Consider the following 55249-nt stretch of genomic DNA (forward strand, 5'->3'; position numbering starts at 1 on the left):
GTGGGTGCTGTGGTTATAGCGGGTAATGGTGTAGAAATTCGGCAGACCGTACCAGTACTGATAGCCCGTCCCGACATCCAGACGCAGCAGACTCACCTGATCGACATTGCCCAGCGGCTGGGTTGGCGTTAAGCCTGCCGCCGTCAGCTGTGCAACGCTGTATTTGGTTTTAAAGCCGTTTTCCAGCCCAAACGCCTCGCCGTTCGCCTGCACCGCCACCTGGCCGCCCGGCACCCAGCCGTGCGCCTTGAAGTAGTTCGCCACGCTGCCGATGGCATCCACCGGATCCCACAGGTTGATATGGCCATCTCCGTTAAAGTCGACGGCATACTGTTTATAGGACGACGGCATAAACTGGCCGTAGCCCATCGCGCCGGCAAACGACCCTTTCAGATCGAGCGGATCGTCCTGCTCGTTGCGCGCCATCAGCAGGAAGGTTTCCAGCTCGGAAGAGAAATACTCCGCTCGGCGCGGATAGTTAAAGGAGAGCGTCGCCAGCGCATCCAGGATGCGGGTTTTCCCCATCACGCGGCCCCAGCGGGTTTCCACGCCGATAATCCCGACGATGATTTCAGGCGGTACGCCGTACACCTGCCACGCGCGGTTGAGCGCCTCTTCATACTGATTCCAGAACGCCACGCCGTTTTGCACGTTGTCCGGAGTAATAAACTGCTTGCGATAGCGCAGCCACGCGCCGTTCGGCCCGCTCGGCACCTGGGCCGTCGGCGCCTGTCTGTCCATCAGACGCAGCACGTAGTCCAGACGCTTCGCCTGAGACAAAATTTCGTGCAGCTGCTGTCTGTCAAAGCCGTGTTTGCTCACCATTTTATCGATGAACTGCTCGGCCGCCGGGTTATTCGCGAAGTCGCCCCCCATCTGCATCATATTGTGCTGCGGCTCCAACAGGAATCCTCCGGAAGGCGCGCCCGCCGTTTGCTGAACGGCTTCGGTCTTAGGTTTGCTACTACAGGCAGACAGCAGAATAAGCGCAGGCAACAGCGCTGCATAACGACGCTTGAACATGAGACATCCATTTAACGGGTTCGATAAGAACCCAGTATGGTAAAGCATCCGCAACACCTCAAGGAAGCGGTACGCACCTTCCCTACGCAAATCCGCGCTTTTTTCCATCGAAAATCATTAGCCCCACCAATAAACTTTCAAAATAATCCTTTTTTCTTTCATTGTGAGATCCAATTAACACTTTAAAAGCTTTCAAAGTGATTATTATTAGCCCAGCCAGACAAAAACAAAAAAGCCTCACAGGAGAGAAGAATGATAGAAACCATCACCCACGGCGCCGAGTGGTTCATCGGGCTATTTCAAAAAGGCGGAGAAGTGTTCACCGGCATGGTGACCGGGATCCTGCCCCTGCTGATCAGCCTGCTGGTCATCATGAACGCGCTGATCAACTTTATCGGCCAGCAGCGCATTGAACGCTTCGCCCAGCGCTGCGCCGGAAACCCGCTGTCCCGCTACCTGATACTGCCCTTTATCGGCACCTTCGTGTTCTGCAACCCGATGACCTTAAGCCTCGGCCGCTTTATGCCGGAAAAGTACAAGCCGAGCTACTACGCCGCCGCCTCCTACAGCTGCCATTCGATGAACGGCCTGTTCCCGCACATCAACCCCGGCGAGCTGTTCGTTTATCTCGGGATCGCCAGCGGCATTACTACGCTTGGCCTGCCGCTCGGCCCGCTGGCGGTGAGCTACCTGCTGGTCGGTCTGGTGACTAACTTCTTCCGCGGCTGGGTGACCGACCTCACCACCGCTATTTTCGAGAAAAAAATGGGCATCCAGCTTGAACAGAAGGTCCATCTTTCAGGAGCCACAGCATGAACCGGATCCGCATTGACAAAGGCACGGGCGGCTGGGGTGGCCCGCTGGAGTTCGACGCCACCGAAGGCAAAAAGATTGTTTACATCACCGCGGGTACCCGCCCGGCGATCGTCGACAGGCTGCGCGAGCTGACCGGCTGGGAAGCGGTCGACGGCTTCAAAGAAGGCGAGCCGCCGGAAGCAGAAATTGGCGTGGCGGTGATCGACTGCGGCGGCACGCTGCGCTGCGGTATCTATCCGAAGCGCCGTATTCCGACGGTAAATATTCACTCCACCGGAAAATCCGGCCCGCTGGCGCAGTACATCCTCGAAGACATTTATGTCTCGGGCGTAAAGGAGGACAACATCACTCTGGTGAATGGCACTCCTGCGCCGCAAAAAGCGGCCCCGCGCGAGTATGACACCAGCAAGAAAATCACCGAGCAGAGCGACGGCCTGCTGGCGAAGGTCGGGATGGGCATGGGTTCCGCCGTGGCGGTGCTTTTCCAGTCCGGGCGCGACACCATCGACACGGTGCTGAAAACCATTCTGCCGTTTATGGCGTTCGTCTCGGCGCTGATCGGCATCATCATGGCCTCCGGCCTGGGCGACTGGATTGCCCACGGCCTCGCCCCGCTCGCCAGCCACCCGCTCGGGCTGGTGACGCTGGCGCTGATCTGTTCCTTCCCGCTGCTGTCGCCGTTCCTCGGCCCGGGCGCGGTGATCGCTCAGGTCATCGGCGTGCTGATTGGCGTGCAGATTGGTCTGGGGAACATTCCCCCGCACCTCGCCCTGCCCGCCCTGTTTGCCATTAACGCCCAGGCGGCGTGCGATTTCATCCCCGTTGGGCTGTCGCTGGCCGAAGCGCGCCAGGACACCGTGCGCGTGGGCGTGCCGTCCGTGCTGGTCAGCCGCTTCCTGACGGGCGCGCCCACGGTGCTGATTGCCTGGTTTGTCTCCGGCTTTATTTATCAATAAGAGGTTCCTGCAATGACCGTGATTTACCAGACCACCATTACCCGCATTGGCCAGAGCGCCGCCGACGCGCTGATCGACCAGATGCTGATCACCTTCCGCGAAGGGGCGCCTGCGGATATCGAAGAGTTTTGTTTTATCCACTGCCACGGCGAGCTGAAGGGCGAGCTGAAGGCCGGTAGCCAGCTTGAGCTGGGCGAGGCGCGCTATGCCGTGACCGCCGTCGGCGACGTGGCCGAGCAAAACCTGCGCGAGCTGGGCCACATCACCCTGCGTTTCGACGGCCAGCCGCAGGCCGAATATCCCGGTATGGTTCACGTGGCGGGTCCGGTTCCGCAGGCTGTCACCCCAGGCTGCACGTTAAAATTTGTTGCGTAATTAAGGAGATAGACATGAGTCAGGTTGCCGTTGTCATTGGTGGAGGACAAACCTTAGGCGAGTTCCTCTGCCGTGGGCTTGCCGCAGAGGGCTACCGCGTGGCGGTAGTGGATATTCAGAGTGAAAAAGCCGCCCGCGTGGCGGACACCATTAACACCGAGTTTGGCGAAGGTATGGCGTACGGGTTTGGCGCCGACGCCACCAGCGAGCAGAGCGTGATGGCGCTGGCCCGCGGCGTGGACGAGATTTTTGGGCGTACCGATCTGCTGGTCTACAGCGCGGGAATTGCGAAAGCGGCCTTTATCAGCGATTTCGAACTGGGGGATTTTGACCGCTCGCTGCAGGTCAATCTGGTGGGCTATTTCCTCTGCGCCCGCGAGTTTTCCCGTCTGATGATCCGCGACGGCATTCAGGGACGCATCATTCAGATCAACTCCAAATCAGGAAAAGTGGGCAGCAAGCACAACTCCGGCTACAGCGCGGCGAAGTTTGGCGGCGTGGGGCTGACGCAGTCTCTGGCGCTGGATCTGGCCGAGTACGGCATTACCGTGCACTCGCTGATGTTGGGTAACCTGCTGAAATCGCCGATGTTCCAGTCCCTGCTGCCTCAGTATGCCACCAAGCTCGGCATCAAGGCTGAGGAAGTGGAGCAGTACTACATCGATAAAGTGCCGCTGAAGCGCGGGTGCGATTATCAGGACGTGCTGAACATGCTGCTGTTTTACGCCAGCCCGAAAGCCTCGTACTGCACCGGGCAGTCGATTAACGTCACCGGCGGGCAGGTAATGTTCTGATCGAGCGGCCTGATGCCTTCACCCTACCCCTCTCCACCGGGAGAGGGAACACAATAAGGAGCCGATATGGTCACCGCACTCATCACCGTCGCCGCCCTCGCCTGGCTCTGCCAGATGGCGTTCGGCGGCTGGCAAATTCACCAGTTTAACCGCGCGTTTGATGCCCTGTGCCAGAAAGGCCGCGTGGGCGTCGGGCGTTCCGGGGGACGCTTTAAACCGCGAGTCGTCGTGGCTATTGCGCTGGACGAAAACAATAACGTCTGCGATTCCCTCATCATGCGCGGCATGACCGTCTTTGCCCGTCCGGTGAAAATCCAGGCAATCAACGGCATTTCGCTGCAGGAATTGCAGCCTGATGTGATCTTTCCCCATGATCCACTCTGTCAGAATGCACTATCATTAGCGCTTAATCTGAAACATGGATAATTTCGTTGTGAAAGATATAGACTTGCGAAATTATCATTTCGCAACCTAAGGAACGAAGCGCCTATGAAACCTCGTCAGCGGCAGGCGGCCATTCTCGAGCATCTGCAAAAGCAGGGAAAATGTTCGGTAGAGGATCTGGCCCACTACTTTGACACCACCGGCACGACGATACGCAAGGACCTTGTATTGCTCGAAAACTCTGGCGCCGTCATTCGAACCTACGGCGGCGTGGTGCTCAATAAGGACGAAGCCGACCCGCCTATCGACCACAAAACGCTGATCAATACCCACCAGAAAGCGATGATTGCCGAAGCCGCCGTAAAATTTATCCACGATGGCGACTCCATCATTCTGGATGCAGGCAGTACCGTCCTGCAGATGATCCCGCTGCTCAGCCGCTTTAACAACATCACGGTGATGACCAACAGCCTGCATATCGTCAATGCCCTGTCGGAGTTCGACAGCGAGCAGACCATCCTGATGCCCGGCGGCACCTTCCGTAAAAAATCCGCCTCATTCCACGGGCAGCTGGCGGAGAACGCCTTCGACCACTTCAGCTTTGATAAACTGTTCATGGGCACCGACGGCATCGACCTGAATGCGGGCGTTACGACGTTCAACGAGGTATTCAGCGTCAGTAAAGCCATGTGCAACGCCGCGCGGGAAGTGATTCTGATGGCGGACTCGTCGAAGTTTGGCCGCAAAAGCCCCAACATTGTCTGTAGCCTTGAAAGCGTCGATAAGCTGATTACCGACGCGGGTATCGACCCGGCGTTCAAAAAAGCGCTGGAAGAGAAAGGAATCGACGTGATCGTAACCGGAGAGAGAGATGAGTGATTTTCTGTTAGAAACGGGCCGCCAGACGCTGATGCTGGAGCTGCAGGAAGCCAGCCGCCTGCCGGAACGTCTGGGCGAGGATTTTGTCCGCGCCGCCAACACCATTATCCACTGCGAAGGCAAAGTGATCGTGGCGGGCATCGGTAAATCCGGCCATATCGGCAAAAAGATTGCCGCGACGCTCGCCAGCACCGGCACCCCGGCCTTCTTCGTGCATCCGGCAGAGGCGCTGCACGGCGATCTGGGGATGATAGAAAGCCGCGACGTGATGCTGTTTATCTCCTACTCCGGTTCGGCCAAAGAGCTGGATCTCATTATTCCGCGCCTGCAGGAAAAATCCGTCGCCCTGCTGGCGATGACCGGGAAATCCCGCTCGCCGCTGGCGCTGGCCGCCAAAGCGACGCTGGATATTTCCGTTGAGCGTGAAGCCTGTCCGATGCACCTCGCTCCGACCTCCAGCACCGTGAATACCCTGATGATGGGCGACGCGCTGGCAATGGCGGTGATGCAGGCGCGCGGCTTTAACGAAGAAGATTTCGCTCGCTCGCATCCGGCAGGTGCGCTCGGGGCACGCCTGCTCAACAAGGTTCACCACCTGATGCGCACCGACGATGCTATTCCGCAGGTCAAACTCAATACCAGCGTCATGGACGCGATGCTGGAACTCAGCCGCACCGGTCTGGGGCTGGTTGCGGTGTGCGATGACGACGGGTACGTCAAAGGCGTATTCACCGACGGCGACCTGCGCCGCTGGCTGGTGGGCGGCGGCAGGCTGGAAACCCAAGTGTCGGACGCCATGACCAAAGGGGGGCTGACGCTGAACGCCGAGAGCCGCGCCATTGAAGCCAAAGAGGTGCTGATGAAGCGCAAAATCACCGCCGCACCGGTGGTGGATGATACCGGCAGGCTGTGCGGTGCCATCAACCTTCAGGATTTCTATCAGGCCGGAATTATCTAACCCTTGAGTCCCAGACGTTTCGCCAGCCGGTGCAGGTTGGCGACGTCCATCTCCAGCGCCCGCGCGCACGCCGCCCAGCTGCGGTTATTCTGCTCCAGCGCGCGGGTAATCATCCGACGCTGGAATTCTTCCGTCGCCTCGCGCAGATTCTCGTTTGCGCTCTCAGGTGCGGCAGCCTTCACGGTCGGGGCAGTTTCCTCATGCAGTGCAAAATGCCGCGCATGAATTACCACCTCATCTCCCGAACGCGTCGCCCTCGCCAGCACCACCGCGCGGTGAATCGCGTGCTCCAGCTCGCGCACGTTGCCCGGCCAGCCGTAGCTCAGCAGATGCGTTCTCGCACCCGGGCTCAGCACCACGCGGGAAAGCCCCATCCTGAGACGGCACTGCTCGCAGAAAAAGCCCGCCAGCAGCAATACGTCATCCCCGCGCTCGCGCAGCGGCGGCACGGTAAGCGGGAACACGCTCAGGCGATGAAACAGATCGGCGCGGAACTGTCCTGCCAGCACCGCTTCACGCAGGTCGCGGTTAGTTGCCGCCAGCACGCGAACGTCCACTCTGTGACAGCGGTCATCCCCCACGCGCTGGATGTCGCCGTACTGCAGCACGCGCAGGAGTTTGGCCTGTAGCGACAGGGAGAGCTCGCCGATTTCATCCAGAAACAGCGTGCCGTTATCGGCCATTTCGAACTTGCCGCTGCGGTTGCTGATGGCCCCGGTAAACGCCCCTTTAACGTGACCAAACAGCTCGCTTTCCGCCACGCTTTCCGGCAGCGCGGCGCAGTTGAGGTACACCAGCGGGTTCACCGCGCGCGGCGACGCTTCGTGAATGGACTTCGCCACCAGCTCCTTCCCGGTGCCGGTCTCCCCGAAGATCAGCACGTTCAAATCGGAAGCGGCAACGATCTCAATCTCTTTTTTGAGCTGCGCCATGCCCGGAGAGAGGCCAATCATCTCCGTATGCGTTACCTGCTCAAATGCCGCCGGGCTGCCGGGAAGGATATTCTGGCTCTCCAGCTGTTCAATCAGCAGCGCGTTGTTAAGCGCCCCGGCGGCCAGGGCGGCAATCAGGCGCAGCTCTTCGTCGCTAAAGGCATCGAACTGGTCCGGCGAAAGGCCGTCGAGGGTCAGCGCGCCAATCAGATTTTGTCCGGCAAATAAAGGCAGGCCGATACAGGCGTGCACCTTCAGGCTCTCCTGGCCGGGAATAAGACCGTCGTACGGGTCGGGCAAGTCGCTGTCCGCCGGGAAGCGCACCACGTCACCCGCGCGGGCAATGGTCTCCAGACGTGGATGGCCTTCAAGAGTAAAGCGCCGCCCGAGCACGTCCTTCGCCAGGCCGTCGATCGCCAGGGGAATAAACTGCCGTCCTTCGTAGCGCAGCAGCGCCGAGGCGTCACACGCCAGCAGGTGGCGCAGCGTGGAGATCAGCCGCTGAAAGCGGTCCTGATGGCCGATACCGGTCTGCAGCTCAATGGCGATCTTCGCCAGCACGTCTACGGAAAAGCTCATAGTGACCTCGTTGTCATTTTGACAATGGATAGTGTCATATTGACAATATATTTGATAGTCATAATGACTACCCACTACGAGGCAAGACAAGATTTATTTATTAAAATCAAATAATTAAAAACTGGCACGCAACTTGATATAAGCAAATCATCTTATTTGAAAATGCTGTATTACGTAGAGGTTGCTATGTCTATTCTGGTTAAAAATAACATTCATTGGGTGGGTCAACGTGACTGGGAAGTGCGCGATTTCCACGGGACGGAATACAAAACGCTGCGCGGCAGCAGCTACAATAGCTATCTCATCCGCGAAGAAAAAAACGTGCTGATCGATACCGTCGATCACAAGTTCAGCCGCGAGTTCGTGCAGAACCTGCGCAGTGAAATCGACCTGGACGCCATCGACTACATCATCATCAACCACGCGGAAGAAGATCACGCCGGCGCGCTGACCGAGCTGATGTCTTACATCCCGAACACGCCGATCTACTGCACCACCAACGCCATCGACTCGATCAACGGCCACCACCACCATCCGGAGTGGAACTTCCACACCGTGAAAACAGGCGACGCGCTGGATATCGGCAACGGCAAGAAGCTGATCTTCGTGGAAACGCCGATGCTGCACTGGCCGGACAGCATGATGACCTACATGACCGGCGACGCGGTGCTGTTCAGCAACGATGCCTTCGGCCAGCACTACTGCGACGAACGCCTGTTTAATGACGAAGTGGATCAGACCGAACTGTTCGAACAGTGCCAGCGGTACTACGCCAACATCCTTACCCCGTTCAGCCGCCTGGTGACGCCAAAAATCACCGAGATCCTCGGCTTTAATCTGCCGGTGGAGATGATTGCTACCTCTCACGGCGTGGTGTGGCGTGAAAATCCCACCCAGATTGTGGAGCTGTACCTGAAATGGGCGGCGGACTATCAGGAAGACCGCATTACGATTTTCTACGACACCATGTCCAACAACACCCGCATGATGGCGGACGCCATTGCCCAGGGCATCAACGAAGTGGACCCGAACGTGGCGGTGAAAATCTTCAACGTGGCGCGCAGCGATAAGAACGAGGTATTGACCAACGTGTTCCGCTCTAAGGGCGTGCTGGTGGGCACCTCCACCATGAACAACGTAATGATGCCGAAAATTGCCGGTCTGGTGGAAGAGATGACCGGCCTGCGCTTCCGTAACAAGCGCGCCAGCGCCTTTGGCTCCCATGGCTGGAGCGGCGGCGCGGTAGACCGCCTTTCCACCCGTTTACAGGATGCCGGTTTTGAGATGTCCCTCAGCCTTAAAGCCAAATGGCGACCGGATATCGACGCCCTGGAGATCTGCCGCCAGCACGGCCGCGACATTGCGCGGCAGTGGGCGCTTGCACCTCTGCCGGAAACCGCCCCCGCTGCGGCGGTTGCGCCAGAAGCCGTAGCTGAAGCTGCCGCTGCGAACCTCGGTCCTTGCATGCAGTGCAGCGTCTGCCAGTGGATCTACGACCCTGAGCTGGGCGAGCCGCTGCAGGATGTCGCGCCGGGTACGCCGTGGAGTGACGTGCCGGACAACTTCCTCTGCCCGGAATGTTCCCTCGGGAAAGACGTTTTTGATGAACTGGCAACGGAGGCAAAATGAGCCACGGCATCGTCATCATCGGCTCGGGCTTTGCCGCCCGTCAGCTGGTGAAAAACATCCGCAAACAGGACGCCAGCGTGCCGCTGACGGTGATTGCCGCCGACAGCATGGACGAGTACAACAAGCCTGACTTAAGCCACGTGATTAGTCAGAATCAGCGCGCCGAAGATCTCACCCGCCAGACGGCGGGGGAGTTCGCCGAGCTGTTTAACCTGCGCCTGTTCCCGTACACCTGGGTCACCGACATCGACGCCGCCGCTCACGTGGTGAAAGCAACAGAGAAAACCTGGCAGTACGACAGGCTGGTGCTTGCCACGGGTGCCTCTGCGTTTGTGCCGCCGATTGAGGGCCGCGAGCTGATAATCACCCTCAACAGCCAGCAGGAGTATCAGGCCAGCGAAACGGGGCTTCGCGACGCGCAGCGCGTGATGATTGTCGGCGGCGGGCTGATAGGCACCGAGCTGGCGATGGATTTCTGCCGGGCGGGCAAATCCGTCACCCTGGTCGACCATGCGGCGAGCATTCTGTCGTCGCTGATGCCCGCAGAAGTAAGCAGTCGCTTACAGCATCGCCTGACCGACATGGGGGTACATCTGCTGTTGAAATCGCAGCTGCAAAGCCTGAGTAAAACCGAAGGCGGCATTCGTGCCATGCTCGACCGCAACCGCAGCGTTGAGGTCGATGCGGTTATCGCGGCGACGGGCCTGCGCCCGGAAACCGCGCTGGCGCATCGCGCAGGCGCCGAAATACAGCGTGGCGTGAAGGTAAATAGCTATCTGCAAACCACGCAACCTGATATTTACGCGTTAGGAGACTGCGCTGAAATTAATGGTCAGGTACTTCCCTTTTTACAGCCAATCCAACTAAGCGCGATGTATCTTGCTAAAAACCTGCTCGGCGGCAGCGCGCCGCTGAAATTACCCGCCATGCTAATTAAAGTAAAAACGCCGGAATTACCGCTGCATCTCGCAGGTGAAACGCAGCGTCAGGATCTGAGCTGGAAAATAACCCTCGAACAGCAGGGAATGGTCGCGCATGGCGTAGACAACGAGGATCAACTACGCGCTTTTGTGGTCAGTGAAGATCGGATGAAGGAGGCTTTCGCTCTGCTGAAATTGCTACCTACTTAACCCTCTTTTTGCCGGGTGGCGATTCGCCTACCCGGCCTGCAAAAGGGTCATGCTTACTTAAGCTTTGGATATTATTATTCACCGCCCCGATATCCCGGAGCTTTTTTTTACGAATCCTATTCATAAAATAAATGCAAAGCAGATATATCATCGCTATCAATCCCTTATTTATTATTTTCGTAAATACTTTAATCTGAAACAGATTAAAAACATCATTCTGTTTTATTATTCGCAGCCAACTCAGTCTAAAAAGACATGATCGGCCGGAGGCAAATCATGGCGAATTTTTATAAATAACTCAATTATCTTTCTCGCTATTTCACACAAGCGAAGAATGCGGAATATATTTTATTCCGCAAAAGTCCTATATTTTCAGCATTTTTTATCGGTATGCCGCTATGCGCCAGCCATTGAGGAAGTCGCGGAGGTTACGCTGTGCAGGAGCCGGTTCAGGAACGCACCACCAGCGCGTCGTAGCCGCGCCAACGGTAGTTGACCATGGAGATCAGCCAGCAGGCAACGAACAGCCCGACCACCACAAACCCGGCGTTGCCCAGGTTGTCATTCACCGCGCCAATCAGATCCCACACGCCGCCGCTGAGGGCAAATTTATCCATCAGCAGACCCAGCGCTTCCAGCCCGCCGATAAACAGCGCCACCACCACGGAGGTGCCGGTGATGGTCATGTTGTAGTAGAGCTTGCGCTGCGGCTTGTTAAACGCCCAGCCGTAGGCGCCGACCATCAGCAGGTTATCGAGGGTATCCACCAGCGCCATGCCGCTGGCGAAGAGTGCAGGAAAGATCATGATTGACCACACCGACATCCCGCTGGAGGCGCTGGCGGCAGAGATCCCCAGCACGCCAATCTCGGTGGCCGTGTCAAAACCGAGACCGAACAGGAAACCCACCAGATACATCTGCCAGCTTTTATTGACGAGGCGAAAGGTTTTGCCAAACAGCCAGTTCATGACGCCGCCCTGGGCAGGCAGCGGGATGTCGCCCTGCACCGGCTGGCCTTTTTTCAGCGCCTGAAAACTGCGCCAGACTCCGCGCAGGATCACCATGTTCACCAGCGCCATCGCCAGCAGGAAGGTGGCGGAAACGGCGGTGCCAATCAGGCTGCCGGTTTCGTGGAACCATTCCATGTTTTTCTGAAACGCCGTGGCGGTGGCGGCAATAGCAATGGAGGCCAGCACCACGATGGTGGAGTGTCCCAGCGAGAACCACGCCCCTACGCCGGACGGGCGTTTGCCCTGCTGCATCATCTTACGCGTCACGGTATCAATGGCGGCAATGTGGTCGGCGTCCACCGCGTGACGCAGCCCGTAACACCACGCCAGCAAGCTGGCGGCCATCAGCGCCGTGCTGCCGCTAAAGGTCTGCCATGCCCATCCCCAGGCCAGCAGGTTTGCCATTACCAGAGCCAGCAGCAGAAGCGCGGCGCGAGGTTCATTGCGTAACAGTCGTAACATTTTTAGTCCTTTGTAAACATGACCGGGCAGCGGCGATCGCCGCCTGCCCGAAGGAGATCGCTCCGTCACCTGCGGGCAGGCGCGAAGGAAAAAGAAGCGTAAAGTCAGAAAGATAATGACGCAGGCGCGCGCGCAGCAGACGGTTGTGCAGCACGCCGCCGCTGAGACAGATTGTCGACAGCGACAGGCGCCTGGCATGGAACGCGGCAAGATGCGCCAGCCCTTTTGCCAGCGCGTCGTGAAATGCCCACGCGCGCTCGCAGGGCTCCGCCTGCCAGGCCAGCCACTGCTGCCAGAAAAGCGCGAGGTTGTCGACAGACAACGTCACCGGATGGTCGACGCCCGCGCACTGCGAGGCCAGCGCTTCCAGCCGGCAGGCGGCTTCACCTTCCCAGGATTGGGTTTCAATACCCAGCGCGCAGGCGACGGCATCAAACAGGCGACCACAGGACGAGGCCTGCGGTGCGTTGATGCCACGCCGGATCGCCGTCGCCAGCAGCGGCCAGTTTTGACGCTGAACCGCGCGCGTTTCAGGGTACTGCTGCCAGTCAGGCACAAACGCCAGGCAGTGGGCGAGTAAATTGCGCCACGGCTGCCGCGCCGCCAGATCGCCCCCCGGAAGCGCAACGGCAGGCAGCCCGCCCAGACGCTCGCACGCGAGATAGTTCACCCGCAGGCACTCCCCGCCCCACAGCGCGCCGTTCTCGCCCATGCCGATCCCGTCCAGCGTCAGGGCAATTGCGTCTTCGCCGTCGAGTGGCCAGCCGTTCTCCGCCAGGCACGCCGCCGCGTGGGCGTGATGATGCAGGACAGTTTCAACGGGCAGCCCCTGTACCTGCGCCCACTGACGCGCGCGGTACCCCGGATGGGCATCGCATACAATGCGCTCCGGCTGAAAGCCGTAAATTTCCTGCATCGTCGAGAGCGCGCTGCGCCACTGCGCTTCGACACCCTCGTCACCGAGATCGCCAAAATGCAGGCTCAACACCGCCTGGTTCCCACGCGCCAGGCAGAAGGTGTTTTTCATCTCCGCGCCGGTGCATAGCATGGCGGGAATATTCTCGAAACCCGCAGGCAACGTGATGGCATCGGGCACAAAACCGCGCGCCCGGCGCAGCATCGCCCCGTCTCGATCCATCACCGAGTCGTCCATCCGCTGCAGGATATCGCGGTTATGCAGCAGGAAACCGTCCGCGATGCCGCTGAGCTCCTCCAGCGCCTGCCGGCTGGTGATGGCTGGCGGTCTGCCGCTGAGGTTACCTGAAGTCATCACCAGCGGGCGCTGGCAGTCCATCATCAAAAGATGCTGCAGCGGGTTCGCAGGAAGCATGATGCCAATACAATCGAGCCCCGGTGCAATCCCTTCGGGAAACCCGGGAAGCGAGGCTTTTGGGGTCAGCACAATCGGCGCTGCAGAGGAGCGTAACAGCGTCTGGATCGCCTCCGGCACGCCGTCCGCATTTGGGATCATCACCGCCAGCGGCTTAGACGGTCGCTGTTTGCGTGCCCGAAGCGTCGCGACCGCCTGCGGATTACGCGCATCGCAGACGAGATGAAAACCACCCAGCCCTTTAACCGCGACTATGCCGCCGCTTTTCAGCATCGCCACCGCCGCGCTCAGCGCGGCCTCACGGGCAGCCGTGATGTTGCCCGCGCGCCATTCCAGCGCGGGCCCGCAGTCCGGGCAGGCGACCGGCTGGGCGTGAAAACGGCGGTCGGCAGGATTGCGGTACTCTGCTTCACACGGCACACAGAGCGGGAATGGCGCCATTGCCGTGGCCGGGCGGTCGTAGGGCATGGCGCGAATAATGGTGAACCGCGGCCCGCAGTGGGTGCAGTTGATAAACGGGTAGCGATAGCGGCGCTCGCCGGGGTCGCGCATTTCAGCAAGACATGCCGGACAGGTCGCGGCATCCGGCACTATCTGGGTGTCCATCGCCCCGCCCGCGCTGTGGCGGATGCTGAAGTCCTCCGGCACGTGCGCCCAGGTAAACGGCTGCGTTTCCACGTGGTCAATGCGTGCCAGCGGCGGGCAGTCCTGATGCAGCCTCGCGGTAAAGGCCCCCCCATTACCCGCGAGGCGCACCAGCACGCCCTCTCCGTCATTGCAGACGTCACCGGTCAACTGAAGCGCCTGCGCCAGCTGCCAGACGAAGGGACGAAACCCTACGCCCTGCACTTTGCCGCGCACGCGCAGCTGAACGCCGTTGCTGCTCATACGGTTCAGAACAGCAGTGATGACGAGGTGTCGAACGCCGCGCGACGGCGCTTTTCGGCGCTCATCTGCTCAAGCTTGTCGCGATCCACGCAGACCAGCGCGTGCGTCGGGCAGGCTTCCATGCAGGCCGGACCGGCGTCGCGGTGGTAGCACAGGTCGCACTTGTTGGCTTCGGCTTTCTCCGCCCGCACGCTCAGCCCCATACCGCTGTTGCGCACCACCGGACGGACCACCACCTCCATCGCGCCATACGGGCAGGCGACCACGCAGGTTTTGCAGCCAATGCAGCGCTCCTGCATCACGTGCACAAAGCCTTTCTCGCGTTTAATCGCCCCGTTCGGGCAGACGTTCGCGCACGGTGCGTCTTCGCACTGGCGACAGATGGCGGCGGTGGAAATATTCACGCCTTTGATGACGTGGATGCGCGGCAGGAAGGTGTCAGGGGTAAGCGACGCGCAGTCCTGCTCCGCCTGATGGGAAACCACGCACGCCACTTCACAGGTACGGCAACCAATACACTTACTGGCATCGGCCATAATAAAACGGTTCATCTGCTTCTCCAGCATTACAGTTATGCGCGGAGATATTCATAAACCGTGCCAATAATTAACTTATTGATTTTATTTGATTTTAAAAATTAAAGCGGTGCCGTCATCGTCACTTATGACGATGACAGCTGTCGACATCAGCGGTGTGGGCCGTCAATTACGGAGTCACGCAGGACAAGCTCGCCGGAGAAGGTTTGTTGATACTTAAACTCGCCGCCGTCGAGCATGAAGATCAGGCGGCTGATGGTTTCTTTAATCATCTCCGTCACCGGAATACGCACGCTGGAAAGCGACGGCACGATGTAGGGCGCGATGGCCACGTCGTCGAAACCGATCACCGACACCGCGTCCGGTGCGGATACGCCGCTGTCGTGCAGCTGCTTCATGGCGCCGATCGCCATGTCGTCATTACTCGCCACCAGCGCCGTAAAGCGTTCACCGCGAGCAAGCAGTTCGGCAACCGCCGCCGCGCCGCTGGCGGGGTTCCACTTCCCCTGCGCAATCAGACCCTCGCGCAGCGGAATACCGTGCTGCGCCAGCGCGTCCTTGTAGCCGGAGAGACGCTCAACCCCGGTGGGAGAATCCAGCGAGCCGGTGATAAACGCGATCTCCCGGTGCCCTTTCGCAATCAGCTGCGACACCGCGTCCTGGCTGGAGGCTTTATGATCTGACCAGACGCTGTGGCTGCTGTTTTTCCGCAGGCGACGGTTGAGCACCATTATGGGCTGCTCGCACTTCTCGACGATCTTGTCCATCTCTTCCACGCTCAGGAAACGCGGATAGATGATCACCGCATCGCAGCGCATATCGAGCAGGTACTGGATCGCCTCGCGCTCTTCATCCGCGCTGTGCTTGCCGTCCGCGAGGATCAGCTGCCGCCCCTTTTCTTCCGTCATGCGCGCGGCGTGAAACAGCAGTTCGCTAAAGTAGACGCCGTGATAAAGGGTGTTCGTCACCACCAGGCCCAGCGTCTGGGTACGTTTGGTCGCCAGGTTTCGCGCCAGCAAATTCGGGCGATAGCCGCTCTCTTCAATGGCCTGAAACACCCGATCTTTGGTTTCCTGGCTAACGTAGCCATTTCCCGACAGCACCCGGGATACCGTGGCTTTCGAAACGCCTGCCCGCTTCGCCACTTCCAGCATCGTGGTCATGTTGTTATTCCGTCTGAATCTGATGGAGCGCAGTGTACTGCACTGCAAAAAAATTGTCGCAGCGATGAAATCACGCTTTCGATACCCCATTGCGATCTGCATCACGAAACGAAAAAATGGTCAAAAAGCGATCTTGTTTCATTCATAGAAACTCATGATGATTATGTGGAACCGGTTTCCTACATTTCTCACAACAATAACAGGATCACATCCGATGGCCAAAAATTACGCTGCGCTGGCGAACGACGTCGTCAGCGCGCTGGGCGGCAAAGAGAACATCGTCGCCGTCACCCACTGCATGACGCGACTGCGTTTCGTTCTGAAAGATGAAACCCTCACCGATGCCGCACGCCTGAAAAGCATCAGCGGCGTCCTTGGCGTAGTGCGCAACGACAACCAGTGCCAGGTGATTATTGGCAACACGGTGTCACAGGCGTACCGCGAAGTGGTAAGCCTGCTGCCTACGGAACTGCAGCCCGCGGTGCCGGAAGGACCGCAGAAGCTGACGCTGCGCCGCATTGGCGCCGGGATCCTCGACGCGCTGATCGGCACCATGTCCCCGCTGATCCCGGCGATCATCGGCGGCTCGATGGTCAAGCTGCTGGCGATGATCCTTGAGATGACCGGCCTGCTGCCAAAAGGCGCGCCGACGCTGACTATTCTGACCGTCATCGGCGACGGCGCATTCTTCTTCCTGCCGCTGATGGTGGCAGCCTCGGCGGCGGTGAAATTCAAAACCAACATGTCGCTGGCCATCGCCATTGCGGGCGTGCTGGTGCACCCGAGCTTTATCGAGCTGATGGCAAAAGCCGCGCAGGGCGAGCACGTTGAGTTCGCCTTTATCCCGGTGACGGCGGTGAAATACACCTACACCGTCATCCCGGCGCTGGTGATGACCTGGTGCCTGTCATACATCGAACGCTGGGTGGATCGTATTACCCCGGCGGTGACGAAAAACTTCCTCAAGCCGATGCTGATCGTGCTGATTGCCGCCCCGCTCGCCATCGTGCTGATTGGCCCGCTGGGGATCTGGATCGGTAGCGCCATCTCCGCGCTGGTCTACACCATTCACGGCTACCTGGGCTGGCTCTCCGTCGCCATCATGGGCGCGCTGTGGCCGCTGCTGGTCATGACCGGCATGCACCGCGTGTTTACGCCGACCATCATTCAGACCATTGCCGAGACGGGCAAAGAAGGGATGGTGATGCCGTCGGAAATTGGCGCCAACCTGTCGCTCGGCGGCTCTTCGCTGGCAGTGGCGTGGAAAACCAAAAACCCGGAGCTGCGCCAGACGGCGCTGGCGGCGGCAGCCTCCGCCATTATGGCGGGGATTTCTGAACCGGCGCTGTACGGCGTGGCGGTGCGTCTGAAACGTCCGCTGATTGCGAGCCTGATCAGCGGCTTTATCTGCGGCGCTGTGGCCGGTATCGCGGGTCTTGCCAGCCACTCGATGGCGGCTCCGGGGCTGTTTACCAGCGTGCAGTTCTTCGATCCGGCCAACCCGATGACCATCGTCTGGGTGTTCGGCGTGATGGGGCTGGCAGTGGTGCTGTCGTTTGTTCTGACCCTGCTTTTAGGGTTTGAGGATATCCCTGTCGAAGACGACGCCGAAAAAGCGCGCGCCCTGCAGACCGCACCGGTACAGAACAACGCAGCAAAAGCATAAATTGAAAGCGAGGTAAGAATGTCTGTTTTTCCACAAGGATTTTTATGGGGCGGCGCGCTTGCCGCCAACCAGAGTGAAGGCGCTTACCGTGAGGGCGGCAAAGGGCTGACGACGGTCGATATGATCCCCCACGGCGCGAACCGCCTGGCGGTGAAGCTCGGTAAGGAAAAGCGTTTTTCGCTGCGTGACGACGAATTCTACCCGAGCCACGAGGCGATTGATTTTTACCATCGCTATAAAGAGGACATCGCCCTGATGGCGGAGATGGGCTTTACGGTGTTCCGCACCTCGATCGCCTGGAGCCGCCTCTATCCGAACGGCGACGAACCGCTGCCGAATAAAGAGGGTATTGCCTTTTACCGCGCGGTATTCGAAGAGTGCAAAAAATACAACATCGAGCCGCTGGTGACGCTCTGCCACTTCGACGTGCCGATGCACCTGGTGACGGAGTACGGCTCCTGGCGCAACCGCAAGATGGTGGATTTCTTCGCCCGCTACGCCCGCACCTGCTTTGAGGAATTTAACGGGCTGGTGAAATACTGGCTGACCTTCAACGAAATCAACATCATGCTGCACAGCCCGTTCTCCGGGGCGGGACTGGTGTTTGAGGAAGGCGAAAACGAAGACCAGGTGAAATACCAGGCCGCGCACCACGAGCTGGTGGCGAGCGCGCTGGCGACCAAAATTGCCCACGAGGTGAACCCGGAAAACCAGGTCGGCTGCATGCTGGCGGGCGGGAATTTCTATCCGTACTCCTGCAAGCCGGAAGACGTGTGGATGGCGCTGGAGAAAGACCGCGAGAATCTGTTCTTTATCGACGTGCAGGCGCGCGGCAGCTATCCGGCCTACTCCGCCCGCGTGTTCCGCGAGAAAGGCGTGGTGATTGTGAAAGATCCCGGCGACGACGAACTGCTGAAAAATACCGTCGACTTTGTCTCGTTCAGCTATTACGCCTCGCGCTGCGCCTCGGCGGATATGAATGCGAACAATACCAATGCGGCGAACATCGTCAAATCCCTGCGCAACCCACACATTCAGGTGAGCGAATGGGGCTGGGGCATCGACCCGCTCGGCCTGCGCATCACCATGAACATGATGTACGACCGCTACCAGAAGCCGCTGTTCCTGGTAGAAAACGGCCTCGGGGCGAAAGATGTCGTTGATGAAAACGGCGAGATTAACGACGACTACCGCATCAGCTATCTGCGCGAGCATATCCGCGCGATGGGCGATGCGATTGAGGACGGCGTGCCGCTGATGGGCTACACCACCTGGGGCTGCATTGACCTGGTTTCGGCCTCAACAGGCGAGATGAGCAAGCGCTACGGGTTTGTGTACGTTGACCGCGACGACGCCGGGAACGGCACGCTGGAGCGGAAACGTAAGAAATCGTTCGGATGGTATAAGAAGGTGATTGCGAGTAACGGGGCGGATCTGGAGTAGACTGTTTTGCCGGGTGGCGGCTTCGCCTTACCCGGCCTACAAAACCGTAGGCCCGGTAAGCCGCTGCTCAGAGCTGAGAAAACCCTCCGTCTCCAGCCCACCCGGCTAGTCGTGAATACACCACCTCCACCGCCTCCTTCACCGGCGGCGTCATCGGGTAATAAAACCCAACGATGTCCGGCTGAATGCCCAAAAACAGCACCTCGCCCACGTCACCTTTGATCTGATCCACAAGGTAGTTCAGCGGCATATTGTGGGTGGTCATCATAAACATCTCGGCGATGTCGTCCGGGTCAATCAGGCGGATCTCGCCGGGGTTGAGCCCCATATCGGTGGCATCGACGATTAACAGCCTGTCCGGACGCAGTTCGCGAATGGCGACCACGTCGTTTTCCGGCGCGCTGCCGCCGTCAATCACCAGCCAACTGCCCTGCGGGTTGGCGGCACACATCTCTGCGAGCAGCGGACCCGCGCCGTCGTCGCCCATCATGCTGTTGCCGACACACAGTAAAACGTCAGTCACGTAATCTCCTCACCATCAGGTAGATGGCGCTCTCCTGATGAATATCATGCAGCATGCCGAGCAGCGTTTTGCTCCACGCCTGCTGCGCCGGGGTTTGCCTGCCGAGCGCCGCGTCAAAGGCGTTGGCGAGCATCGCAATGTGGTTCACATCGATCACGATCTCGCCGTACTTCGGCACGCCTTCCATCTTGCGCCGCGCCGTACTGCCCTCCTCCAGCGTGGCAATCCACGCCAGGTATTCCGGCCAGGGGCAGCTCAGCGCGGCCTCCAGGCAGTCAATCACCCCGAGGTGATGCCCAATCGCCAGGCTGTAATAGACCACCTGCTGTGCCGCATCCGGCGTGGCATCGTTCTCATCAATAAACTTACGGCTCAGCTGACTGAACACCACCGTTTCACTCATCGGATTCGCGCCTCATCGACGATGCTGTTCAGGTTCGCCACGATCTCATTGAGGCGCGGATCGTTTTCCGCCTCCAGCCAGCGCGCCACCTGATGCTCGCCCTGGCTCAGCAGGCGCAGATAATCATCGGCAATCTGACGGCCGTAGCGATAGCCCGCCAGCCTGCGCGCCGTGCGGTCGACCTTCACCCGCAGCGGTTGCACCATGTCCGGGTGCAGAATGGCGGCAGGCTGGTTGTCCAGCTCGCCCGGCTCGCGGGCGTGGATTTTCTGCTCCAGCAGGCCGAGCGCCATCGCGAAGCCGTACAGCGTGGCGGCGGGCGTCGGCGGGCAGCCCGGAATGTAGACGTCCACCGGCACGATTTTGTCGGTACCGCCCCAGACGCAGTAAAGGTCATGGAAGATGCCGCCGCTGTTGCCGCAGGCGCCGTACGAGATGCAGATTTTCGGGTCCGGCGCGGACTGCCAGGCGCGCAGCGCGGGCGAGCGCATGGCGCGGGTGACGGCCCCGGTAAACAGCAGGATGTCCGCATGACGCGGGGACGGCACCACCTTGATGCCGAAGCGCTCGGCGTCAAACAGCGGCGACAGCGTAGCGAAGATCTCAATCTCGCAGCCGTTGCAGCCGCCGCAGTCCACGCGGTAGACGTAGGCCGAGCGTTTGATTTTTTTCAGCAGCGACGCCTTCATGCTGGCGATGGATTCGTCCACCGTCATCGGCACCGGAATGCCGTTAGCGTCGCGCGGGCCCAGTAAGTTTTCCATCAGCTGGCCTCTCTCATGTGGCGGGTGATATCAATGCGGTCGGACGGCAGCAGGCACTTCTGACGCTTGCACGCCGGGCAGGTTTCAAAGCTTTCGCGGTGATGCTCCGCGCGGGCGTCGCCATTGTGCTGCAGCAGCGCGATGGCGTAGTCGATCTCTTTCTGCACGGCGAACGGACGCCTGCAGACGCGGCAGCTGCACAGGTCAAAGCGCGACTGCTGCAGAAAATCCTCTTTCTTCCACACCGCCAGCTCGTACTCCTGCGACAGGCGAATGGCGACCGTCGGGCAGACCTCCTCGCAGCGGCCGCAGAAGATGCAGCGCCCGAGGTTAAACTGCCAGGCCAGCTCGCCGGTTTTGAGATCCGTTTCCACCGTTAAGGCGTTCGACGGACAGGCGTTGACGCAGGCCGCGCAGCCGATGCACTGCTGCGGGTTGTGCTCCGGCTTGCCGCGAAAGTTTTTATCCACCGGCATCGGCTCCAGCGGATAGCTGCTGGTTTGCGTGCCGGTTTTGATCGCTTTTTTGATAAAGGTAAACATGACTAATCCTTATTTCAGCGGCGAGTTCTTACGCTCGATGCTGTAGCGCTCAAGCTCTTTGTACGGCACCACCTGGCTTTTCTTCTTGCGCACGTCGACGACGGTCATGCGGTCGGTGCAGGAGTAGCACGGGTCGAGGCTGCCGATGATCAGCGGCGCATCGGAAACCGTGTTGCCGCGCAGCATGTAGCGCAGGGTTGGCCAGTTGGCGTAGGTGGCCGCGCGGCAGCGCCAGCGGTAAAGCTTCTGGTTGTCGCCGGTCATGCTCCAGTGAATGTCGTCCCCGCGCGGCGCTTCGGCAAAGCCGAGGGCAAAGCGGTTCGGAATGTAGGTGAAGCCCTCCACCATCAGCGGGCCGCCAGGCAGGTTATCAAGGCCGTAGTCGATCATGTTCAGCGCCGTGAACACCTCGTTGATGCGCACCTTGAGGCGAGAGATGACGTCGCAGCCCTGCTCGCTGTGCACGGTCATCGGCAGCAGGCCGTAGCCAACGAACGGGTGATCGGCACGGGTGTCGCGGGCGTGGCCGCTGGCGCGCACCATCGGGCCGACGTTGCTGAAGTCGCGGGCAATTTCCGGGTCAAGACGGCCGATGCCGACGGTGCGCTGCTCGATGTTTGGCGTGCTGAGCAGCATATCCACCAGCTCCTGCACGTCGCGGCGCATCTGCTGCGCCAGCTGGCGGGTCTGGATCATATCGTTTTTCAGCAGGTCGCGACGGATCCCGCCGATCAGGTTCAGACCGTACGTTTTGCGCGCCCCGGTGAGGATCTCCGCCATCTTCATCGACGCTTCGCGCACGCGGAAGAACTGCATAAACCCGGAATCAAACCCGACGAAGTGACAGGCCAGGCCGAGGTTCAGCAGGTGCGAGTGCAGGCGCTCCACCTCAAGCAGAATGGCGCGGATCATCTGCGCGCGTTCCGGCACCACGATCCCCATGCCGTTCTCCACCGAGGTAGTGTAGGCGGTGCTGTGGGCGAAGCCGCAGATGCCGCACACGCGGTCAGAGAGGAAGGTCACTTCGTTGTAGCCCATGCGGGTTTCCGCCAGCTTTTCCATCCCGCGGTGGACGTAGAACAGACGGTAGTCGGCGTCGATAATGTTTTCGCCGTCGACGAACAGGCGGAAGTGGCCCGGTTCGTCGGAGGTGACGTGCAGCGGGCCAATCGGCACCACGTTGTTCTTCTTGCTGCCCAGCTCGTTGATGAACTCGTAAGTTTCGCTGTCGGTGGTTGGGGCCGGACGCTGGCGGTAGTCCATGCTGTCTTTACGCAGCGGATAGAGTTCGTCCGGCCAGTCGTCAGGCAGCACCAGGCGGCGCTCGTCCGGCAGGCCGACCGGCACCAGACCGTACATGTCGCGCACTTCACGCTCGCCCCAGACGGCAGCGGGCACGCGCGGCGTGACGGACGGGTATTCTGGCTTAGCCTGGTCGACCTCGACGCGCACGGTGAGCCAGCACTTTTCGCCCTGCTCCATAGACATCACGTAGTACACCGCATAGTTGCCGCACAGCTGGCGCTCGTCGTTACCGAACAGCACCGACAGCCAGCCGCCCTGCTGGTAGTAGAGAAACTCCACCACTTCCGGCAGATAGTTCACCTTAATGGTGACGGTTATCTGGTCTTTGGTTTGCCAGGACTCCTCCAGCACCACGCCGGGGAAAGCCTGATGCAATGCGGCGAGATACTGCTGACCTTTCTTTTCTTCAGACATAAATACTCTCTTTAATCACGCCACCAGCAAGGAGACGAACGCTAAAAATGCAAAACCAAACCCGGCCCAGGTGATGCGGGACGTTTCCAAAAAACGCAGACGCGCCATGCTGTTTTCGAACAGGGCAATTACCAGCACGCCGACCAGCAGCTTGAGGGCGGCAACCACGACGGCCAGCAGCAGACCGCCCGCGGAGAAGTGCGTCATCTGCCCCCACGGGAAGAAGACGCCGACAAACATCTGCAGCACCACCAGCTGTTTGAGGCTAATGCCCCACTTCAGCACCGCAAAGCCGTAGCCGCTGTACTCGGTGAGCGGCCCTTCCTGCAGTTCCTGCTCGGCTTCCGCCAGATCGAACGGCAGTTTGCCCATCTCGATAAAGGTGGCGAACGCGCAGGCGCACAGCGCCAGCACCAGCGGGATCGAGCGCGCCACCGGCCAGTGGTAAACGGCGTGGGTGATAAAGCTGATGTGGGTGGAGCCCGCAACCTGCGCGGCAACCCACAGCCCCAGCAGCAGGATCGGCTCAACCAGCACGCCGAGCATCGCCTCGCGGCTGGCACCGATGCCGGTAAACGGGCTCCCGGTGTCCAGGCCCGCGATGGCAAAGAAGAAGCGGGCGATAGCGAAGAGGTAGATAAGCGTGATCAGATCGCCGAGCGCCGGCAGCGGCGATCCCACCGTGACCACCGGCAGCGCGGTGGCGATGGTCAGCATCACGCCCACCATCACAAACGGCGTCAGACGGAAGACCCAGCCTGCGGCATTCGGCGCCACGCTCTGGCGAGAAAACAGCTTGAAGAGATCGCGATACTCCTGGAGCACACCAGGGCCGCGACGGTTGTGCATCCGGGCGCGCGCCACGCGCGTGATGCCCGACAGCAGAGGCGCGGCGGCAAACAGCACCAGCGCCTGAAGAATTGCCAGTAACAGACTCATGTCAGGCTCCTCGTGAAATCACAACGATCACCAGCACCGCCAGCTCGATAACCGCCAGACGGCGGAACAGCGCGGGTGCGGCAGCGCTCTGCCAGCCGGGTATCCAGCGCACCGGGTTCAGCCAGTGGCGCAGCTTCAGCACGGCGGCAAAGTTCTCTTTCACCGGCATAGCGAAACCGTGGGCGGTGATGACCATCGACTGTTCGTGTTCGTAGCCGCAGGCCCATGCCGCACCGCGCGAGCGGGAGGTGAGCCGGTCGCGTTTGAAGAACAGCATCAGCACCAGCGGCAGCAGCGGTGCACCGATCAGCAACAGCGCGATCATGGGCTGGGAAACGGTGGTGTTCGCCGAGGTCAGCGGCAGCGGAATGGCATTGCCCAGCAGCGGCAGCAGCCACGGTGCGGCGACGCCGCCCGCGATGCAGCACAGCGCCAGCGCGACCACGCTTACGCCCATCAGTAGCGGTGCGCAGCAGGCGTTCTCAGCCTCACGCGTACGCGGTGCGCCGAGGAAGGTCACGCCATAAACTTTCGCCATGCACATCACCGCCAGCGCCCCGGTAATCGCCAGCCCGACCGCCAGCAGCGGCCCCAGCAGACGGGCGATAAACGCCTCGCTCTGACCGAGGGCGAAGAAGGACTGATAGATCACCCACTCCCCGGCAAAGCCGTTCAGCGGCGGCAGCGCGGCCATCGCCATCAGCCCGACCAGCATCGCCAGTGAAATCACCGGCATCTTTTTGCCAATCCCACCGAGCTTTTCGATATCCCGATGGCCGGTGCGGAACCAGACGCTTCCCGCTCCAAGGAACAGGGTGCTTTTAAACAGGCTGTGGTTGATCAGGTGATAAAGACCACCGATAAAACCGGCCGCAATCAGCGCCGGTTGATTCAGCGCCAGCCCGGTCACGCCCGCGCCAATGCCGAGCAGAATGATGCCGATATTCTCCAGCGTGTGGTACGCCAGAAGACGCTGGATATTGTGCTCCATCAGCGCGTACAGGCCACCGACGAAGGCGGTGATCATGCCCGCAATCAACAGCACCACGCCCCACCACAGCGGCGGTTGTCCGCCGGTCAGCGTAATCGCCAGGATCCCGAACAGACCGACCTTCATCACCACCACAGAAAACAGCGCGGCGGCGGGCGCGGAGGCATTCGCATGCGCCTGCGGCACCCAGCCGTGCAGCGGGATGATTCCGGCGAGCAGGCCAAAGCCGAGCACGCCCAACAGCCAGACTTCATTCCCCAGCGGATGCCCGTTAAGCGCAGCGAAGTCCAGCGTGCCGAAGCGCTGCCACACCAGCCAGCAGGCCAGCGCCAGCAGCAGCGTCCCGAGGCGTCCCAGCGCAAACCACAATTTCCCGGAGGCGCTGCAGCCCGTCAGGAACACGCCGCAGAGCGCCATGATCTCCGCCATCACCACCAGCGCGCCGAGGTTGCTGGCGGTAACGGTGCAGACCGCCGTCGCCATCAGCAGATTGACCAGCAGGCCGTTGGCTTTAGCGTGCGGGTGGCGGTGCCAGTCGATATTGAACAGGCTGATAAACAGCCCGCACAGGCCAAACGTCACCAGCCAGATGGCGTTCAGCGGCGTGATCTCAACCGTGTGGTGAATCAGCGGCATCACGGTCTCTGCCGACTGGCCGCCGAGCAGAACAATGCCGCCTGCCGCCAGCGTCATCAGGCTAGCGACCGCCCCGCCGAGCCCGGCGATCGCGCCGCTCAGGGTTTTATGGAAGGAGAAGATCGGCGCCAGAACGGCGGCGGCCGCAAAACAGGCTACCGCGCTGGTAATCATCATCACCGCATTCATTTCGCCCCCTCGTTAAGCGCCTGTAGCAGAGAAAGGTCGCCAAAATCACTGTTGATGGTCAGCTCGCGTTTGCGCTTGCTGGTACGGGCGATGTCGCGAATGTTAACCAGAATCAGCGCTTTCGTCGGGCAGGTCCGCACGCAGGCCGGGCCCTGATCATCGAAGCTGCACAGGTCGCATTTCACCGCAACGGCACGGATGCCGGGCACCCAGTCCAAAAGCGAGCTTACACGCGCAGGCGCCGGCGGCGCGGGCGGGGCTTTTGGCGAGTTGGCATTCGCCGGGATATGCAGCGGTCGGCTGCCGGAAAATTCAATCGCGCCGAACGGGCAGGCAATGCCGCACAGCTTGCAGCTTACGCACAGGCTTTCGTTCAGCTGGACTGCGCCATCCACGCGGGTGATGGCATTTACAGGACAGACACCCGCGCACGGGGCATCCTCACAGTGATGGCAGAGCTGCGGGGCAGACTCTTTTTCATTACGCATGACGTGCAGGCGCGGCATGGACTGCAGCCCATGCAGGCGATGCGTTTCCGAACACGCCGCCTCACAGGTTCGACAGCCAATACAGACCGTCGAGTCAGCAATTACAAAACGGTTCACCGGGTTATCCTCTGGTGATAGTCATTTTTGTCGAAAAGCTGTCTTGTCGACACTTCTCGACACGCATGGGTCAGGCCACGTTCGCTGAGGCATTTCCGTCCATCAGCTGCTTCAGGTTGACAGGAAGATCGTCCTCAACGGCGGCGTACAGGCCGTTATAAACCGGCGCGATTTTTTCCAGATAGTGTTCCAGCACCTGCTGGCGATCGCGGTTGCTTACGTGGCCGTCCACCATGCCGTCGGCCATCAGCTGCGCCTTCGCAATACACTGTTTTTCGCCGTCTTTTGTCTCGAGGTAGTACTCAATGGTGTGGCTGTTGAAGTTGTCCGCCAGGGTAACGTTGATGGTGAAATGGCCGAACAGAACGAAGCGCATGTCGCCCTGCGCCGCGCAGCTCATCGCATGGTGAAGACGCGCTTTCGACAAGGTAATGCCCTGGACCAGAGAGTTGCAGTAAAGGTGCCACTGGTCCTGTAACTGTTGATGACGCTGCGCGATGTAATCCGCTTTTTCGCTGATTTCCCAAATAGTCATAAAAGGTATCCGTTTAATGGAGATAGCGGCTGTTAAGCAGATTCCATGCCAGTTTTTATCTTTATGATTTTCAATACATTTACCTTAAAAATTGCTGTCAACACCGCGGTGTCGACGTGTCATTTCGACAGCGTTGACATCGTCACGCCTTAACAAAAATCAAGCTGGCACCGTTATTGCATTACCGGGGCAATTCATTGAGGAGGCGTCATGCACGAAATCACCCTCTGCCAGCGGGCTCTGGAACTTATCGAACAGCAGGCAGTGCAAAACCACGCGAAACGCGTCACCGGCGTCTGGCTGAAGGTCGGAGCATTTTCCTGCGTCGAGACCAGCGCCCTGACCTTCTGTTTTGAGCTGGTCTGCCGCGGCACGCTGGCGGAAGGCTGCGAACTGCATATTGAAGAACAGCAGGCGGAGTGCTGGTGCGAGCAGTGCCAGCAGTACGTCACCCTGGTGTCATCAAAGGTACAGCGCTGCCCGCAGTGTCAGAGCACCGGTCTGCGCATCGTGGCGGATGACGGCATGCAGATCCAACGCCTCGAAATCGAGAAGGAGTAAAGTATGTGTAGTACCTGCGGTTGCGCCGAAGGCAACCTGTATATAGAAGGGGATGAACACCGCCCCCACTCCGCGTTTCGCTCCGCGCCCTTTTCCCCCGCACCGCGCCCTGCGGCAGCCCTGACCGGCATTACCTTTGCGCCGCAACGCTCCGATGCGGGCGACCTGCATTACGGCCACGGCGAAGCAGGCACCCACGCGCCGGGCATGAGCCAGCGCCAGATGCTGGAGGTGGAAATCAACGTGCTGGACAAGAATAACCAGATCGCCACCCGCAACCGCGCCCGCTTTGCCACCCGCAAACAGCTGGCGCTGAACCTTGTCTCCAGCCCCGGATCCGGCAAAACCACGCTACTGACCGAAACGCTCAAGCGCCTGAACGGGCTTGTCTCCTGCGCGGTGATCGAAGGCGACCAGCAAACCGTTAACGATGCGGCTCGCATTCGCGAAACCGGCACCCCGGCGATTCAGGTCAACACCGGTAAAGGGTGCCACCTCGATGCGCAGATGATTGCCGACGCTGCCCCGCGCCTGCCGCTGGCGGATAACGGCATCCTGTTTATTGAAAACGTCGGCAACCTCGTCTGCCCGGCGAGCTTCGACCTCGGCGAACGACACAAGGTTGCGGTGCTTTCGGTGACCGAAGGCGAAGACAAGCCGCTGAAGTACCCGCACATGTTTGCCGCCGCGTCCATCATGCTGCTGAACAAAGTCGACCTGCTGCCGTACCTGAATTTCGACGTGGATAAGTGCGTGGCGTATGCCCGCGAGGTGAACCCGGAGATTGAGATCCTGCTGGTCTCCGCCACGCGCGGCGACGGCATGGACGGCTGGCTACACTGGCTGGAGAGCGAACGATGTGCATAGGCGTACCGGGACAAATTCACGCCATCGACGGTAATCAGGCCAAAGTCGAGGTTTGCGGCATCCTGCGCGACGTCGACCTGACGCTGGTGGGCAGCACCGATGAAAGCGGCGCTTCGCGTCTCGGACAGTGGGTGCTGGTCCACGTGGGGTTCGCCATGAGCGTGATTAACGAAGCGGAAGCCCGCGACACGCTCGACGCCCTGCAAAATATGTTCGACGTGGAGCCTGACGTGGGCGCGCTGCTGTACGGCGAGGAGCGGTAATCATGCGTTACGTTGATGAATACCGCGCGCCGGAGCAGGTGCTGCAGCTTATTGGCCACCTGAAAACGCGCGCAGCGCGGCTGGACTACACGAAAGAAAGGCCGCTGCGGATCATGGAGGTGTGCGGCGGGCACACGCACGCCATCTTCAAATTTGGCCTCGACCAGCTGTTGCCGGAAAACATTGAGTTTATCCACGGCCCCGGCTGCCCGGTCTGCGTGCTGCCGATGGGGCGCATCGACAGCTGTATTGAAATTGCCAGCCAGCCCGACGTCATTTTCTGCACCTTTGGCGACGCGATGCGCGTGCCGGGGAAAAATGGTTCGCTGCTGCAGGCGAAAGCGCGCGGCGCAGACATCCGGATCGTCTATTCGCCGATGGATGCCCTGACGCTGGCAGCGGATAACCCCGCGCGCAAGGTGGTGTTTTTTGGCCTGGGGTTTGAAACCACCATGCCCGCCACCGCCATCACGCTGCAGCAGGCGAAAGCGCGCGGCGTCGAAAATTTTTTCTTCTTCTGCCAGCACATTACGCTCATCCCCACCCTGCGCAGCCTGCTGGAAGAGCCGGGCAACGGCATTGACGCCTTTCTGGCACCGGGCCACGTCAGCATGGTGATTGGCACAGACGCCTACGGTTTTATCGCTGAACAGTACAATCGTCCGTTAGTGGTCGCTGGTTTCGAACCACTTGATCTACTGCAAGGTGTCACCATGCTGGTTGAGCAGAAAATAGCAGCCCTGAGCGCGGTCGAAAACCAGTACCGCCGCGTGGTGCCGGATGCGGGAAATGAACGGGCGCAGCAGGCGATAGCCGACGTATTTAGCGTTGAGGGCGACAGCGAGTGGCGTGGTCTGGGGCTGATTGCCGAATCCGGCGTGCGCCTGACGCCAGCCTATCGCGCGTTCGACGCCGAAGCGCATTTCCGCCCGCAGCCGCAGCAGGTTTGCGACGATCCCCGGGCACGCTGTGGCGAGGTGCTCACCGGCAAATGCAAACCGCACCAGTGTCCGTTATTTGGCAATACCTGTAACCCGCAAACGGCGTTTGGCGCGCTGATGGTCTCCTCCGAAGGGGCGTGTGCCGCGTGGTATCAGTATCGCAACCAGGAGAGTGAAGCATGAATACGGTTGAAATGGCGCACGGCAGCGGCGGACAGGCGATGCAGCAGCTGATTAACCGGCTGTTTATGGAGGCCTTTAACAACCCCTGGCTCGCCGAACAGGAAGACCAGGCGCGCATTGACCTCGCCACCCTCACCGCCCAGGGCGACAGGCTGGCCTTCTCCACCGACAGCTACGTCATTGATCCGCTGTTCTTCCCGGGCGGCGATATCGGCAAGCTCGCCGTCTGCGGCACGGCGAACGACGTCGCCGTCAGCGGCGCCGTTCCGCGCTACCTCTCCTGCGGGTTTATCCTTGAAGAGGGATTACCGATGGAGACGCTCGCGGCCGTGGTCAACAGCATGGCGCAGACCGCGCGCGAGGCGGGGATAGCTATCGTCACCGGCGACACCAAAGTGGTGCAGCGCGGCGCGGCCGACAAGCTGTTTATCAACACCGCCGGAATGGGCGCGATCCCCCCCGATATTCACTGGGGCGCGCAGCGCCTCAGCGTGGGCGACGTGCTGATCGTGACCGGCACGCTGGGCTGCCACGGGGCGACCATCCTGAACCTGCGCGAAGGCCTGGGGCTGGACGGCGAACTGCGCAGCGACTGCGCGGTACTCACCCCGCTGATTCAGACGCTGCGCGGTATTCCCGGCGTGAAGGCCCTGCGTGACGCCACGCGAGGCGGTGTCAACGCCGTGGTTCACGAGTTTGCGGCAAGCTGCGGGTACGGGATTGAACTCACCGAGCGCAGCCTGCCCGTTAAGCCCGCCGTTCGCGGGCTTTGCGAACTGCTGGGTCTGGACCCGCTCAACTTTGCAAACGAAGGCAAGCTGGTGATTGGCGTTGAACGGGCCGCGGCACAAGCTGTTCTTGAACAGCTGCAGGCTCATCCGTCAGGAAAAGAGGCGGCGATGATTGGTGAAGTGGTTGAGCGCAAAGGGGTGCGCCTGACCGGACTTTATGGCGTGAAGCGCACGCTGGATCTGCCGCACGCTGAACCCTTACCCCGTATTTGCTAGGCCGCGCCACAAGCGGCCAGCATGGATTTTTTTGCTCGTTTCTACTGGAAAGCACTATGCCGTATACACCGATGAGCGATCTTGGACAGCAGGGTCTGTTTGACATTACGCGCACACTTTTACAGCAACCCGATCTCGGCGCGCTGAGCGATGCCCTGACGCGGCTGGTCAGGCAATCAGCGCTGGCGGACAGCGCCGCGATTGTGCTCTGGCATAGCGGAACGCAGCGCGCGAGCTACTTCTCAACGCGTGATAATGGCAAAACGTTTGAATACGAAGACGAAACGTATCTCGCGCATGGCCCGGTGCGCCGCATTCTCTCCAGACCTGAAGTGCTGCACTGCAACTTTGCGGAATTTCAACAGGCGTGGCCGCGGCTCGCGCAGAGCAACCTCTATCAGCCGTTCGGGCATTACTGCATGCTGCCGCTGGCTGCAGAGGGCCAGATTTTTGGCGGATGCGAGTTTATCCGCACGACCGACCAGCCCTGGAGCGAGGCGGAATACGAGCGCCTGCACACCTTTACCCAGATAGTGGCCGTCGTCGCGGAGCAGATCCAAAGCCGAGTGACGAATAACGTGGATTACGACCTGCTCAGCCGCGAACGCGACAACTTCCGCATTCTGGTCGCCATCACCAACGCCGTACTCTCCCGCCTGGACATGGATGAGCTGGTCAGCGAAGTCTCGAAAGAGATCCACCACTATTTCAAAATCGATGCCATCAGCATTGCGCTTCGCGGGCATCGCAAGGGCAAGCTGAACATCTACTCCACGCATTATCTTGATGAAGCCAACCCGGCGCACGAGCAGAGCGAGGTGGATGAAGCGGGCACTCTTTCTGAACGGGTCTTCAAAAGCAAAGAGATCCTCCTGATCAACCTCAACGAGCAGGATCCGGTCGCGCCGTACGAGCGGATGCTGTTCAACACCTGGGGCAACAAAATCCAGACCCTGTGCCTGCTGCCCCTGATGTCCGGCAACACCATGCTGGGCGTGCTGAAGCTGGCACAGTGCGAGGAAGGCGTGTTCACCACCGCCAACCTGAAGCTGCTGCGTCAGATCGCCGAGCGTATCTCCATCGCGCTCGATAACGCCCTCGCCTATCAGGAGATCCACCGTCTGAAAGAGCGGCTGGTGGATGAAAACCTGGCCCTGACCGAACAGCTCAACAACGTGGACAGCGAGTTTGGTGAAATCATCGGGCGCAGCGACGCCATGTACAGCGTGCTCAAGCAGGTTGAGATGGTGGCGCAGAGCGACAGCACGGTGCTGATACTGGGCGAAACCGGTACGGGTAAAGAGCTGATTGCCCGCGCCATCCACAACCTGAGCAACCGCAACAGCCGTCGGATGGTGAAGATGAACTGCGCCGCGATGCCCGCAGGGCTTCTGGAAAGTGACCTGTTCGGCCACGAGCGCGGCGCATTCACCGGGGCCAGCAGCCAGCGGCTGGGCCGTTTTGAGCTGGCAGACAAAAGCTCGCTGTTCCTTGACGAAGTGGGCGATATGCCGCTGGAGCTACAGCCGAAACTGCTGCGCGTCCTGCAGGAGCAGGAGTTTGAACGTCTTGGCAGCAACAAGCTTATCCAGACCGACGTGCGGCTGATTGCCGCGACTAACCGCGACCTGAAAAAAATGGTCGCCGACCGCGAGTTTCGCAGCGATCTCTACTATCGCCTGAACGTCTTCCCGATCTTCCTGCCGCCGCTGCGCGAGCGCCCGGAAGATATCCCCCTGCTGGTCAAAGCCTTTACCGCCAAGATCGCGCGTCGGATGGGGCGAAACATCGACAGCATTCCTGCCGAGACGTTGCGTACCCTTTCATCGATGGAATGGCCCGGCAACGTGCGCGAGCTGGAAAACGTCATTGAACGCGCGGTGCTGCTGACGCGCGGCAATGTGCTGCAGCTCTCCCTTCCTGAAGTGACGCTGCCTGACGTGAGCGTGCCCGCCGCCGAGACGGCGAAAGAGGGAGAAGATGAATATCAGCTCATTATGCGCGTACTCAAAGAGACCAACGGCGTGGTCGCCGGGCCGAAAGGTGCCGCCCAGCGCCTGGGGTTAAAACGCACCACCCTGCTGTCGCGCATGAAGCGTCTCGGTATTGAAAAAGAGAGCCTCATTTAAGGCCTTATTCCGGCGGTGTTTTTCTGACACCGCCTTTTGTTACCCTGCGCGATTGTCCCTCATTGACACAAAATCGTTTCCTCTGTATAAAATTCCGCCTTAATAATGAGTTTCATTTGCATCAAAAATAATTTTAATGAAGGGTAGCGTTTCATGAAGAAGGTCATCTGCGCGTTAGGCCTGGCGGTTGCGTCGGTCAGTTCTGCTCTGGCAACCACATATCCTCTGACGATTGAAAACTGTGGCTATAAAGAGACATTCACCAAAGCGCCGGAACGCGTGGTGGCCCTGGGCCAGAATACCGTCGAAATCTTGCTCCTGCTGGGGCTGGAAGATAAGGTGAAGGCCAGCGCCTTCTGGCCGACGAAAGTGTTGCCGCAGCTCGCTGAACAGAACGCAAAAATCAAAACCCTGACGGTCGAAATCCCTACCCTTGAATCCGTGCTTGCGCAAAATCCTGACTTTGTCCCGGCGCAGTCCCCGCTGCTGCTGGGGCCTGAAAGTAAGGTCGCAAAACGCGAAGACCTGATGACCCTGGGCGTGAACAGCTACGTATCGCCGGGCATGTGCGCGACCAAAAAAGCCACCGGCGATATGTACGGCAGCCGCCAGAAGCTGTGGGATATGACGTATCTCTATCAGGAGATTGAGGACTTCGCCAAAATCTTTAACGTTGAAGACCGCGGTCAGGCCGTGATTGCCGATTTCAAAAAACGAGAGGCCGACCTGCGTAAGGAATTCGGCAAGAGCAAAAAAGACCTCTCGTTTGTCTTCTGGTTCTCCAGCTCCTCCCCCTCTGCGGACGCCTACGTCGGCGGTAAAAATAGCCCCTCCGGGTTTATTGCGAGCCTGATGGGCGGCCATAACGCCATCACCTCCGAGACCGAATGGCCAACCGTGGGCTGGGAGAGCATTATTGCCGCCAATCCGGATGTGATTGTGGTCTCGAGCCTGGATCGCAACCGCTGGGCGCTGGATAACGCGGAAGAGAAAATCAAATTCCTGAAAAACGATCCGGCCGTCAGCCAGCTGGACGCGGTGAAAAAAGGTCATATCGTGGTGATGGACGGTCAGGCCATGAACCCGACGATTCGCACGATTTACGGGGCTGAGCAGGTAGGCGAACAGCTCAGAAAGCTGGGGCTGAACTGATGACCACCGCCGTTCTTCAGGCCCGGCAGAGCCTGGTTCTGACGACCTCGTGTTTGCTCGCCTTCGTCCTGCTATTTCTGGTTATCGCGCTGAGCGTCAGCGTCGGCGAACTGTCCATCCCGCTGGATAACGTGTTTTACGCTATCAGCAATAAAATGGGGCTCACCGATATTCCGCTCACTCGTATCTATGAGAGCGTGATCTGGGACTTTCGCCTGAGCCGCGCGCTGGTTGCGGCCTGCTGCGGCGCGGGGCTGGCCATCTGTGGTGCCGTATTGCAGAGCCTGCTGAAGAACGCGCTGGCGGAACCCTACGTGCTCGGCGTGTCCGCGGGCGCGTCGACCGGGGCGGTTTCTGTTGTCGTATTGGGGATCGGCACCGGTGCGGTGTCGCTCTCTGCCGGGGCCTTTGCCGGGGCGTTCGCCGCGTTTGCGTTTGTCGCATTTCTGACGAACGGCGCGCGCGGCGGGAATGAACGTACTATTCTGGCAGGCGTTGCCGCCTCGCAGCTTTTCAACGCCATTACCGCCTATACCATCAGCACCTCCGCCAGCGCCCAGCAGGCGCGCGACGTGATGTTCTGGCTGCTGGGCAGCTTCAGCGGCGTACGCTGGCCCGAGTTCCAGCTGGCACTTGTCGTGGTGCTGATTGGATTAGCCATTTGCCTCTACTACTCCCGTGCGCTGGATGCCTTTACGTTCGGTGACGACGCCGCGGCGTCGCTTGGCATTGCTGTTCCCTGGGTGCGCCTGGCGCTCTTTACCACTACCGCACTTATCACCGCGACCATCGTCAGCATGGCGGGGTCAATCGGCTTTGTCGGGCTGGTGGTGCCGCACGTCATGCGCTTCCTGTTCGGGCCGCTGCACCGCACGCTGCTGATTGCCAGCGCGCTGGCAGGCGCGATCCTGATGGTGCTGGCAGACATTGCCTCACGCATGCTGATTGCGCCGCAAAGCCTGCCCGTCGGCGTGGTCACCGCGCTGGTTGGCGTCCCCTTCTTTGCCGTGATTATCTACCGTTCAAGGAATAAGTGATGAGCATCTGCGCGGAAAATATTACCTGGAAGGTCGGCAAAAAAGTCATCGTTAATGACGTCTCGCTGAAGGTGTCACGGGGCGAAACGGTAGGGCTGCTTGGCCCTAACGGCTGCGGTAAATCGTCTCTTTTACGTATCCTCGCGGGTCTGCGTCGCCCGGATGCTGGCCGCGTTACCCTGGACGGTCAGGACATCTGCAGCATCGCCAAAAAGCAGCTGGCGCGACGGGTGGCCTTTGTCGAGCAGCACGGTATGACGGACGCCAATATGCGCGTGCGCGACGTGGTGAAACTTGGGCGTATTCCGCACCACTCCGCCTTTTCCAACTGGAGCACGCACGATGACGAGACCGTCACCGCCGCTCTGCAGCGCGTGGATATGCTGGATAAAAGCGACCAGGGCTGGCTGAGCCTCTCCGGCGGCGAGCGCCAGCGCGTCCACATTGCCCGCGCGCTGGCCCAGACCCCGACGGAAATCCTGCTGGATGAACCGACCAACCACCTGGACATTCATCATCAGATGCAGCTGATGCAGTTGATCAGCGAATTACCGGTCACCAGCATTGTCGCTATACACGATCTCAACCACGCCTCGATGTTCTGCGACTCGCTGATAGTCATGCAGAAAGGGCAAATTGTGGCGACGGGGACACCGCAGGATATCTTATCCGAGTCGTTGCTCTGGGACGTCTTCCGGGTCAAAACCAAAATCGAGATCTCACCGTTCCATGGCAAAAAGCACATTCATTTTATCGTTTAGGGGCGAGTGACCAACGATGCCCCTTCGCCCTGCCACCATGCTCTGGCCGCCCGTTTTACTGGGTAGCCAGTTTGTTTTTAACATTGGCTTTTACGCCGTTGTTCCCTTCCTGGCGATATTCCTGCGCGACGACATGCTGCTCTCCGGCGGGCTGATCGGGCTGATCCTCGGCCTGCGCACGTTCTCGCAACAGGGGATGTTTATCGTCGGTGGTGCCCTCTCGGACCGGTTTGGCGCGAAAGTGATTATCCTGAGCGGCTGTATTGTTCGTGTTTCAGGTTATCTGCTGCTGGCCCTCGGGGAATCGCTGTGGCCGATTATTCTGGGCGCGTGTCTGACAGGCATTGGCGGCGCGCTGTTTTCTCCGTCTATTGAGGCATTGCTGGCGAAAGCGGGCACGCACAGCGAGGCGAAAGGTAAACGAAGCCGGGCGGAGTGGTTCGCGCTCTTTGCGGTTTGCGGGGAACTCGGTGCCGTACTGGGCCCGGTCGCCGGCGCCCTGCTAACCGGCCTGGGCTTTCGTCAGGTGGCGCTGGCGGGCGCGGGGGTCTTTCTCGTTGCGCTGGTGGTTCTCTACTTTTGCCTGCCCGCGTCACGCCACGCCGCGCGGACGCTGAAGCTCGTTCCCTGGTGGACGACGTTCCGCCAGCCCCGCTTTGTCGCATTTATTATTGCCTACAGTTCGTGGCTTTTAAGCTATAACCAGCTCTATCTGGCGCTGCCGGTAGAGATCCAGCGCTCTGGCGGTAACGAGAAAGATCTCGGCCCGCTTTTTATGCTGGCCTCCGTTCTGATCATCACCTTACAGCTGCCGCTGGCGCGTTTCGCCCGGCGCGTGGGCGCGGTGAGGATCTTGCCGGTGGGCTTTTTGCTGCTCTCCGCCGCCTTTGCAAGCGTGGCAATATTTGCGTCGACGGCACCGCCAGAGGGCTGGCTGCGCCTGCTGCCGTCAGTCTGTTTCGTGACGCTGCTGACGCTGGGGCAGATGCTGCTGGTACCCTCGGCAAAGGATCTGATCCCGAGGTTTGCCGAGGAGTCCACGCTGGGGGCGCACTATGGCGCACTCGCCACCGCTGGCGGCATCGCGGTACTGGCAGGAAACTTGTTGTTTGGTAGCCTGCTGGATCGCGCGCTGGTACCCTCAACGCAGGCGATGTATCCCTGGCTGCTGCTGGCTCTTTTCCCACTCTGCAGCGCGCTGGCCCTGAACGTTATTTGCCGCCCGCTCAGAAGCTGAACCGGTCACTTTTTCGGACGATACTTTTCCGGCAGCTCCGGCACGGGACGACGGTCATCAATCAGATGGCGGACGGTCAGAATGGGGTGACGCCATAACATACGCGGGCCTGCCCAGCGCATAATCAGCTTCATCTCTTCGCGTTTTGCAGGCTGGTAGCAGTGGACCGGACATTGCTTACAGGCAGGCTTTTCCTCACCAAAAACGCACTTATCCAGGCGCTTATCGGCATAGGCATTCAGCGCCTGATAGTGCCCGTCTTCCACAGAGGCCTGAGGACACTGCTTCTGATACAGCGCGATCATTTTCGCGATGGTCTCTTTTTCGCGAGAAATTCGTTTACCGGACATAGCGACTTACCAAACAATAAAGTGCAAAAATAATACACCTTTCAATGCGGGATTTCAGTTGTTGCATGCGGTTTTCTGAAGCCTGATTCCAGTTTTATCCCTGCACCGCCCGGCAATCACTGGTATTTTATACAGGCATTAGTGATGACTTTTATCCGTGTTGTCGGGAGACCCTATGCAAGAACTCGCTATCAACAAACCCTATCGCCATTTAACAGTGGGATATTTCAGAAAGCGCCATGAAGACCGCAATACCAAGATACCGAAGCGCTACAGCGTGCATGCGGCGCTGAGCTTAAAAGGAGACTGGCTTGAACAGGCTGGGTTTACCACCCACTCCAGGGTTCGAGTGGGCGTCGAGCATGGAAAAATAGTCATTGAGTTAATGTCGGAAGATGCCTCGTAAAGCGACGACATTTTTCTGCGCCGTACCTTTTTTTCATGCGACAATAGAAGGAACAAACGGCCTCTGAGCCGCTCAAAACGGTTTATATTCAAAGAAATGGACATCATAACTCCATGAGCACACTCGACAATTTCGACGCACATACGCCGATGATGCAGCAGTATCTGAAGCTGAAGGCACAGCATCCGGAAATCCTGCTGTTTTACCGTATGGGCGATTTTTACGAGCTGTTTTATGACGATGCCAAACGCGCATCGCAACTGCTCGACATCTCGCTGACCAAACGTGGCGCATCGGCAGGTGAACCCATCCCGATGGCAGGTATTCCGCACCACGCGGTAGAAAACTACCTGGCGAAACTGGTGAATCAGGGTGAGTCTGTCGCCATCTGCGAACAGATCGGCGACCCCGCGACCTCAAAAGGTCCGGTGGAACGCAAGGTCGTGCGCATCGTCACGCCTGGCACCATCAGTGATGAAGCCCTGCTTCAGGAACGCCAGGACAACCTGCTGGCCGCGCTGTGGCAGGACGGCAAAGGGTTTGGCTACGCGACGCTGGACATCAGCTCCGGGCGTTTTCGTCTGAGTGAACCGGCCGATCGTGAAACGATGGCTGCCGAACTGCAGCGCACCAACCCGGCAGAATTGCTCTACGCCGAAGATTTCGCCGAAATGGCGCTGATTGAAGGTCGTCGCGGGTTGCGCCGCCGTCCGCTGTGGGAATTCGAAATTGATACCGCGCGCCAGCAGCTGAATCTGCAGTTTGGCACCCGCGATCTGATTGGCTTTGGCGTTGAAAACGCTCCGCGCGGGCTGTGTGCGGCAGGCTGCCTCCTGCAGTACGTTAAAGATACCCAGCGCACCGCCCTGCCGCATATCCGCTCTATCACCATGGAGCGCCAGCAGGACAGCATCATCATGGATGCCGCCACTCGCCGTAACCTGGAGATCACGCAGAACCTCGCGGGCGGCGTAGAAAATACGCTGGCGTCGGTCCTCGACAATACGGTCACGCCAATGGGCAGCCGTATGCTGAAACGCTGGCTGCATATGCCGATTCGCGATACCGCAACGCTGGTTTGCCGTCAGCAGACGATTGCCGCCCTGCAGGATCGCTATACCGAGCTGCAGCCTGTCCTGCGCCAGGTGGGGGATCTGGAACGTATCCTGGCCCGTCTGGCGCTGCGCACGGCGCGACCGCGCGATCTTGCTCGGATGCGTCATGCTTTCCAGCAGCTGCCGGAACTTCGTGCGCAGCTGAGCGACGTTGACAGCGCGCCGGTACAGAAACTCCGCGAAACCATGGGCGAATTTTCCGAACTCCGCGAGCTGCTTGAACGCGCCATCATTGATGCGCCTCCGGTTCTCGTGCGTGATGGCGGCGTGATTGCTCCGGGCTACAACGAGGAGCTGGACGAATGGCGCGCGCTGGCCGACGGTGCGACGGACTACCTCGATAAGCTGGAGATCCGCGAGCGCGAGCGTCTTGGGCTCGACACCCTGAAAGTGGGGTATAACGCGGTTCACGGTTACTACATTCAAATCAGCCGCGGGCAGAGCCACCTGGCACCGATTCACTACGTGCGCCGCCAGACGTTGAAAAACGCTGAACGCTACATCATTCCCGAGCTGAAAGAGTACGAGGACAAAGTCCTCACCTCGAAAGGGAAAGCCCTGGCGCTGGAAAAACAGCTGTATGAAGAGCTGTTTGATATGCTGATGCCGCACCTGGCCGACCTGCAGCTGAGCGCCAGCGCGCTGGCGGAACTGGACGTGCTGGTGAACCTCGCAGAGCGTGCGGAAACGCTGAACTACACCTGCCCGACCTTTACCGACAAGCCCGGCATTCGCATCACTGAAGGCCGTCACCCGGTGGTCGAGCAGGTGCTGAACGAACCGTTCATCGCCAACCCGCTGAGCCTGTCGCCGCAGAGAAGAATGCTGATCATTACCGGTCCGAACATGGGCGGTAAGAGTACCTATATGCGTCAGACGGCGCTGATTGCCCTGCTTGCCTATATCGGCAGCTACGTTCCGGCGCAAAACGTGGAGATCGGCCCCATCGACCGCATATTTACCCGTGTCGGAGCTGCGGACGATCTGGCGAGCGGTCGCTCAACCTTCATGGTCGAAATGACTGAAACGGCAAACATTCTGCATAACGCGACGGAGCACAGCCTGGTGCTGATGGACGAAGTCGGACGCGGAACGTCAACCTACGATGGTCTGTCGCTGGCATGGGCCTGTGCGGAAAGCCTCGCGAATAAAATCAAGGCCATGACGCTCTTCGCCACCCACTACTTCGAACTGACGCAGCTGCCGGAGAAAATGGAAGGCGTGGCTAACGTCCACCTTGATGCGCTGGAGCACGGCGACACCATCGCCTTTATGCACACGGTGCAGGATGGCGCGGCAAGCAAAAGCTATGGTCTGGCCGTTGCGGCGCTGGCTGGCGTACCGAAAGAGGTGATCAAGCGCGCGCGTCAGAAACTGCGTGAGCTGGAAAGCCTGTCACCGAATGCGGCGGCGACGCAGATTGATGGTACGCAGATGTCGCTGCTGGTGCCAGCGGAAGAGACATCGCCTGCTGTGGAAGCGCTGGAAAACCTCGATCCGGATTCACTGACGCCGCGTCAGGCGCTGGAGTGGATTTATCGCCTGAAGAGTCTGGTTTAGTTTTCTGCGGTCTTTGCCCGGTGGCGCAGCGCCACCGGGCTGTCTTTACAGCAGCGGCGGGATCGTTGGCACCTGCGGCGCCTCGTCAATATCCTTCTGCGTCATGCGGAACGCTTCAGGGTAATGCTCGCGGCTGGTACGACGCAACGGTTCGGTATCTCGCCAGGTATACAGACAATGCTGGCACTGGTAAACGGTCCAGACCCCTTTCACCGGCGACGTCGCCATCACTTCAATATGCTCATCGGCACAACGTGGACAAATCATCTTTTCCTCCTTATTGACGTGAAGCCAGCATCGCGGTCAGTTTTTCAGCCCAGGCTTTGGTTTCAGGCAGATCCTGTACCGGCTGGCTATAGTGGCCACGGGTGTCCGGTGCGACAGGCGTGGTCGCATCGATAATCAGTTTGTCGGTAATGCCCGCCGGACTGGATCCAGGATCGAGTTCCAGCACCGACATGTTCGGCAACTGCACCAGATCGCCTGCCGGGTTGACCTTCGATGACAGCGCCCACATCACCTGCGGGAGGTTGAACGGGTCGACATCCTCATCCACCATGATCACCATCTTCACGTAGCCCAGGCCGTGCGGCGTGGTCATGGCGCGCAAGCCGACCGCGCGGGCAAAACCGCCGTAGCGTTTTTTGGTGGAGATAATCGCCAGCAGACCGTGGGTATACATCGCATTCACCGCCTGCACTTCCGGGAATTCCGCTTTCAGCTGCTGGTAGAGCGGCACGCAGGTGGCTGGCCCCATCAGATAATCAATCTCGGTCCACGGCATACCGAGATAAAGGGATTCGAAAATCGGTTTGGTGCGGTAAGAAACTTTGTCGATACGCACAACCGTCATGTTACGACCACCGGAGTAGTGCCCAGTAAACTCGCCGAACGGCCCTTCAATTTCGCGCTTACGGCCTTCAATCACCCCTTCCAGGATCACTTCAGAACCCCACGGCACGTCGAAGCCGGTCAGCGGCGCGGTGGCAATCGGATATGGGCTTTCACGCAGCGCGCCGGCCATTTCATACTCTGACTGATCGTATTTCAGCGGCGTCGCGCCCATCAGCGTAATGATCGGATCGTTGCCGAGGGTAATGGCAATCGGCAGGTCTTCGCCACGCTCTTCGGCTTTGTGCAGATGCAGAGCAATATCGTGCATCGGTACCGGCTGCAGGCCGAGCTTGCGCTTGCCCTTCACTTCCATGCGGTAGATGCCAACGTTCTGCTTGCCGAAGTTATCCGGGTCAAGTGGATCGCGCGAGACGACGCACGCTTTATCGAGATAAAAACCCCCGTCTCCGTCGTTCAGACGGAACAGCGGCAGAATATCGAACAGGTTAATGTCTTCGCCGTCCACCGTATTCTGCGCCCAGGCCGGATTGGCGCGGCGTTCTGGCGCAATAGGAAATTTATCCCAGCGACGGATAAACTCGTCGATCTGCTTTTTCACCGGGGTGTTCGCCGGCAGCCCCATCGAAATGGCATGGTTCTGCCAGGAGCCGATGGTGTTCATCACCACGCGGGCATCGGTAAACCCGCGAATATTGTCGAACCACAGCGCGGGGGCGCCGTCACCGATGCGGCCGGTCGCGTTGGCTGCCGCCGCCAGATCGGGCTCGACGTTAACCTCTTCCTCAATTTTCAGCAGTTGCCCTTGCTCATCGAGCGCCTGCAGGAAGCTTCTCAAATCATCAAATGCCATCTTTATTCTCCTGTGAAAAATGTTTCGCCTCCCGCAACCCGTTCCAGCGGCGCGCCTTTTTATGCTCCAGGCCAAACTGGTCAAGCACGCGGGTCACAATATGCTGGGTGATGTCATCGGCGGTTTGCGGATGGTTGTAATACGCAGGCATAGGCGGCACCATCGCCACGCCCATGCGGGAGAGCGCAAGCATATTCTCCAGATGAATGGTGCTGAGCGGCGTTTCACGGGGCACCAGCACCAGCTTACGCCCCTCTTTCAGCACCACATCCGCCGCACGGCCCACCAGCCCTTCGGCATAGCCCGCGCGGATCCCGGCCAGCGTTTTCATGCTGCAGGGAATGACGATCATGCCGTCGGTACAAAACGAACCGGAGGAGATGGTGGCGGCCTGGTCAGCCGGGCTATGGACAACGTCAGCCAGCGCAGCAACGTCCTGGGCGGCGTAAGGCGTTTCCAGCTCAATGGTGGTTTTTGCCCACTTCGACATCACCAGATGCGTCTCTACTTCCGGCATTTCCCGCAGCGCCTGCAGCAGCGCCACGCCCAGCGGAGCACCCGTTGCCCCCGTCATTCCCACGATCAATCTCATTCATCACCTCAATCATTTTGTTCGTGTACGAACATTATCAATAAACTACCCCCGAATACTTTTTCTGACAATATCGTTCGCATACGATCACACTAAATGCTAAAAAATGCCGCATTATCATCCCGGGCTTTAGCCGCTATCATAGGGGGTGATTTTTTCTGTCGGAGTGTTCATGGAACTAAGACAAGAGGCGTTCCACCTGTTACGTCAGCTTTTTCAACAGCATACCGCGAAGTGGCAACATGCCCTGCCGGAGCTGACCAAGCCGCAGTATGCGGTGATGCGCTCTATTGCCGAGCATCCGGGCATCGAACAGGTGGCATTGACTGAAGTCGCGGTCAGCACCAAAGCGACCCTGGCGGAAATGCTCAGCCGCATGGAGGCGCGCGGGCTGGTCAAACGCGAGCACGACCCTGCGGATAAGCGCCGTCGCTTTGTCTTCCTCACGCCAGAAGGTGAGGCCCTGCTTGCAGACTGTAAGCCGGTAGGCAATGAGGTTGATGAGGCCTTTTTAGGCCGTCTTAACAAGGCCGAGCGGGAGCAGTTCTCGGCTCTCATCAAAAAGATGATGCACGATTAATTCACGCTGGTGCGCATAAAATCGATAAAGGTGCGCACTTTCGCTGGCACATGCCGGGCATCAGGATAGACCGCATAGATCCCTTGCCGCGCAAAGGTATACTCCGGTAAAACCGTCACCAGCGTTCCCGCACCAAGCGCATCGCGCACCAGCCATTCCGGCAGTAACGCCACCCCACCGCCTGCGAGCGCAAAAGCCATAAGGGCCTGAGCGCTGTCGGCAAACAGGCGCGGCGCCTTTTTTATCTCGAGCGTTTCAGGCGCGCCGCTGGCATTTTTCACCTGCCAGCGCAGCGGTGAGGCCAGGCGCTCGTGGATAATCCAGTCGGCCTGCGCCAGCTGCGCAAGAGATTCGATCGGGTTTCTCACAAGCCACTCGGGCGTTGCGACGGGGAGAATAGAAAAGTGAGAAATCAGTGCGGCGTGGTTGCGCGAATCGACAAGCGTGCCCAGCCGGATGGCCACGTCAAAACGCTCCGAGATAAGGTCAGCATGCAGTGACGACGAAACGTGTCGGACGCGAAGATCGGGGTGCTGCTGGCTAAACCTGGCCAGCAGCGGCACCACGACCCGGGAGCCATATTCAGGCGTGGTCGTGATCCGCAGTTCACCGGTAAGTCCCGCATGATTCGCGCGGACATCATCCTGCAGCCGTTCGGCTTCCTTCAGAAGCGCCACGCTGCGCTGATGAAAAAGCGCGCCCGCCTCGGTTAGCGTCAAGCGGCGGGTGGAGCGCAGCAGCAGCGTAACGCCCAGCTCATCTTCAAGCTGGCGGATATTGAAGCTAACCACCGCTTTTGTCAGCCCCATCGCCTCTGCGGCCGCCGTAAAACTGCCGGTGTCGGCCACTGCGATAAACATCTGCGTCCGCTGTAGGTTAACCATTATTACGCCTTATACTGTCAAAATATTTTTGACAGTATATCGCGCTTTGTCAGGTTTATCCGTGATTCCCGAGCCGATACGATACGCCACCTCACCGGAGGATCCACCATGACGTATCGCAGCAAAGTTGCCGTTGTCTATCTGCTGGGCTTTTTTCTTGATTTGATCAACATGTTTATTGCCAGCGTCGCCTTTCCGGCAATGGCTCACGCCTTTACTGCCACGCCATCAGCGCTTGCCTGGGTCAGTAACGGGTATATTGCCGGTCTGACGCTGGCGATCCCGTTCAGCAGCGTGCTCGCGTGCCGCATCGGGTCAAAGCGCGTCATCCTGCTCTCGCTTTTTCTGTTCAGCGCAGCCTCAGCTGCAGCGGGCATGTCTGCAACGCTGGAAACTCTGATTGCCTGGCGAGTGCTTCAGGGCGTGGGAGGAGGCTTACTGATCCCCGTCGGACAGGCGCTGACCTGGCAACAGTTCAGGCCTCACGAGCGGGCCCGACTCTCCTCGGTAGTGATGCTGGTTGCGTTGCTTGCCCCGGCCTGCTCCCCGGCTATCGGCGGCGTGCTGGTTCAGACGCTGGGCTGGCGATGGATCTTTTTCGCCACGCTCCCGGTGGCTATCGTGACCTTTGTTCTGGCCTGTCTGTGGCTTAAACACGAAAAACCCACGATGAACGCGGCCAGATTGCTAAACCTGCCCTTGCTCGCGGACCCGCTTTTGCGTTTTTCCATGCTTGTCTATTTATGCGTCCCCGGCATATTTATTGGGGTGAACGTCACGGCCATGTTTTATCTTCAGCACGAGGCGAACATGAGCCCAGCCGCAACGGGAATGCTCATGCTGCCGTGGTCTGTGGCATCGTTTCTCGCCATCACGGCGACGGGACGTTATTTTAACCGTATCGGCCCCCGACCGCCGATCGTCATCGGCTGCCTGTTGCAGGCGGCGGGTATTCTGCTTTTGATTGACGTCAGCTCGTCAACGCTGTTGCCTGCCGTCGCGTTTGCCCTGATGGGCGCGGGGGGAAGCCTGTGCAGCAGTACGGCTCAGAGCAGCGCGTTTCTGACAACGCGCCGGGACGAGATGCCGGATGCCAGCGCGCTGTGGAATCTCAATCGTCAGCTGAGTTTTTTTGCCGGTGCCCTGCTGCTTGCGCAGGTGCTGAACCTGGCGCAGGCGTGGCTGACACCACTCGCCGCCTGGCACGGGATGTTTATTTTTGCTGCAGGCATGACCTTGCTGCCTGTACCGTACGTTTTTCGTCTTAACAATACGCAGGTGCTAAATCAGCTGCGACAGGAGAATTCATGACGCCTTTCGAACACGACATTATCGACCTCCACATTGCGCTTGAAGACTGGTTAGGCAAAGGTGAAGGCGATCCCGACGCCCTGCTCGCCCGCTTCAGCCCAGATTTTCTGATGATCCCACCGGGCGGTGTTCAGATCGACTATATCGGCCTGGCCAGTTTTCTGGAAAAACAGCGTGGAAGCCGTCCCGGACTGAAGATCGTCATTGACGAATTATCCACGATCCAGCGTTGGGATCGTGGCGCGGTGCTCCACTACCGGGAGACGCAAACCCGGACGGACCTGCCCGTCAACGTGCGCTGGTCAACTGCGGTGCTTAATCAGGAAGGCGATCGGATAGTGTGGCGTCTGCTGCACGAAACGGCTAAGCCGTAGCGCAAAAGAAAAAGGCCCGTCTCACGACGGGCCTTTTTTGACGAAAGGTTGCTTATTCGCGGAACAGCGCTTCGATGTTCAGACCTTGCCCCTGCAGGATTTCACGCAGGCGGCGCAGACCTTCAACCTGAATCTGACGAACACGTTCACGGGTCAGGCCAATTTCGCGGCCGACGTCTTCCAGTGTCGCAGCTTCATACCCCAGTAAACCGAAACGACGTGCCAGCACTTCACGCTGTTTGGCGTTCAGTTCGAACAGCCATTTGACGATGCTCTGTTTCATGTCATCGTCCTGCGTGGTGTCTTCCGGACCGTTATCTTTTTCATCGGCCAGGATGTCCAGCAGCGCTTTTTCGGAGTCGCCACCCAGCGGGGTGTCAACGGAGGTAATGCGCTCGTTGAGACGCAGCATACGGCTTACGTCATCAACCGGTTTATCGAGTTGTTCGGCAATCTCTTCTGCGCTTGGCTCGTGGTCCAGTTTATGGGACAACTCGCGCGCGGTGCGCAGATAAACGTTCAACTCTTTGACGATGTGAATCGGCAGGCGGATCGTACGGGTCTGGTTCATAATAGCCCGTTCGATGGTCTGACGAATCCACCAGGTCGCGTAGGTTGAGAAACGGAACCCGCGTTCCGGGTCAAACTTCTCAACTGCGCGGATGAGACCTAAGTTGCCCTCTTCAATCAGATCCAGCAGAGCCAGACCACGATTGCCGTAACGGCGGGCAATTTTCACGACCAGTCGCAGGTTACTTTCAATCATGCGACGACGCGAGGCAACATCACCACGCAAAGCACGACGTGCGAAATAGACTTCTTCTTCGGCCGTTAGCAGTGGGGAGTAACCAATCTCCCCAAGGTAAAGCTGAGTCGCGTCCAGTACACGCTGTGTGGCACCCTGCGATAACAGCTCTTCTTCAGCCAAATCGTTATCACTGGGTTCCTCTTCTACTAAGGCTTTTTCGTCAAAAGCCTCTACTCCGTTCTCATCAAATTCCGCGTCTTCATTTAAATCATGAACTTTCAGCGTATTCTGACTCATAAGGTGGCTCCTACCCGTGATCCCTGAACGAGACACCCTGGCTGGCATGCCCCGTCAAATTATCGCTGCGGCAAGTACTGCAGCGGGTTTACGGATTTCCCCTTGTAACGAATTTCAAAATGCAAGCGTGTAGAACTGGTTCCGGTGCTACCCATGGTAGCGATTTTTTGCCCCGCCTTAACTTCTTGTTGTTCCCGGACCAGCATTGTGTCGTTATGGGCGTAGGCACTCAGGTAATCATCGTTATGTTTGATGATAATAAGATTACCGTAACCGCGCAGGGCGTTACCGGCATACACAACGCGTCCATCTGCGGTCGCGATGATAGCCTGTCCTTTACTCCCTGCGATATCGATCCCTTTATTTCCCCCTTCGGAGGAAGAGAAGTTCTCGATAACCTTGCCGTCAGTCGGCCAGCGCCATGCAGAAATCGGCGAACTGGAGGTCATACTGCTGGCAGTCGGTTCAGTAGAGCTAACCACAGGTGCCGTAACCGGTGCTGTGACAGCAGTCGCAGTCCCTTTATTATTCGGCAACATTTTGTTAGCAGTCTGATCACCTGAATCCTCAGAATACGTAATTACAGGTTGTGAAGCAACCACCGTGGTGGATTTTTGTGCAGGCTTAACGCTGTTATTTTGAGCTGTTACATCGGCCGCTGAAACGGTGTTGCCAGGCGTAAGCGGCGTCCCCGTCGCGTTGCCCACCTGGAGCGTTTGCCCGACTTCCAGACCATATGGGGCCTGGACGTTATTGCGCTGCGCGAGGTCACGGAAATCGTTCCCGGTGATCCACGCAATGTAGAACAGCGTATCGCCGCGTTTCACGGTATAGGTGCTGCCACCGGTGTAGCTGCCTTTCGGAATGTTCCCATACTGGCGGTTATAGACTATGCGGCCATTTTGGGTCTGAACAGGTTGTTCAACTGGCTGAACCTGTACTGGCTGTGTAACAGGATGTTGCACAGGCTGAATTTGTGGTGTTTTCTGCGGTGCAGCCGTCCCCATTTTAGGTGGCGGCGTGATTAACATTCCGCTGGACGTGTTACCGGAGCCGCTGTTTCCGCCGACGGAACTCACGGGCGCAGGCGCGTTGTTTGAACTTGTACAGCCTGCCAGCCAGAGCGAAACCAGTGATAATGCCGCAACACGGCTGATGGTGAATTTAGGGCTTCCCGCGCTCATTTATCCCCCAGGAATGTGTTAACTACCAGTGACTTAAAATTTACCGTGATGGCACGAATCTTTCGCGCCACACCATACGCTGAATTTGCCTTAATAACCCTGGATAATTCCGAGTCTCAGGCCAACTCCCCCTTCACCAGAGGCACAAAGCGCACGGCTTCCACGGTGTCGATAATAAACTCGCCGCCGCGCCGACGAACGCGCTTCAACAACTGCTGCTCGTCCCCGACAGGCAGAACCAGAATGCCCCCCTCATCCAGCTGCGACAACAGGGCTGCAGGAATTTCAGGCGGGGCCGCCGTCACGATGATCGCGTCAAACGGGGCGCGCGCCTTCCAACCCTGCCATCCATCACCGTGTCGTGTCGAAACATTATGTAAATCAAGTTGTTTCAGGCGACGACGCGCCTGCCACTGTAAACCTTTGATCCGCTCAACGGAGCATACATGATGAACCAGATGCGCCAGGATCGCGGTCTGATACCCCGACCCGGTGCCAATCTCCAGCACGCGGGAGTCGGGCGTCAGCTCCAGCAGCTCCGTCATGCGTGCCACCATGTAAGGCTGCGAAATCGTCTGGCCCTGTCCGATGGGCAGCGCCACGTTTTCCCACGCTTTGTGTTCAAACGCCTCGTCTACAAATTTTTCACGCGGAACCAGGGCGAGCGCTTCGAGCACGTGCTCGTCGCGGATCCCCTGCGCGCGGAGTTGTTCCAGAAGAGTTTGTACACGTTTGTTTACCATTGCGCGTTCACTCCTGCGCGATCCAGCCAGCCCGACACCACATCATGCGCGCTATACGCGGTTAAATCTACGTGCAGCGGAGTAACCGAAACATAGCCTTCATCCACGGCGGCAAAGTCGGTATCCGGACCCGCATCGCACTTGTCGCCGGGAGGGCCAATCCAGTAAAGCGTGTTGCCGCGAGGATCCTGCTGCGGGATCACCTGATCGGCAGGATGTCGGCTCCCGCAACGGGTGACGCGGATGCCTTTAATTTCATCAAGAGGAAGATCCGGCACGTTGATATTAAGAATGCGCCCGGTACGCAGCGGCTCACGGCCAAGCGCCCGCAGGATCGAACAGGTTACCGCGGCAGCGGTGTCGTAGTGCGTGTGGCCATTTAACGAGACCGCCAGCGCCGGGAACCCCAGATGGCGCCCTTCCATTGCGGCCGCCACGGTGCCGGAGTAAATCACGTCATCGCCGAGGTTAGGCCCGGCGTTGATGCCGGAGACGACGATATCCGGACGAGGCCGCATCAGCGCGTTCACGCCCAGAAAAACGCAGTCGGTTGGCGTTCCCATCTGCACGGCAATATCGCCATTATCAAAGGTAAAGGTGCGAAGCGACGACTCCAGCGTCAAAGAGTTAGACGCTCCACTGCGGTTACGATCGGGCGCCACGACCTGCACGTCCGCAAATTCGCGGAGGTGTTTCGCCAGGGTCTGAATGCCTGGCGCGTGGATACCGTCATCGTTACTCAGCAATATTCGCATAATCACCCGAGGTGTTGATAAGTTCCCTGACAACACTGGTGGCAAAGCTGCCTGCCGGCAGCCAGAAGCGTAACTCGACGGTCACGTCATCCCACCAGTTCCAGCTTAACTGCTGCGGATAGAGCAGCATCGCGCGGCGTGCCGCGTCGACTTTTTCCCGCACCAGCAAGGACTGCAATTCTGGCGCATCCGCCACGGCTGACTGCTCGGCGGCCAGGGCCTCCCCCTGGGTTCCCCAGTCGCCCGTACCGGGCAACGCGGCGGTAATCATCAGCGCTTTTGCGTCCACGCGCGACTGCACATCAGCCATCTCTTCGGCCGTTGCCACAAACCAGCTTCCGCGTCCCGCTAATTGTAGCGCATCGCCAACAACAACTTGATTCGCGTCCGGTTTTTTCAGCCTTTCGCTCACAATCTGATTAAACAACGCGCTGCGGGCTGCCGACAACCAAAAACTGCGTTTATTCCTGTCACGTACCGGCGCATCGCTTTGCGCCCAGCGCAGCGCGCCCTGCAGGTTGCTGCCGCCGATGCCAAAGCGCTGCGCGCCAAAGTAGTTCGGTACGCCGCGGTCGCTGATGGCGTTCAGACGTTTTTCAACGTCTTCTCGGTCAGTCACTTCGCGCAGCACCAGCGTAAAGGCGTTGCCTTTCAACACCCCCAGACGCAGTTTGCGCTTGTGGCGGGCATATTCCAGTACCTTACAGCCCTCAAGCTCAAATTTGCTTAAATCAGGCATCGCATTGCCGGGAACGCGCGCGCAGAGCCACTGTTCCGTGACGGCGTGTTTATCTTTCTGCCCGGCAAAGCTCACTTCGCGGGCATGAATTTTGAGGAATTTTGCCAGCGCGTCGGCCACAAAGCGGGTATTGCAGCCATTTTTCAGAATACGCACCAGGATATGTTCGCCTTCGCCATCCGGCTCAAAGCCCAGATCCTCGACCACGAGGAAATCTTCCGGGCTGGCTTTCAGCACCCCGTTCCCCTGCGGCTTACCGTGCAGGTATGTCAGGTTGTCGAAGTCTGTCATTTGCTCGCCTTCACCAGCAGCGCCACGGCTTCACAGGCAATCCCTTCGCCACGGCCGGTAAAGCCCAGCTTCTCGGTCGTCGTCGCTTTGACGTTCACGTCGTCCATATGGCAACCCAGATCTTCCGCAATAAACACGCGCATCTGCGGAATGTGCGGCAGCATTTTCGGGGCCTGAGCAATAATCGTCACGTCGACGTTGCCAATGGTATAGCCTTTCGCCTGGATGCGGCGCCACGCTTCGCGCAGCAGTTCGCGGCTGTCCGCCCCTTTGAACGCCGGATCGGTGTCCGGGAACAGCTTGCCAATATCACCCAGCGCGGCAGCGCCCAACAGCGCGTCGGTCAGCGCATGCAGCGCCACGTCGCCATCAGAATGCGCCAGCAGCCCTTTTTCATAAGGAATGCGCACGCCGCCAATGATAATTGGGCCTTCACCGCCAAAGGCGTGTACATCAAAACCGTGTCCAATTCGCATTATGCCTTCTCCTGATGGGTCGAACGGGTAAGATAAAATTCCGCGAGCTGTAAATCTTCCGGACGCGTCACTTTAATATTATCAGCACGTCCTTCAACAAGCTCAGGATGGAAACCGCAGTACTCCAGCGCAGAGGCTTCGTCCGTAATGGTCGCACCTTCGTTAAGCGCGCGCGTTAAGCAGTCGTGGAGTAATTCGCGGGGGAAAAATTGCGGCGTCAGCGCGTGCCATAGATCGACGCGATCGACGGTGTGGGCGATAGCCCGTTTGCCCGGCTCGGCGCGCTTCATGGTGTCGCGCACGGGGGCGGCCAGAATGCCACCCACTTTGCTGGTTTCGCTCAGCGACAGCAGGCGAGCGAGATCGTCCTGATGCAGGCACGGACGCGCCGCGTCATGAACCAGTACCCACGGGGCGTTTCCGGCAGCCTGAATGCCTGCCAGCACGGAATCGGCGCGCTCGGCACCGCCATCGACAACGGTAATCTGTGGATGATTTGCCAGCGGGAGCTGCGCGAAGCGCGCATCACCCGGGCTGATAGCGATGATCGCCCGCGTCACCCGCGGGTGCGCCAGCAGCGCCGCCACGGCGTGCTCGAGGATCGTTTTATCGCCAATAGAGAGGTACTGCTTGGGACATTCTGTCTGCATGCGCCGGCCAAAACCTGCGGCCGGCACCACGGCGCATACGTCCGAAAAAGTTACTGCCATGTCGTAATCCTGGGCCTGATTATCGATTATTTTGTGCTGAGCCCTGATTGCGTTTAGACGCATCCGGAACCAGACGATAAAAGGTTTCGCCCGGCTTAGTCATACTGAGTTCATTGCGTGCGCGTTCCTCAATCGCCTCTTGCCCGCCATTGAGGTCATCAATTTCAGCAAAGAGTTGATCGTTTCGCGCCTTAAGTTTGGCGTTTGTTGCCTGCTGAGCCGCGACGTCATCGCTTACCCGGCTATAGTCGTGCAGTCCGTTCTTACCGAACCACAGCGAATATTGCAGCCAGATTAGCAAAGCCAGCAACAGCAGCGTTAGTTTACCCATCCTGCCCCCTGAAAAACGGCATCATCATCCCAAGACTTCCCCAGAGCACTACGCCGGGGTAATAGAGATGCCGCAACATCGCGGGCAAATGTACCACATTTTTTCCGCAGAATCGTCCTGCACAATATCGTTACACAGTTGGTTACGGTTTGAATTATGGCTGAAGTTAGCCCATGAGCCACAAAAATAACAGACCAAACATCAGAACCACCGTCACAATCGTGACCACGGTGCTGTACAGGAGCTTACCGTTGAGCAACGAGTGCAGCGCAATGCCAACGACAACCGCCACGGGCATCAGCGCCAGAAAGAAAGGCCAGGTGTAGAGAAAGAAGAACAGCGTGTTGCCGCCGTAGATGAGAAACGGAATACCCAGCGCCAGCAGCCATGAGACGAAGCCAATGATGGCCCCAGGAAATGACCAGGTCGTTTCGTCGTCGGTCGCAAGCGGCTCCGACCCGGTGGTGGTGATGTAATGTTCACTGTTGCGCATAGCTAGTCCTGTGACCGTGACTCATCGTTCGGGAAGACAGCTCCCGAACGATACCGTCTCAGGATCTGATAATATCGTCCCGTCTGAGCAGGTCTAATAATTGGCTTACTAAATTTGTTACCAATTGTTGACCTTCCAGGTGAATTTCAGGCGATTCAGGCGCTTCGTATACCGCGTCAATTCCGGTGAAGTTGCGCAATTCTCCGGCACGCGCTTTTTTGTACAGCCCTTTCGGGTCGCGCGCTTCGCAGACCTCCAGTGGCGTATCCACAAACACCTCGATAAAGCGATCCTGGCCGACGCGTTCGCGCACCATCTGGCGCTCGGCGCGGTGCGGAGAGATAAACGCGGTCAGCACCACCAGCCCGGCGTCGGCCATCAGGCTGGCGACTTCCCCGACCCGGCGGATGTTCTCTTTGCGGTCGTCGTCGCTGAACCCTAAATCGCTGCACAGGCCATGGCGCACGTTGTCGCCATCCAGCAGGTAGGTGCTTACGCCCTGCTGATAAAGCGCCTCTTCCAGCGCGCCCGCCACCGTCGATTTACCCGAGCCGGACAGTCCGGTAAACCAGAGTACAACCCCACGGTGACCGTGGAGCTGTTCGCGCTGGGCGACGGTGACCGGATGAGGATGCCAGACGACGTTCTCATCATGGGCGGCCATTACTTGCCTCCCAGCAGATCGCGCGCGCCCCAGTGCGGGAAGTGTTTACGCACCAGCGCGTTCAGTTCCAGCTCAAAGGCGCTGAATTCAGAGGCCACGGCAGCCTGTTTAATCGGTTCGCGTACCATACCGGCCCCGACGGTAACGTTGGTCAGCCTGTCGATAAAGATAAGCCCGCCCGTCACCGGGTTCTGCTGATACGGATCCAGCACCAGCGGTTCGTCGAAGGTCAGATCGACCAGACCAATACCGTTCAACGGCAGCTCGGTAACCTCGCGCTGGGTCAGATTGTTGATGTCCACCTGGAACTGAATACCGTCCACGCGGGCGCGGGTCTTCTTGCCGGCAATTTTAATGTCGTAGCTCTGGCCCGGCGTCAGCGGTTGCTCCGCCATCCACACCACATCCACGGACGCGCCCTGTACCGCCGCCAGCGTTTCCTGCGCGTCTACCAGAAGATCGCCCCGGCTGATATCAATTTCGTCTTTCAGCACCAGCGTTACGGCTTCACCGGCCCCCGCGTCCTGCAGGTCACCGTCAAAGGTGACGATGCGGGCGATGGTCGATTCCACACCGGATGGCAGCACCTTGACGCGCTGGCCAACCTGTACAGAGCCTGACGCTAGGGTGCCGGAGAAACCGCGGAAATCGAGATTTGGACGGTTCACGTACTGCACCGGGAAGCGCATCGGCTGGGTGTCGACCACGCGCTGAATTTCAACCGTTTCCAGCACCTCCAGCAGCGTCGGGCCGCTGTACCAAGGCATGTTCGCGCTTTGGGACGCGACGTTATCCCCTTCCAGCGCCGAGAGCGGCACAAAGCGGATATCCAGGTTGCCCGGCAGCTGTTCAGCAAAGGTCAGATAGCTCTGGCGGATCTCCTCGAATTTTTCTTCGCTGAAGTTCACCAGATCCATTTTGTTGACCGCCACCACCAGGTGTTTGATCCCCAGCAGCGTCGAGATAAAGCTGTGGCGACGGGTCTGATCCAGCACGCCTTTACGCGCGTCCATCAGCAGGATCGCCAGGTCGCAGGTCGACGCGCCGGTCGCCATATTGCGGGTGTACTGTTCGTGCCCCGGGGTGTCGGCGATAATAAATTTGCGCTTCTCGGTAGAGAAGTAGCGGTAGGCCACGTCAATCGTGATGCCCTGCTCGCGCTCCGCCTGCAGGCCATCCACCAGCAGCGCCAGGTCGAGTTTTTCACCCTGGGTGCCGTGACGTTTACTGTCGTTATGCAGGGAAGAGAGCTGATCTTCGTAAATCTGGCGCGTATCGTGCAGCAGGCGGCCAATCAGGGTACTTTTCCCGTCATCCACGCTGCCGCAGGTCAGAAAACGCAGCAGGCTTTTGTGTTGTTGCGCGTGCAGATACGCTTCCACGCCGCCTTCTTTGGCAATTTGTTGAGCAATAGTGGTGTTCATGGCGGCTCCTTAGAAATAACCCTGACGTTTCTTCAGCTCCATGGAGCCTGCCTGGTCGCGGTCAATCACGCGGCCCTGTCGCTCGCTGGTGGTCGACACCAGCATCTCTTCGATGATCTCCGGCAGCGTCTGCGCGCTGGATTCCACCGCGCCGGTCAGCGGCCAGCAGCCAAGGGTGCGGAAACGCACCATCTGTTTTTTAATCACTTCGCCCGGCTGCAGGTCGATGCGATCGTCGTCGATCATCATCAGCATGCCGTCACGCTCCAGCACCGGGCGCTCTGCGGCCAGATACAGCGGAACGATCTCGATGTTTTCCAGATAGATATACTGCCAGATATCCAGCTCGGTCCAGTTGGAGAGCGGGAAGACGCGGATGCTTTCGCCCTTGTTGATCTGGCCGTTGTAGTTGTGCCACAGCTCCGGGCGCTGGTTTTTTGGGTCCCAGCGGTGGAAGCGGTCGCGGAAGGAGTAGATACGCTCTTTGGCGCGGGATTTCTCTTCGTCACGGCGCGCGCCGCCGAAGGCCGCGTCAAAACCATATTTGTTCAGCGCCTGCTTCAGCCCTTCGGTCTTCATG

Annotated in this window: 58 protein-coding genes (2 of these 58 cut by a window edge); 26 read left to right on the top strand and 32 right to left on the bottom strand. The window is 59.1% G+C overall.

Translation table 11 applies throughout. The annotated features are described in order from the left end of the window. Window positions 1-1023, bottom strand: partial view of a lytic murein transglycosylase B gene (mltB, locus tag ELK40_RS17995; protein WP_181899769.1) — the 5' portion only. The gene continues 78 nt to the left of window position 1, outside the view; only the first 1023 of its 1101 coding nucleotides appear in the window; it begins with the start codon at window positions 1021-1023; its stop codon lies off the left edge, out of view. 252 nt (window positions 1024-1275) lie between these two features. On the opposite strand from mltB, the gene srlA reads away from it, so the two are divergent. The 7 genes from srlA to gutQ all read left to right on the top strand — a co-directional run bounded on the left by srlA (window position 1276) and on the right by gutQ (window position 6185). Continuing rightward, window positions 1276-1839 (top strand): PTS glucitol/sorbitol transporter subunit IIC, encoded by a 564-nt coding sequence (gene srlA, locus ELK40_RS18000; RefSeq protein WP_115876139.1) that lies wholly within the window; start codon window positions 1276-1278, stop codon window positions 1837-1839. After that, the gene (locus tag ELK40_RS18005) at window positions 1836-2795 is read left to right on the top strand and encodes a PTS glucitol/sorbitol transporter subunit IIB (protein ID WP_115876140.1); all 960 of its coding nucleotides are present in this window, start codon (window positions 1836-1838) and stop codon (window positions 2793-2795) included. The genes srlA and ELK40_RS18005 overlap by 4 nt, the downstream gene beginning before the upstream one ends. 12 nt (window positions 2796-2807) lie before the next feature. After that, window positions 2808-3170: a PTS glucitol/sorbitol transporter subunit IIA gene (srlB, locus tag ELK40_RS18010; protein ID WP_127732106.1), complete on the top strand. Its 363-nt coding sequence runs from the start codon at window positions 2808-2810 to the stop codon at window positions 3168-3170. Between the two features lie 14 nt (window positions 3171-3184). Next, entirely contained in the window at window positions 3185-3964 is a 780-nt protein-coding gene (srlD, locus tag ELK40_RS18015; protein ID WP_023294411.1) for a sorbitol-6-phosphate dehydrogenase, read from the top strand. Window positions 3965-4030: 66 nt separating this feature from the next. Continuing rightward, the gene (gene gutM / locus ELK40_RS18020; protein ID WP_045908515.1) at window positions 4031-4390 is read left to right on the top strand and encodes a transcriptional regulator GutM; all 360 of its coding nucleotides are present in this window, start codon (window positions 4031-4033) and stop codon (window positions 4388-4390) included. A 63-nt stretch (window positions 4391-4453) separates the two neighbouring features. Continuing rightward, window positions 4454-5227, top strand: a complete 774-nt coding sequence (locus tag ELK40_RS18025; protein WP_115876141.1) for a DNA-binding transcriptional repressor — start codon at window positions 4454-4456, stop codon at window positions 5225-5227. Continuing rightward, window positions 5220-6185: an arabinose-5-phosphate isomerase GutQ gene (gene gutQ, locus ELK40_RS18030; protein ID WP_111965491.1), complete on the top strand. Its 966-nt coding sequence runs from the start codon at window positions 5220-5222 to the stop codon at window positions 6183-6185. The genes ELK40_RS18025 and gutQ overlap by 8 nt, the downstream gene beginning before the upstream one ends. Here the strand turns inward: gutQ and norR are convergent. Then, complete coding sequence (gene norR / locus ELK40_RS18035) at window positions 6182-7696, bottom strand: nitric oxide reductase transcriptional regulator NorR (RefSeq protein WP_127732108.1); 1515 nt, start codon at window positions 7694-7696, stop codon at window positions 6182-6184. The genes gutQ and norR overlap by 4 nt on opposite strands. A 186-nt stretch (window positions 7697-7882) precedes the next feature. Between norR and norV the strand changes: the two genes are divergently transcribed. Together norV and norW are read left to right on the top strand one after the other, a co-directional pair. Then, window positions 7883-9325: an anaerobic nitric oxide reductase flavorubredoxin gene (gene norV / locus ELK40_RS18040; protein ID WP_115876142.1), complete on the top strand. Its 1443-nt coding sequence runs from the start codon at window positions 7883-7885 to the stop codon at window positions 9323-9325. After that, window positions 9322-10455: an NADH:flavorubredoxin reductase NorW gene (gene norW, locus ELK40_RS18045; RefSeq protein WP_127732110.1), complete on the top strand. Its 1134-nt coding sequence runs from the start codon at window positions 9322-9324 to the stop codon at window positions 10453-10455. Before norV ends, norW begins: the two co-directional genes overlap by 4 nt. A 449-nt stretch (window positions 10456-10904) precedes the next feature. Here the strand turns inward: norW and ELK40_RS18050 are convergent, their stop codons facing one another. The 4 genes from ELK40_RS18050 to ELK40_RS18065 all read right to left on the bottom strand — a co-directional run bounded on the left by ELK40_RS18050 (window position 10905) and on the right by ELK40_RS18065 (window position 15844). Further along, a complete protein-coding gene (locus tag ELK40_RS18050) occupies window positions 10905-11927 on the bottom strand; it encodes a HoxN/HupN/NixA family nickel/cobalt transporter (protein ID WP_127732112.1) in 1023 nt (340 codons plus the stop codon). Further along, on the bottom strand, window positions 11905-14145 hold the full coding sequence (hypF, locus tag ELK40_RS18055) for a carbamoyltransferase HypF (RefSeq protein WP_127732114.1): 2241 nt from the start codon (window positions 14143-14145) through the stop codon (window positions 11905-11907). The genes ELK40_RS18050 and hypF overlap by 23 nt, the downstream gene beginning before the upstream one ends. A gap of 5 nt (window positions 14146-14150) precedes the next feature. Further along, window positions 14151-14696: an electron transport protein HydN gene (hydN, locus tag ELK40_RS18060; RefSeq protein WP_023308960.1), complete on the bottom strand. Its 546-nt coding sequence runs from the start codon at window positions 14694-14696 to the stop codon at window positions 14151-14153. Window positions 14697-14830: 134 nt separating this feature from the next. Continuing rightward, window positions 14831-15844 carry a LacI family DNA-binding transcriptional regulator gene (locus tag ELK40_RS18065; RefSeq protein WP_127732116.1) on the bottom strand — a complete coding sequence of 338 codons (1014 nt, stop codon included), beginning with the start codon at window positions 15842-15844 and terminating at the stop codon, window positions 14831-14833. Between the two features lie 214 nt (window positions 15845-16058). Here ELK40_RS18065 and ascF point away from each other — a divergent pair, with 214 nt between their 5' ends. Next, window positions 16059-17510 (top strand): PTS cellobiose/arbutin/salicin transporter subunit IIBC, encoded by a 1452-nt coding sequence (gene ascF, locus ELK40_RS18070; protein ID WP_127732118.1) that lies wholly within the window; start codon window positions 16059-16061, stop codon window positions 17508-17510. An 18-nt stretch (window positions 17511-17528) separates the two neighbouring features. Beyond that, window positions 17529-18953, top strand: a complete 1425-nt coding sequence (locus tag ELK40_RS18075; protein WP_023618131.1) for a 6-phospho-beta-glucosidase — start codon at window positions 17529-17531, stop codon at window positions 18951-18953. A gap of 67 nt (window positions 18954-19020) precedes the next feature. Here the strand turns inward: ELK40_RS18075 and hycI are convergent, their stop codons facing one another. The 9 genes from hycI to hycA all read right to left on the bottom strand — a co-directional run bounded on the left by hycI (window position 19021) and on the right by hycA (window position 26799). Beyond that, on the bottom strand, window positions 19021-19476 hold the full coding sequence (hycI, locus tag ELK40_RS18080) for a hydrogenase maturation peptidase HycI (protein WP_115876149.1): 456 nt from the start codon (window positions 19474-19476) through the stop codon (window positions 19021-19023). After that, on the bottom strand, window positions 19469-19879 hold the full coding sequence (locus tag ELK40_RS18085; protein ID WP_111965483.1) for a formate hydrogenlyase maturation HycH family protein: 411 nt from the start codon (window positions 19877-19879) through the stop codon (window positions 19469-19471). Before ELK40_RS18085 ends, hycI begins: the two co-directional genes overlap by 8 nt. Next, the gene (hycG, locus tag ELK40_RS18090) at window positions 19876-20643 is read right to left on the bottom strand and encodes a formate hydrogenlyase subunit HycG (RefSeq protein WP_048029233.1); all 768 of its coding nucleotides are present in this window, start codon (window positions 20641-20643) and stop codon (window positions 19876-19878) included. The genes ELK40_RS18085 and hycG overlap by 4 nt, the downstream gene beginning before the upstream one ends. Next, window positions 20643-21185, bottom strand: coding sequence for a formate hydrogenlyase complex iron-sulfur subunit (locus ELK40_RS18095; RefSeq protein ID WP_115876150.1), 543 nt, complete (start codon window positions 21183-21185; stop codon window positions 20643-20645). The genes hycG and ELK40_RS18095 overlap by 1 nt, the downstream gene beginning before the upstream one ends. Window positions 21186-21194: 9 nt before the next feature. Then, window positions 21195-22904, bottom strand: coding sequence for a formate hydrogenlyase subunit HycE (gene hycE / locus ELK40_RS18100; RefSeq protein ID WP_127732120.1), 1710 nt, complete (start codon window positions 22902-22904; stop codon window positions 21195-21197). A gap of 15 nt (window positions 22905-22919) precedes the next feature. Next, window positions 22920-23843 carry a respiratory chain complex I subunit 1 family protein gene (locus ELK40_RS18105; RefSeq protein WP_127732122.1) on the bottom strand — a complete coding sequence of 308 codons (924 nt, stop codon included), beginning with the start codon at window positions 23841-23843 and terminating at the stop codon, window positions 22920-22922. 1 nt (window position 23844) lies between these two features. Continuing rightward, window positions 23845-25659 carry a formate hydrogenlyase subunit 3 gene (gene hycC, locus ELK40_RS18110; protein WP_127732124.1) on the bottom strand — a complete coding sequence of 605 codons (1815 nt, stop codon included), beginning with the start codon at window positions 25657-25659 and terminating at the stop codon, window positions 23845-23847. Continuing rightward, a complete protein-coding gene (locus ELK40_RS18115) occupies window positions 25656-26264 on the bottom strand; it encodes a 4Fe-4S dicluster domain-containing protein (RefSeq protein ID WP_115876154.1) in 609 nt (202 codons plus the stop codon). Before ELK40_RS18115 ends, hycC begins: the two co-directional genes overlap by 4 nt. A 70-nt stretch (window positions 26265-26334) precedes the next feature. After that, window positions 26335-26799 (bottom strand): formate hydrogenlyase regulator HycA, encoded by a 465-nt coding sequence (gene hycA, locus ELK40_RS18120; RefSeq protein ID WP_127732126.1) that lies wholly within the window; start codon window positions 26797-26799, stop codon window positions 26335-26337. Window positions 26800-27009: 210 nt separating this feature from the next. On the opposite strand from hycA, the gene hypA reads away from it, so the two are divergent. The 10 genes from hypA to ELK40_RS18175 all read left to right on the top strand — a co-directional run bounded on the left by hypA (window position 27010) and on the right by ELK40_RS18175 (window position 36937). Beyond that, window positions 27010-27360 carry a hydrogenase maturation nickel metallochaperone HypA gene (gene hypA / locus ELK40_RS18130; protein ID WP_047173498.1) on the top strand — a complete coding sequence of 117 codons (351 nt, stop codon included), beginning with the start codon at window positions 27010-27012 and terminating at the stop codon, window positions 27358-27360. Between the two features lie 3 nt (window positions 27361-27363). Then, the gene (gene hypB / locus ELK40_RS18135; RefSeq protein ID WP_127732128.1) at window positions 27364-28227 is read left to right on the top strand and encodes a hydrogenase nickel incorporation protein HypB; all 864 of its coding nucleotides are present in this window, start codon (window positions 27364-27366) and stop codon (window positions 28225-28227) included. Then, complete coding sequence (locus ELK40_RS18140; RefSeq protein ID WP_047650282.1) at window positions 28218-28490, top strand: HypC/HybG/HupF family hydrogenase formation chaperone; 273 nt, start codon at window positions 28218-28220, stop codon at window positions 28488-28490. The genes hypB and ELK40_RS18140 overlap by 10 nt, the downstream gene beginning before the upstream one ends. Before the next feature lie 2 nt (window positions 28491-28492). Next, a complete protein-coding gene (gene hypD / locus ELK40_RS18145; RefSeq protein WP_127732130.1) occupies window positions 28493-29614 on the top strand; it encodes a hydrogenase formation protein HypD in 1122 nt (373 codons plus the stop codon). After that, a complete protein-coding gene (hypE, locus tag ELK40_RS18150) occupies window positions 29611-30621 on the top strand; it encodes a hydrogenase expression/formation protein HypE (protein WP_111965473.1) in 1011 nt (336 codons plus the stop codon). The genes hypD and hypE overlap by 4 nt, the downstream gene beginning before the upstream one ends. Before the next feature lie 56 nt (window positions 30622-30677). Continuing rightward, the gene (gene flhA, locus ELK40_RS18155; RefSeq protein WP_127732132.1) at window positions 30678-32750 is read left to right on the top strand and encodes a formate hydrogenlyase transcriptional activator FlhA; all 2073 of its coding nucleotides are present in this window, start codon (window positions 30678-30680) and stop codon (window positions 32748-32750) included. Window positions 32751-32903: 153 nt separating this feature from the next. Then, window positions 32904-33902: an ABC transporter substrate-binding protein gene (locus ELK40_RS18160; protein WP_127732134.1), complete on the top strand. Its 999-nt coding sequence runs from the start codon at window positions 32904-32906 to the stop codon at window positions 33900-33902. After that, on the top strand, window positions 33902-34939 hold the full coding sequence (locus ELK40_RS18165) for an iron ABC transporter permease (protein WP_111965470.1): 1038 nt from the start codon (window positions 33902-33904) through the stop codon (window positions 34937-34939). The genes ELK40_RS18160 and ELK40_RS18165 overlap by 1 nt, the downstream gene beginning before the upstream one ends. Further along, window positions 34939-35700, top strand: coding sequence for an ABC transporter ATP-binding protein (locus tag ELK40_RS18170; RefSeq protein WP_111965469.1), 762 nt, complete (start codon window positions 34939-34941; stop codon window positions 35698-35700). Before ELK40_RS18165 ends, ELK40_RS18170 begins: the two co-directional genes overlap by 1 nt. Window positions 35701-35716: 16 nt before the next feature. Then, window positions 35717-36937, top strand: coding sequence for an MFS transporter (locus ELK40_RS18175; RefSeq protein ID WP_127732136.1), 1221 nt, complete (start codon window positions 35717-35719; stop codon window positions 36935-36937). Window positions 36938-36942: 5 nt separating this feature from the next. Here ELK40_RS18175 and ELK40_RS18180 read toward each other — a convergent pair whose 3' ends face one another. Beyond that, window positions 36943-37287, bottom strand: coding sequence for a nitrous oxide-stimulated promoter family protein (locus tag ELK40_RS18180; protein WP_111965467.1), 345 nt, complete (start codon window positions 37285-37287; stop codon window positions 36943-36945). A 175-nt stretch (window positions 37288-37462) separates the two neighbouring features. Between ELK40_RS18180 and ELK40_RS18185 the strand changes: the two genes are divergently transcribed. Together ELK40_RS18185 and mutS are read left to right on the top strand one after the other, a co-directional pair. Further along, window positions 37463-37693 carry a SymE family type I addiction module toxin gene (locus tag ELK40_RS18185; RefSeq protein WP_045908493.1) on the top strand — a complete coding sequence of 77 codons (231 nt, stop codon included), beginning with the start codon at window positions 37463-37465 and terminating at the stop codon, window positions 37691-37693. A gap of 113 nt (window positions 37694-37806) precedes the next feature. After that, window positions 37807-40368, top strand: coding sequence for a DNA mismatch repair protein MutS (gene mutS, locus ELK40_RS18190; RefSeq protein WP_127732138.1), 2562 nt, complete (start codon window positions 37807-37809; stop codon window positions 40366-40368). Window positions 40369-40413: 45 nt separating this feature from the next. Here the strand turns inward: mutS and ELK40_RS18195 are convergent, their stop codons facing one another. The 3 genes from ELK40_RS18195 to ELK40_RS18205 are packed head-to-tail and all read right to left on the bottom strand — an operon-like array spanning window position 40414 to window position 42665. After that, window positions 40414-40635, bottom strand: a complete 222-nt coding sequence (locus tag ELK40_RS18195) for a non-oxidative hydroxyarylic acid decarboxylases subunit D (RefSeq protein ID WP_003862116.1) — start codon at window positions 40633-40635, stop codon at window positions 40414-40416. A gap of 10 nt (window positions 40636-40645) precedes the next feature. Continuing rightward, window positions 40646-42073, bottom strand: coding sequence for a non-oxidative hydroxyarylic acid decarboxylases subunit C (locus tag ELK40_RS18200; RefSeq protein ID WP_127732140.1), 1428 nt, complete (start codon window positions 42071-42073; stop codon window positions 40646-40648). Further along, a complete protein-coding gene (locus tag ELK40_RS18205) occupies window positions 42063-42665 on the bottom strand; it encodes a non-oxidative hydroxyarylic acid decarboxylases subunit B (RefSeq protein WP_127732142.1) in 603 nt (200 codons plus the stop codon). Before ELK40_RS18205 ends, ELK40_RS18200 begins: the two co-directional genes overlap by 11 nt. A gap of 172 nt (window positions 42666-42837) precedes the next feature. On the opposite strand from ELK40_RS18205, the gene ELK40_RS18210 reads away from it, so the two are divergent. Next, window positions 42838-43245 carry a MarR family transcriptional regulator gene (locus ELK40_RS18210; RefSeq protein WP_008499596.1) on the top strand — a complete coding sequence of 136 codons (408 nt, stop codon included), beginning with the start codon at window positions 42838-42840 and terminating at the stop codon, window positions 43243-43245. Here ELK40_RS18210 and ELK40_RS18215 read toward each other — a convergent pair. Then, window positions 43242-44129 (bottom strand): LysR family transcriptional regulator, encoded by an 888-nt coding sequence (locus tag ELK40_RS18215; RefSeq protein WP_127732144.1) that lies wholly within the window; start codon window positions 44127-44129, stop codon window positions 43242-43244. The two genes, ELK40_RS18210 and ELK40_RS18215, sit on opposite strands and share 4 nt — an antisense overlap. A gap of 108 nt (window positions 44130-44237) precedes the next feature. Between ELK40_RS18215 and ELK40_RS18220 the strand changes: the two genes are divergently transcribed. Continuing rightward, complete coding sequence (locus tag ELK40_RS18220) at window positions 44238-45440, top strand: MFS transporter (protein ID WP_127732146.1); 1203 nt, start codon at window positions 44238-44240, stop codon at window positions 45438-45440. Next, window positions 45437-45814: a DUF4440 domain-containing protein gene (locus ELK40_RS18225; RefSeq protein ID WP_115876167.1), complete on the top strand. Its 378-nt coding sequence runs from the start codon at window positions 45437-45439 to the stop codon at window positions 45812-45814. The genes ELK40_RS18220 and ELK40_RS18225 overlap by 4 nt, the downstream gene beginning before the upstream one ends. Window positions 45815-45866: 52 nt before the next feature. On the opposite strand, the gene rpoS is transcribed toward ELK40_RS18225, so the two are convergent. From rpoS to cysD, 12 genes are all read right to left on the bottom strand, one after another. Next, a complete protein-coding gene (gene rpoS, locus ELK40_RS18230) occupies window positions 45867-46859 on the bottom strand; it encodes an RNA polymerase sigma factor RpoS (protein WP_008499600.1) in 993 nt (330 codons plus the stop codon). A 59-nt stretch (window positions 46860-46918) separates the two neighbouring features. Then, window positions 46919-48043 (bottom strand): murein hydrolase activator NlpD, encoded by a 1125-nt coding sequence (gene nlpD, locus ELK40_RS18235; RefSeq protein WP_127732148.1) that lies wholly within the window; start codon window positions 48041-48043, stop codon window positions 46919-46921. A gap of 116 nt (window positions 48044-48159) precedes the next feature. Further along, the gene (locus ELK40_RS18240; RefSeq protein WP_008499604.1) at window positions 48160-48786 is read right to left on the bottom strand and encodes a protein-L-isoaspartate(D-aspartate) O-methyltransferase; all 627 of its coding nucleotides are present in this window, start codon (window positions 48784-48786) and stop codon (window positions 48160-48162) included. Next, window positions 48780-49541, bottom strand: a complete 762-nt coding sequence (gene surE, locus ELK40_RS18245; protein WP_115876168.1) for a 5'/3'-nucleotidase SurE — start codon at window positions 49539-49541, stop codon at window positions 48780-48782. Before surE ends, ELK40_RS18240 begins: the two co-directional genes overlap by 7 nt. Then, window positions 49522-50571 (bottom strand): tRNA pseudouridine(13) synthase TruD, encoded by a 1050-nt coding sequence (gene truD / locus ELK40_RS18250; protein WP_127732150.1) that lies wholly within the window; start codon window positions 50569-50571, stop codon window positions 49522-49524. Before truD ends, surE begins: the two co-directional genes overlap by 20 nt. Further along, window positions 50568-51047 (bottom strand): 2-C-methyl-D-erythritol 2,4-cyclodiphosphate synthase, encoded by a 480-nt coding sequence (gene ispF, locus ELK40_RS18255; RefSeq protein WP_127732152.1) that lies wholly within the window; start codon window positions 51045-51047, stop codon window positions 50568-50570. The genes truD and ispF overlap by 4 nt, the downstream gene beginning before the upstream one ends. After that, a complete protein-coding gene (ispD, locus tag ELK40_RS18260; RefSeq protein ID WP_127732154.1) occupies window positions 51047-51757 on the bottom strand; it encodes a 2-C-methyl-D-erythritol 4-phosphate cytidylyltransferase in 711 nt (236 codons plus the stop codon). The genes ispF and ispD overlap by 1 nt, the downstream gene beginning before the upstream one ends. A 19-nt stretch (window positions 51758-51776) precedes the next feature. Continuing rightward, entirely contained in the window at window positions 51777-52088 is a 312-nt protein-coding gene (gene ftsB, locus ELK40_RS18265) for a cell division protein FtsB (protein ID WP_008499609.1), read from the bottom strand. A 166-nt stretch (window positions 52089-52254) separates the two neighbouring features. Next, entirely contained in the window at window positions 52255-52581 is a 327-nt protein-coding gene (locus tag ELK40_RS18275) for a DUF3561 family protein (protein WP_008499610.1), read from the bottom strand. A 58-nt stretch (window positions 52582-52639) separates the two neighbouring features. After that, window positions 52640-53245 (bottom strand): adenylyl-sulfate kinase, encoded by a 606-nt coding sequence (gene cysC, locus ELK40_RS18280; protein ID WP_025912398.1) that lies wholly within the window; start codon window positions 53243-53245, stop codon window positions 52640-52642. Then, window positions 53245-54669: a sulfate adenylyltransferase subunit CysN gene (cysN, locus tag ELK40_RS18285; protein ID WP_127732156.1), complete on the bottom strand. Its 1425-nt coding sequence runs from the start codon at window positions 54667-54669 to the stop codon at window positions 53245-53247. Before cysN ends, cysC begins: the two co-directional genes overlap by 1 nt. Window positions 54670-54678: 9 nt before the next feature. Next, window positions 54679-55249: the 3' portion of a sulfate adenylyltransferase subunit CysD gene (gene cysD / locus ELK40_RS18290; protein ID WP_006811770.1), read on the bottom strand. The gene runs 338 nt beyond the window's last position; only the last 571 of its 909 coding nucleotides appear in the window; its start codon lies off the right edge, out of view — the gene reads right to left on this strand; the stop codon is at window positions 54679-54681.

The sequence above is a fragment of the Enterobacter sp. N18-03635 genome (genome assembly GCF_004006055.1).
Lineage (GTDB): Bacteria > Pseudomonadota > Gammaproteobacteria > Enterobacterales > Enterobacteriaceae > Enterobacter > Enterobacter vonholyi.

Coding starts and splice junctions, on each gene's coding strand:
- srlA (WP_115876139.1), top strand. CDS start 1,276: ATGATAGAAACCATCACCCACGGCGCCGAGTGGTTCATCGGGCTATTT.
- ELK40_RS18005 (WP_115876140.1), top strand. CDS start 1,836: ATGAACCGGATCCGCATTGACAAAGGCACGGGCGGCTGGGGTGGCCCG.
- srlB (WP_127732106.1), top strand. CDS start 2,808: ATGACCGTGATTTACCAGACCACCATTACCCGCATTGGCCAGAGCGCC.
- srlD (WP_023294411.1), top strand. CDS start 3,185: ATGAGTCAGGTTGCCGTTGTCATTGGTGGAGGACAAACCTTAGGCGAG.
- gutM (WP_045908515.1), top strand. CDS start 4,031: ATGGTCACCGCACTCATCACCGTCGCCGCCCTCGCCTGGCTCTGCCAG.
- ELK40_RS18025 (WP_115876141.1), top strand. CDS start 4,454: ATGAAACCTCGTCAGCGGCAGGCGGCCATTCTCGAGCATCTGCAAAAG.
- gutQ (WP_111965491.1), top strand. CDS start 5,220: ATGAGTGATTTTCTGTTAGAAACGGGCCGCCAGACGCTGATGCTGGAG.
- norR (WP_127732108.1), bottom strand. CDS start 7,696: ATGAGCTTTTCCGTAGACGTGCTGGCGAAGATCGCCATTGAGCTGCAG.
- norV (WP_115876142.1), top strand. CDS start 7,883: ATGTCTATTCTGGTTAAAAATAACATTCATTGGGTGGGTCAACGTGAC.
- norW (WP_127732110.1), top strand. CDS start 9,322: ATGAGCCACGGCATCGTCATCATCGGCTCGGGCTTTGCCGCCCGTCAG.
- ELK40_RS18050 (WP_127732112.1), bottom strand. CDS start 11,927: ATGTTACGACTGTTACGCAATGAACCTCGCGCCGCGCTTCTGCTGCTG.
- hypF (WP_127732114.1), bottom strand. CDS start 14,145: ATGAGCAGCAACGGCGTTCAGCTGCGCGTGCGCGGCAAAGTGCAGGGC.
- hydN (WP_023308960.1), bottom strand. CDS start 14,696: ATGAACCGTTTTATTATGGCCGATGCCAGTAAGTGTATTGGTTGCCGT.
- ELK40_RS18065 (WP_127732116.1), bottom strand. CDS start 15,844: ATGACCACGATGCTGGAAGTGGCGAAGCGGGCAGGCGTTTCGAAAGCC.
- ascF (WP_127732118.1), top strand. CDS start 16,059: ATGGCCAAAAATTACGCTGCGCTGGCGAACGACGTCGTCAGCGCGCTG.
- ELK40_RS18075 (WP_023618131.1), top strand. CDS start 17,529: ATGTCTGTTTTTCCACAAGGATTTTTATGGGGCGGCGCGCTTGCCGCC.
- ELK40_RS18085 (WP_111965483.1), bottom strand. CDS start 19,879: ATGAGTGAAACGGTGGTGTTCAGTCAGCTGAGCCGTAAGTTTATTGAT.
- hycG (WP_048029233.1), bottom strand. CDS start 20,643: ATGGAAAACTTACTGGGCCCGCGCGACGCTAACGGCATTCCGGTGCCG.
- ELK40_RS18095 (WP_115876150.1), bottom strand. CDS start 21,185: ATGTTTACCTTTATCAAAAAAGCGATCAAAACCGGCACGCAAACCAGC.
- hycE (WP_127732120.1), bottom strand. CDS start 22,904: ATGTCTGAAGAAAAGAAAGGTCAGCAGTATCTCGCCGCATTGCATCAG.
- ELK40_RS18105 (WP_127732122.1), bottom strand. CDS start 23,843: ATGAGTCTGTTACTGGCAATTCTTCAGGCGCTGGTGCTGTTTGCCGCC.
- hycC (WP_127732124.1), bottom strand. CDS start 25,659: ATGAATGCGGTGATGATGATTACCAGCGCGGTAGCCTGTTTTGCGGCC.
- hycA (WP_127732126.1), bottom strand. CDS start 26,799: ATGACTATTTGGGAAATCAGCGAAAAAGCGGATTACATCGCGCAGCGT.
- hypA (WP_047173498.1), top strand. CDS start 27,010: ATGCACGAAATCACCCTCTGCCAGCGGGCTCTGGAACTTATCGAACAG.
- hypB (WP_127732128.1), top strand. CDS start 27,364: ATGTGTAGTACCTGCGGTTGCGCCGAAGGCAACCTGTATATAGAAGGG.
- ELK40_RS18140 (WP_047650282.1), top strand. CDS start 28,218: ATGTGCATAGGCGTACCGGGACAAATTCACGCCATCGACGGTAATCAG.
- hypD (WP_127732130.1), top strand. CDS start 28,493: ATGCGTTACGTTGATGAATACCGCGCGCCGGAGCAGGTGCTGCAGCTT.
- hypE (WP_111965473.1), top strand. CDS start 29,611: ATGAATACGGTTGAAATGGCGCACGGCAGCGGCGGACAGGCGATGCAG.
- flhA (WP_127732132.1), top strand. CDS start 30,678: ATGCCGTATACACCGATGAGCGATCTTGGACAGCAGGGTCTGTTTGAC.
- ELK40_RS18160 (WP_127732134.1), top strand. CDS start 32,904: ATGAAGAAGGTCATCTGCGCGTTAGGCCTGGCGGTTGCGTCGGTCAGT.
- ELK40_RS18165 (WP_111965470.1), top strand. CDS start 33,902: ATGACCACCGCCGTTCTTCAGGCCCGGCAGAGCCTGGTTCTGACGACC.
- ELK40_RS18170 (WP_111965469.1), top strand. CDS start 34,939: ATGAGCATCTGCGCGGAAAATATTACCTGGAAGGTCGGCAAAAAAGTC.
- ELK40_RS18175 (WP_127732136.1), top strand. CDS start 35,717: ATGCCCCTTCGCCCTGCCACCATGCTCTGGCCGCCCGTTTTACTGGGT.
- ELK40_RS18180 (WP_111965467.1), bottom strand. CDS start 37,287: ATGTCCGGTAAACGAATTTCTCGCGAAAAAGAGACCATCGCGAAAATG.
- ELK40_RS18185 (WP_045908493.1), top strand. CDS start 37,463: ATGCAAGAACTCGCTATCAACAAACCCTATCGCCATTTAACAGTGGGA.
- mutS (WP_127732138.1), top strand. CDS start 37,807: ATGAGCACACTCGACAATTTCGACGCACATACGCCGATGATGCAGCAG.
- ELK40_RS18195 (WP_003862116.1), bottom strand. CDS start 40,635: ATGATTTGTCCACGTTGTGCCGATGAGCATATTGAAGTGATGGCGACG.
- ELK40_RS18200 (WP_127732140.1), bottom strand. CDS start 42,073: ATGGCATTTGATGATTTGAGAAGCTTCCTGCAGGCGCTCGATGAGCAA.
- ELK40_RS18205 (WP_127732142.1), bottom strand. CDS start 42,665: ATGAGATTGATCGTGGGAATGACGGGGGCAACGGGTGCTCCGCTGGGC.
- ELK40_RS18210 (WP_008499596.1), top strand. CDS start 42,838: ATGGAACTAAGACAAGAGGCGTTCCACCTGTTACGTCAGCTTTTTCAA.
- ELK40_RS18215 (WP_127732144.1), bottom strand. CDS start 44,129: ATGGTTAACCTACAGCGGACGCAGATGTTTATCGCAGTGGCCGACACC.
- ELK40_RS18220 (WP_127732146.1), top strand. CDS start 44,238: ATGACGTATCGCAGCAAAGTTGCCGTTGTCTATCTGCTGGGCTTTTTT.
- ELK40_RS18225 (WP_115876167.1), top strand. CDS start 45,437: ATGACGCCTTTCGAACACGACATTATCGACCTCCACATTGCGCTTGAA.
- rpoS (WP_008499600.1), bottom strand. CDS start 46,859: ATGAGTCAGAATACGCTGAAAGTTCATGATTTAAATGAAGACGCGGAA.
- nlpD (WP_127732148.1), bottom strand. CDS start 48,043: ATGAGCGCGGGAAGCCCTAAATTCACCATCAGCCGTGTTGCGGCATTA.
- ELK40_RS18240 (WP_008499604.1), bottom strand. CDS start 48,786: ATGGTAAACAAACGTGTACAAACTCTTCTGGAACAACTCCGCGCGCAG.
- surE (WP_115876168.1), bottom strand. CDS start 49,541: ATGCGAATATTGCTGAGTAACGATGACGGTATCCACGCGCCAGGCATT.
- truD (WP_127732150.1), bottom strand. CDS start 50,571: ATGACAGACTTCGACAACCTGACATACCTGCACGGTAAGCCGCAGGGG.
- ispF (WP_127732152.1), bottom strand. CDS start 51,047: ATGCGAATTGGACACGGTTTTGATGTACACGCCTTTGGCGGTGAAGGC.
- ispD (WP_127732154.1), bottom strand. CDS start 51,757: ATGGCAGTAACTTTTTCGGACGTATGCGCCGTGGTGCCGGCCGCAGGT.
- ftsB (WP_008499609.1), bottom strand. CDS start 52,088: ATGGGTAAACTAACGCTGCTGTTGCTGGCTTTGCTAATCTGGCTGCAA.
- ELK40_RS18275 (WP_008499610.1), bottom strand. CDS start 52,581: ATGCGCAACAGTGAACATTACATCACCACCACCGGGTCGGAGCCGCTT.
- cysC (WP_025912398.1), bottom strand. CDS start 53,245: ATGGCCGCCCATGATGAGAACGTCGTCTGGCATCCTCATCCGGTCACC.
- cysN (WP_127732156.1), bottom strand. CDS start 54,669: ATGAACACCACTATTGCTCAACAAATTGCCAAAGAAGGCGGCGTGGAA.